The sequence below is a fragment of the Methylobacterium sp. J-001 genome, from assembly GCF_022829565.1.
Taxonomy (GTDB): domain Bacteria; phylum Pseudomonadota; class Alphaproteobacteria; order Rhizobiales; family Beijerinckiaceae; genus Methylobacterium.
Genome location: NZ_JAKSYN010000042.1, coordinates 1 through 57,671 on the forward strand (window position 1 = coordinate 1; position 57,671 = coordinate 57,671).

Sequence of the window (57,671 nt, forward strand, 5' to 3'; positions counted from 1 at the left end):
AGACCGGATGATGTCAGTGTCCGCACAGAACGGACGATAGCATGCCTGGACCCACCGAGCGACCGGCTCGGCGGGAACGACATGTTCCCACGCAGCGAGTCCGCCGCAGCGACCATTGAGGTCCCCTCCCCGGTGGCCGGCGCCGTCCGGGAGTTGCTGTTCGCTGTGCGCTCGAATGTCTCGGAGGGACCGCCGATTCTCGTCGTCGAGCCTGCGGAGGGAGGTGAGGCGGCTGACGCGCCTCCTCCTGCCCCCTCTGCGGGGGAGGGTACCCTGCGCAGCGGGGGGGGAGAGGGGCAGCGCGACGATGCGGGTTTCACACCTGTCGTGCCTCTTCCGGATACCGCGCTCCCCTCTCCCGACCCCCTTCGGGGGCCACCCTCCCCCGCGAAGGGGGGAGGGAGTGCGCGTGCCATATCCGAAGCGGGCCTTCCCCCGGCCGCGCCGTCGAACGACGATCAGCGGCCGGTCACGTCGGGCGACGTCCACGCCAGCCCGTCGGTGCGCCAGCTCGCCCGCGAACTTGGGATCACCCTCGACCGGGTGCCCGCCACCGGCCCCAAGGGACGGATCCTGCGCGAGGACCTGCACGCCTTCGTCAAGTCGGCGCTCCAGGCCCCGGCCCAGGCCCAGGCCGCGCCCTCGGGCATCGGCGCCGGCCTGCCGCCCTGGCCGCAGGTGGATTACGAAAAGTTCGGCCCGGTGCGGCGGGAGCCCCTGTCGCGGATCCAGACGATCTCCGGCGCCAATCTCAGCCGCAACTGGCTGACCATCCCGCACGTGACCAATTTCGACCGGGCCGACGTTACCGAGATCGAAGCGTTCCGGGTCGGGCTCAACACGGAGACGCGCACGCCTCCGGCCCGGGTCACCATGGTCGCCTTCCTGATCAAGGCCGCCGCCCTCGCGCTGCGGGCCTATCCGCGCTTCAACACATCCCTGGAAGGCTCCGACCTCGTCCTCAAGGACTACGTCCATATCGGCTTCGCGGTGGATACCCCGAAGGGCCTGATGGTGCCGGTGGTGCGCGACTGTGACCGCAAGGGCCTGATCGCGATCGCTACCGAGATGGCGGCGCTCGCCGACAAGGCCCGGGCCGGGACTCTCTCGGGCGCGGACATGCAGGGCGGGTGCTTCTCGGTCTCGTCGCTCGGCGGCATCGGCGGCGACGGTTTTACCCCGATCATCAACGCCCCCGAGGTCGCGATTTTGGGCGCGGCGCGCTCGCGCACGGAGGCGGTCTGGGACGGAAAAGCCTTCCAGCCGCGGCTGATCCTGCCGCTCAGCCTGTCCTGGGACCACCGGGTGGTGGACGGCGTCGCCGCCGCCCGCTTCCTCGGCCACATCGCCTCGGTCCTGTCGGACCTGCGCCGGGCGCTGCTGTGATGGCGATGCTGGGTGAGCGCCCCTCTCCTCCCCCCCTGCAGGCTAACGGATTCACGCATCGTTCCGACAGCAAGCGTCTGAAGCACCGCGCTTTTCCCCTCCTCCTTGTGGGGAGGGGCAAGGGGTGGGGGTGGTGCAGGATCGAGCCTCACGGTGCCGTCTGAACCACCCCCACCTCCAACTCCTTCCCGCAAGAGGGAGGAGCGCTCGTCCCGCCTTCCGCGAGCCGATGTGTGAATATCCTAGCCCCTGCGGGGAGGAATTGGAGGTGGGGGTAGTGCCGGAAGAGGCGCAACGGTGCCGCCTGCACCACCCCCACCCCTGACCCCTCCCCACAAGGGGGAGGGCAAAACCCTGCCAGCCTCGATGCCTACCGCCCATCTCAACAGACTGTGATCGCCGCCGCCATGCCCGAGACCCGCGAGATCCGCGTCCCCGATATCGGGGACTTTTCCGGCGTGCCGGTGATCGAGATCCCGGTGGCGCCGGGGGAGACGATCGCCCGCGACCAGACCCTGCTCATCGTCGAATCCGACAAGGCGACCCTCGACATCCCCTCCCCGGTCGCCGGCCGGCTGGTGGAGATGCTTGTCGGCCTCGGCGATACCGTCTCGGCCGGAACGCTGATCGCCCGGGTGGCCGTGGAGACGGAGACGACCGCCCCTGCGGCGGCCCCCGCCGCCGCGCCGGCGGACGAATCCTGCGATGTCCTTGTGATCGGCGGCGGGCCCGGCGGCTACGCCGCGGCGTTCCGGGCCGCGGATCTCGGGCAGCGCGTGATCCTGGTGGAGCGCGAGGCGACGCTGGGCGGCGTCTGCCTGAATGTCGGATGCATCCCCTCAAAAGCGCTGCTGCACGTCGCCGCCGTGACCGAGGAGGCCGGGCGGCTCGCCGCCCACGGGATCAGCTTCGGTGCGCCGACGATCGATCTCGACAAGCTGCGGGCGTTCAAAGCCGGCACCGTGCGGCGCCTGACCGATGGGCTCAGCCACATGGCGCGCCAGCGCAAGGTCGAGGTCCTGTGCGGCACAGCCCGTTTCACCGGGTCGAACGCCGTCTCGGTGGCGTTGCAGGCGGGCGGCAGCCGCGCCGTCGGATTCGGGAGCGCCATCGTGGCGGCGGGCTCGTCGCCGGTTAGCCTGCCGATGCTGCCCGACGATCCGCGCATCGTGAATTCCACGGGGGCGCTGGAGCTGCCCTTCGTGCCCCGCCGCCTGCTGGTGATCGGCGGCGGCATCATCGGCCTGGAGATGGCCACCGTGTACAGCGCGCTTGGCGCCCGGGTCGACGTGGTCGAGCGCCTGCCGAACCTCCTGGAGGGGGTGGACCGGGACCTCGTGGCGGTCTGGACCAAGCGCAACGCCCACCGGTTCGACCGGATACGCACCGGGGCCGAGGTCGCTTCAGTCAGTGCGACACCCGAGGGCATCGCCGTGACGCTCGCGGGCGAGGCGGAGCCGCAGGTCTACGACCTCGTGCTCCAGGCGGCGGGCCGGCGCCCGAACGGCGATGCGCTGGGCCTCGACGCGGCCGGTGTCGCCGTGGAGCGTGGCTTCGTGCCGGTGGATGCGCAGATGCGCACCAGCGTGCCGCACATCCTGGCGGTGGGCGACCTCGTCGGGCAGCCGATGCTGGCCCACAAGGCGGTGCACCAGGGCCACGTCGCCGCCGAGGTGGCCGCCGGCCACAGGGCCGGGTTCGACGCCGCCGTGATCCCGTCGGTGGCGTATACCGATCCCGAGATCGCCTGGGCCGGCCTCACGGAGATTACCGCCAAGGCGGCCGGGCGGGCGGTCGAGGTAGCGCGCTTCCCCTGGGCGGCCTCGGGCCGGGCCATCGCCAACGGCGCCGATTACGGCCTGACCAAATTGCTGTTCGACGCGGAGACCCAGCGGATCGTCGGCGGCGCCATCGCCGGACCGAGCGCGGGCGACATGCTCGGCGAGATCGTGCTCGCCATCGAGATGGGCGCCGACGCGACGGATATCGGCCGCACGATCCACCCGCACCCGACACTCGGCGAGACCATCGGGCTCGCCGCCGAAGCCGCGCTCGGCCTCTGCACCGACCTGCCTCCGGCGCGGCGCTCGGCATAGTCTCGACCCCAAGGCTCAGGTTGGCTAAACCGTCTGCCGCGAGGCCGGGGACGGCTCGGCTGCGCCGGCCCGTCCGCAGAACAACAGGACGCCTCCACCCCGGGGGGATTCGGGCCGAGACGATGCGGTGTGCCGAATTAGCCGGTCCGGGACGTTCCGATGCCAAGAGTCACCATCACCGCGCTTGATCCGCGGGCGGTCAAACGCTGCGTCGCGTTCCTGGTCCGGCGCGACTGGGCGCTCCATCTCGGCCTCGCCGCGCTGCTGGCGGGGATCCCGATGAGGCCGTCGGCCGTCGCGGCCGAGGCGCCGGCCGCCGCCCAGCCGCAGGCCGCCCTGATCGCGTCCCTGCAGAGCCGGGTGTTGGCGGCCCACAGCGCGACCCTCGCTTTGGAGAGCTGGTGCGCCGACCACAAGCTCGCCGGCGATCCGCATCTTGTCGCCCGGCGCATGGATGTGGCCGACAAGCCGCTGAGCCCCGCCCAACGCGCCCGCCTGGCGATCGGCCCCGACGAGCCGGTGCGGTACCGCCGGGTCCGGCTGGCCTGCGGCGACCGGGTCCTGTCGGAGGCCGACAACTGGTACGTCCCGGCGCGCCTGACGCCCGAGATGAACGCCACCCTGGACGGCACCCGCACGCCCTTCGGCCGGGTGGTGCGTCCGCTGGAGCCGACCCGGCAGACCATCGCGGTCCGCCCGTTCCCGCAGGCCGCGGCGACAGGCCCCGACGACCCGCTGTTCGAGATCGACGCCGTGCTCTCCACCGGCGCCGGCCAGCCGTTCTGCGAGGTCGCCGAGACCTATCTGGGCGGTGCACTGCCGGAAGCTTCGCGGTAAGAGAGCCTCAAACGGCCGGTTGGGGAGAACGAGGATGCGTCGCGCGGTCTTGGCTTTGCTCGCTTCGATGCCGGTCTGCGGCCCGGCCCTGGCCGCCGATCCGGCCGGCCTCTGGCTCACCGAGACCGGCAGTTCCCGGGTGAAGGTCACCCCCTGCGGTGGCGGCTATTGCGGCACCATCGTCAGCGCCCCCGGCAAGGCCCTCGACGCCAAGAACCCGGACCCGGCACTACGCGCCCGCAGCGTCGTCGGGGTGCAGATCCTCGACGCAAGGCAGGCGGATGGGGCCGGCTATAGCGGCTCGCTCTACAATCCGAACGACGGAAAGACCTATTCCGGCGCGCTGCGGCTGACCGGCCCGAACGCGCTCGAAGTCTCCGGCTGCGTGATGAGCGTGTTCTGCAAGCGCCAGACGTGGACCCGGGTGAATTGACGCGGAGGCGACAGGATCACCAGCGGTGCCGACCGCCCTTTTAGAAGATCGTTCTCCCGTGCCTCCCGGTTGGGCAGGTGGGATCCTCTGTCAGGATTCCAGTTGGCGACGCGACACATCGCGCGTTCCCGCCAGTCTGTCGCAGAGGCGGCCAGCTTCTCGGAAGCGCAAAGCCAGATCTGTTATCCCAGCCTGACCTCGTTCAACCCGCCGGCTTAAACGCTGCACGGCGATGAATGGCCTGAAACCAGCAAAGTGAATGGTCCGGCCTCCCTCGCGCACTCAAGCTTGGGCAGAATATTATTCCCTCACACGCGGGACGGACAGGTATCTCGAAGGGCGAATACCGGTACACGACGGCGTGATTTATCGATTTACACGGGATCGATTGCGCGCGACCGAAGTTCTTTGCCTCGACTCGACAGAGACAGGACTTCTCATGACCAAGACGATTCTGGCCGCCGCCCTCGCGACCTTCCTGGCCGCGCCGGCCTTTGCCCAGGTGATTGAGACGCCGACCAGCACCGCCGTGGTTGTGCCGCCCGGTGCACCCGGCGTTGTGACACCGCAATCGAACGCGACCGGGGCCGAGGGCGCCATCACCTACTCGCCGACCGGACGGCCGGCGGATTCGATCTCCAACGATTCCGCCGCCGCCGGCAACGCCAACCAGCCCACGCAGGTCGCGCCGCAGGGCGGCGGCGGCGGGAAGTAAGCCGCACACCTAACCTGAAGCGGGTCGCGTCGGTGACGACGCGGCCCGTTTTCGTAACTGCGGCGTCGCCTCAGGCTGCCTCGGTCAGCGCCTGCTCGATCGCGTCGAGGGCCGCCTCGGCACCGGCACCGTTGGGGCCGCCGGCCTGGGCCATATCGCGGCGACCGCCGCCGCCCTTGCCGCCGAGCGCGCCGGCCCCCGCGCGGACCAGCCCGACCGCGTCGTAGCGGCCAGTCAGATCCTCGGTGACGCCGACCACGAGTCCGGCCTTGCCGTCGGCCGAGACGCCGACGATCGCCACGATGCCGGAGCCCAGACGCTTCTTCTCCTCGTCGATGATCGGCTTGAGGTCGCGCATGTCGAGCCCCTCGACCACCGAGCGCCGGAACGCCACGCCGCCGATTTCGCTCTGGCGTGACGAACGACCCGAGTCCGGGTCCGAAGAACCCATGGCGAGCTTGCGGCGGGTGTCGGCCAATTCCCGCTCCAGGCGGCGCTTCTCTTCCATCAAGGCCGTCAGGCGGTCGGGCGCCTCCGTGACCGGCGCCTTGAGGATGCCGGCCAAAGAGGCGAGCGTGCGGGCCTCCTCGGCCCGGTGATGGCGGGCCGCGTCGGCGGTGAGTGCCTCGATCCGGCGGACGCCGGCGCCGACCGCGCTCTCGCCCACGATCGTGATCGCCCCGATATCGCCGGTGCGCCCGGCATGGGTGCCGCCACACAGCTCGATGGAAAAATTCTTGAGGCGGGCGCGACCGGTCTCGGTACCGTCCGCATCCACCGGCAGGCCCATCGAGACGACGCGCACCTCGTCGCCGTACTTCTCGCCGAACAAAGCCCGGGCGCCGGACGCGATGGCGTCGTCTACCGCCATCAGCTTGGTCACCACCGGGGCGTTCTGGAGCAGCACCGCGTTGGCGATGTCCTCGACCCGGGCGAGTTCCTCAGCCTCGATCGGCTTCGGATGGCTGATGTCGAAGCGCAGCCGCTCTTGGCTCACCAGCGAGCCCTTCTGAGCGACGTGGTCGCCCAGCACCTGCCGCAGCGCTTCGTGCAGGAGATGGGTGGCGGAGTGGTTGGCCCGGATCGCCTTACGGCGGGCATGGTCGACCTTCAGCTCCACCGGCTGGTCGAGGCTGAGCGTCCCCTCCTCCACGCTGACATGGTGGACGAACAGGTCGCCGAGCTTCTTCTCGGTGTCGGTGACGCGGGCCCGAAGCCCGGCGCTCAGAATCTGGCCGGTATCGCCGACCTGGCCGCCGGATTCCGCGTAGAACGGCGTCTGGTTGACCAGCACGAGGCCGGTCTGCCCGGCCTCCAGGCTCTGCACCTCGACGCCGTCGCGCAACAGCGCGGTGACGATGCCCTCGGCGGCTTCAGCCTCGTAGCCCAGGAACTCGGTGGCGCCGACGCGCTCGCGGATGCCGAACCAGACCGTCTCGGTGGCGGCCTCGCCGGAGCCCTTCCAGGCCTCGCGCGCCGCCTGCTTCTGGCGCTGCATCGCGGCCGAGAACGCGTCGGTATCGACGCCGATGCCCCGGGCCTTCAGGGCGTCCTGGGTCAGATCGAGGGGGAAGCCATAGGTGTCGTAGAGGGTGAAGGCGGTGTCGCCGGAAAGCTTGTCGCCGGCCGTCAGATCGCGGGTCTCGGAATCCAGAATCGACAGGCCCCGCTCCAGGGTCCGGCGGAAGCGGGTCTCCTCCAGCTTCAGGGTCTCGCCGATCAGCGCCTCGGCCCGCATCAGCTCCGGATAGGCCTGGCCCATCTCACGCACCAGCGTCGGGACCAACCGGTACATGGTCGGCTCGCGGGCGCCGAGGATCTCGGCGTGCCGCATGGCCCGGCGCATGATCCGGCGCAGGACGTAGCCGCGGCCCTCGTTACCCGGCAGCACGCCGTCGGCGACCAGGAAGGACGAGGCCCGCAGGTGGTCGGCGATCACCCGGTAGGAGGCCATGGTGGCGGGCTCGGGCGCCCGTGAGACCGCGTGGGCCACGGCGTCGATCAGCGCCTTGAACAGGTCGGTGTCGTAGTTCGAATGCACGCCCTGGAGAATCGCGGCCATGCGCTCCAGGCCCATGCCCGTATCGATCGAGGGCCTCGGCAGCGGGTTGCGCACGCCGGGCTCCAGCTGCTCGTATTGCATGAACACGAGGTTCCAGAACTCGAGGAAGCGGTCGCCATCCTCGTCCGGGGAACCGGGCGGGCCGCCCTGGAGCGTCGGGCCCTGGTCGATGAAGATCTCCGAGCACGGGCCGCAGGGGCCGGTATCGCCCATCTGCCAGAAATTGTCGGAGGTCCCGATCCGGATGATCTTGTCATCGGAGAAGCCGGCGATCTTTTTCCACAGGTTCGCAGCCTCGTCGTCGTCAGCGTAGACGGTGACGAGCAGCCGGTCAGGCTTGAGGCCGAATTCCTTGGTGATCAGCGTCCAGGCCAGCTCGATCGCCCGGTCCTTGAAATAGTCTCCGAACGAGAAGTTGCCGAGCATCTCGAAGAACGTGTGATGGCGCGCGGTGTACCCGACATTGTCGAGGTCGTTGTGCTTGCCGCCGGCGCGCACGCATTTCTGCGCCGTGGTGGCCCGGTCGTAGGCGCGCTTCTCGACGCCGGTGAAGACGTTCTTGAACTGCACCATGCCGGCATTCGTGAACATCAGCGTGGGGTCGTTCTTCGGGACAAGGCTCGAAGACGGTACGGCCTCGTGTCCCGCACGCGCGAAGAAATCGAGGAAGGTCGACCGGATCTCGTTGACGCCGCTCATCGGGGCAGAACTCTAAGCAGGGCTCAAGGGACTGGGCCGCCACCCGTTTCAGGTGCAACCCGCATGGCGTCCTCTTAGAGCCGTTCCCGATCGCGTAGCAATCGCGAAGGGCGCGCACGGCCTTGGATCAGGCGCGCCCCGACTGCGCCGGGCACGCTCGCGGAAGGCGACCCGGACCGGGTCGCCGACACGCCTGCCGCGAAATCGTCCCGGCCCGCCCCACAGCCGCCACAAGCACGGCCGTGTTGTCGCCACATCTGTCAAGCGATGGTGTGTCCAAGGCGCCATCACCGGCGCGTGAGGAATCGGGTACACGATGCAGGGCCGCACGGTCGGATCGCCGAGGAACGTCACGAGCAAGCAGGGCCGGTTCGGGTCCGGCCGGGTCGATGCCATCACCGCACAGCCGATGCTGGGCCGTGCCCACGGGAGCGTTCCGGCGCTGGCCCGCTCGGTGCTCACCGTCGCGCTGATCGCCGGCGGCCTCAGCGCCGCCCTGATCGGATCGGGGATCGATCTCGGCAAGGTCGGGCTGACTCAGGCGGTCTCCTCGGCGCAGGCCGCCACCGAATTGGCGATGCCCCGCCCGCGGATCCACACCGTGGCGCTGAGCGAGGAGCTGGAGCGCACGCCGCTGCGCGCCTCGGCGAGCTTCGCCGCCGTCCACGACCTCGATACGGCCGTCGGCTCGAACGGCGTCGACCGTGTCTCCTACGATTTCCTGCTTTCGGAGAGCGCCGGCGGCGATCCGAACGACATCCTCGAATTCGGCCCCATGAAGATCCGGCGCCACTTGGTGCAGACGATCGTCCGCGCCGCCCAGGCCGTCCAGACCGATCCGGTCCTGCTCATGGCGGTGGCCGACAAGGAATCGAGCTTCGTCACCGCAGTCCAGGCCAAGACCTCCTCGGCCACCGGCCTCTATCAGTTCATCGAGCGCACCTGGCTCGGCGTGGTGCGCGATTTCGGCCCGCGTTACGGGCTGGAGAAGGAGGCCGCGCTGGTCACGTCGGATGCAAACGACCGGCCGGTGATCACCGATCCGGCCGAGCGCGCCCGGGTGCTTGAATTGCGCCGCGATCCCTACCTCTCGGCGCTGATGGCCGGCGAGATGCTGAAGCGCGACGCCGCTCGCATCGCCCAGCGCATCGGCCGCGAGCTGACTCTCGGCGAGGTCTACCTCGCCCACTTCCTGGGCGCCGATGATGCCGGGGAGTTCCTGGCCAACGTGGTCAACAAGCCGGCCGCCGCCGCGGCCGTGCTGCTGCCCGGCCCGGCCCGGGCCAACCGCTCGATCTTCTTCGCCGCCGGGCGCTTCGTCGGTCGCGGCCGGCACCGGAAGCCGGCCAGCCTCTCTGTGGCGCAGGTCCACGAGAAGTTCGAGACGATGATGAGCACCCGCGGCACGCGCTACCAGAACGTCCGGGCGGTGTCGGGCATCATGGCCTACGCGGATGCCGAGAGCGGCATCGCCACGCAGTAAAGCCTCAGCGAGCGGGCGGCCAATTCGCGGCCCGGCGCGCAACTCCCCGCGTCCCGCCGACGTTCGTCCACAAGTGCCACGTCCGCGCGGCCTGACACGGAGATTTCGGGGGACGTTCTTGAGAAAGCCTCTGTCGAGCGCGGCCACGCCGCTGACTGATACGCTCTCGCCGAGCAGCATCCCGCTCGACCAGATCGGCCAGACCCTGGCATCGATCTACGACGACCTCGTCTCGGAAGGCGTGCCGGAGCATCTGGCCGCCCTGGTCCGCCGGGTCCGTCAGAACGACGCCGAAGCCGCCGCGCCGCGCGCGGCGACGCCCAGCCCGGCCGAAGGTCCGGCGCAGCGCCTCGCCCTCGTGGTCGAGGACGATCCCCAGATCCGCGCCCTGGCCGAAACCCTCCTCGAGGAGACCGAGCTCGACGTGATCGGCTGCGACAGCGCCGAGGCGGCCCTGACCGTGCTTCAGGCGCGGGGCGGCGACGTGGCGCTGGTCTTCGCCGATGTCCGGCTCGCGGGCGCGATGGACGGCCTGCAGCTCGCCCGCGCGGTCGCGACCCTGTGGCCCCGCGCCCGGCTGGTGGTCACCTCGGGGCACGGCATCCGCCGGCCCGACCTGCCCAGCGAGGCGGTATTCATCGCCAAGCCCTGGCGGCCCTTCGACGTGCTGGTCGAGGCCGAGCGGGCGACCACGGATCCGGCGCCGCCGGTTACCTGAGACGGCGCCCGCGGCGTCGGGCCCGGCCCTTGCATTGACCGCCGACGTATCGGCGCGAGCCCGGAGCCTCTGTCTTTGCCGATCCTGTCCGTCCGTCACCGCACGGTCTACCGGTACCGGCGTCCGGTCGCCTTCGGCGAGCACCGGATCATGTTCCGGCCCCGGGACAGCTACGACCAGCGCCTCATCGAGGCGTCGCTCGGGATCACCCCCGAGCCCGCCGCCCTGCGGTGGATGTTCGACGTGTTCGGCAATTGCGTCGCGGTGGCGACCTTCGAGGGCCGCGCGGAGACGCTGACCTTCGAATGCGGCATCACCCTCGACCACACGCCCGAGCACGCGCCGGTCTTCCCGCTGGCGCCGCACGCGACGCATTACCCGTTCGGCTACGGCGCGGAGGACATGCCCGACCTGTCCCGGTCGATCGAGCGGCAATGGCCCGACCCGCGCCACGATGTCGATGCCTGGGCGCGCAGCTTCATCCCCGCCGACGGCCGGATTCCGACCCAGGAATTGCTCGCCGACATGACCCGCAGCGTGCGGGCGAACTTCACCTATCTCGCCCGCTCCGAGAAGGGCGTGCAGGAGCCGTTGACGACGCTGCGCAGCAAGCGCGGCTCGTGCCGCGACTTCGCGGTGCTGATGATGGAGGCGGTCCGGGCGCTCGGCATGGCCGCCCGGTTCGTCTCCGGATACTTGTACAACCCTCGCAACGACCGGGCCCGCCACGTCGGCGGCGGCTCGACCCATGCCTGGCTGCAGGTCTACCTGCCGGGCGCCGGCTGGATCGAATTCGACCCGACCAACGGGATCGTCGGCAACCGCGACCTGATCCGCGTGGCGGTGACCCGCGATCCGGCACAGGCCGTGCCCTTGCATGGCTCGTTCTTCGGGCTGGCCAGCGACGACCTCGGCATGCGGGTCGATGTTGACGTGGTCGAACTGCCCGACGAAGAGGCAAAAACACGTGGGTTTCAGGCGCATCCACCAATAATGGCGCGTTGAAGCTCCACATTCGGATCGAGCATGCGGGGCGACCCGCCGGGGCATGGGGACACAGGTGGCCGCGATGAAGATCAGGACCGGTTACGATATCGCCTTCAGCCTCACCCAGCCGACGCCCATGATCCTGATGCTGAGCGTCCACCCGTCCCGGATGCCGGACCTTCTGACCCCGCAGGTGATCAATTTCGACCCGTGGATCCCGGCCCGCGAGTATCAGGACGCCTTCGGCAATGTCTGCCACCGCATCCTGGCGCCGCCGGGCCTGCTGACGATCTCGGCGGACTTCACGATCCAGGATTCCGGCCTGCTCGACGCCTACGCCCCCGATGCCCGCCAGATCCCGGTCCAGGACCTGCCCGACGACGTGATGGTCTACCTGCTGGGCTCGCGCTACTGCGACACCGACAAGCTCTCGCAGACCGCGTGGTCGCTGTTCGGCGGCACGCCGGAGGGCTGGGCGCGGGTCCAGGCGATCGTGGCCTACACGCACGAGCGCATCCGCTTCGACTATCAGCGCGCCGACGCCACCCGCACCGCCCATGACGGCTTCATGCAGCGCGAAGGCGTCTGCCGGGACTTCGCGCACCTGGCGATCGCGTTCTGCCGGTGCATGAACATCCCGGCGCGCTACGCCACCGGCTATCTCGGCGATATCGGCGTGCCGGTCGATCCTGCGCCGATGGATTTCTCGGCCTGGTTCGAGGTCTACCTGGACGGCCCGGAGGGCCCGCGCTGGTACACGTTCGACGCACGGCACAACCGCCAGCGGATCGGGCGGATCGTCATGGCGCGGGGGCGCGACGCCACCGATTGCGCGATCTCGACCAATTTCGGCTACGCCCATTTGGCGCGCTTCGACGTCCACACCGACGAGGTTGGTTAACGATCGGAGACCGACACGGGCGAACCCTGTTACGTATTCCGACGTCAAGCAAAATCTTCTTCGGACCATGGAACTGCCAACCTATGCTCACGCTTGTAATAGCAAAGGTTATCGCACAGGCAGGCACCCCATGAAGACCTCGGCCACCGCGCTTGCGGCGCTCCTCGCCGCAACTGTTCTTGCCGCCCCGGCGCTGGCAGCTCCGGCCTACGATCCCTTCGGCGCCAACGGCGCCGAGGAGTACTACTCGGATCCGGGCCAGTACGGCTATCAGGGCACCCCGGGCTACGGTCAGGGCGTGCAGGACGCCCCGCAGGCGCAGGTCCAGCCGATCCCCCGCGAGATCGTGGCGTTCAATGCCCCTTACGCGCCGGGCACGATCGTTGTCTCCACCGCCGAGCGCCGCCTGTACTTCGTGACCGGCAACGGCGAGGCCATCCGCTACGGCGTCGGCGTGGGCCGTCCGGGCTTCAGCTGGAGCGGCGTCAACAAGGTGACCGCCAAGCGCGAGTGGCCGTCCTGGACGCCCCCGAAGGCCATGATCGCCCGCCGCCCCGACCTGCCGCGTTACATGGCTGGCGGCATCGAGAACCCGCTCGGCGCCCGCGCCATGTATATCGGCAACACCGAGTACCGCATCCACGGCTCCAACGAGCCGGACACGATCGGTCAGGCTGTGTCCTCGGGCTGCATCCGGATGACCAACGACGACGTCACCGATCTCTACGAGCGGGTGAAGGTCGGCGCCAAGGTGGTCGTGCTGAACTGATCCGACCGGATCAGAGGTTCAAGTCCCACGGGCCTTCCTGAGTGGCCGGGCGGTCGAAGATCGCCCCGCTTCGCAGGAAGCACTAGGTAGACTAATGCCCCTTAGAGACTGATTCTGTCTAGAAAAGCCGGCCGATCACACCCGTGATCGGCCGGCTTTTCGTTATCGAACCCGCTCAACGTGGACGATCGCCAAAGCACTCATCCCGTCATTCAGAGTTCGGCTTTGCGGCCTCGGACGGATGAGGCACTCCGCTCTGCAATCTCGCGGACCGGGAGACAGCGCGGGCCCGGACGCCGAGCCGACGCCTCAACCTTTGCCGGCGCGATGCTACCGCGGCCCGCCACCCCGCCGCATGGCCACTTCCTGGCCCTGGCTGTCGAGCGCGCCGGAGGGAGCGAGACCCTCGTTCGGGACCGGGTTCATGCCCGCGTCGGCGGTGCGCGAGGATGGCCGCCCGGCGGTTGGGTCGCCCGCCGCCTGCTTCATCGCCAACGCCCTGCGCGCGCTCGTGACCAGGCTTCCGCGTGCCTGCGCATTCCGCCGCCGCTCGGTCTCCTTGCTGGCACGCTTGACCGCGGCCGCGAGCAGCGCGGCCTTCTCGCGTGTGCCGGTGTTGTCCGTTGCCGGTCGCGCGCCAGAGGGAGCCGCCTTGCCGCGCAACTCCCGGCGCTGTCGTCGGGAAACATCCCGCGCACGATCACGGCGTTCGCGGAGCCGGCTGATCAACTCGGCGAGGTTTCCGTCATTGGCCTCGCGCAGCTTCGGGTGATGGGATTGCGCGACGAGTTCAGCCTCGTCGGCGGTGAGCAGGCGGGCTTCGTGGCGGCTCGAGATGGACACAGGCACTCCGGCTTGGGGGATGGAACGGGAACGATCAGGCGGCGCCGCCGAGTTCCGGCGCCCGGCGCTTCTTCGTCTCGCGCAGGGAGCGGTCGGCGTAGGTGCCCTGCACCGCGGCGCGGCCGCCGTGCTCGAACAGGTCGAGCATCAGGGCACTGTGGATGAAGCCGAGATGGCTGAAGGCCTGCGGGAAGTTGCCCAGGAAGGTCCCGTCCTCGGCCGCCTCCTCGGCGTAGAGCCCGACATCGTTCTGCAGGGCCCGCAGGGCGTTAAAGCGCAGCCGCGCCTCCTCGTCGCGGCCGAGCCACAGGAGGGCGTCGACCAGCCAGAAGGCGCAGAGCAGGAACGTGCCTTCGTGGCCGGGCAGGCCGTCGTCGTTGCGGTAGCGGTAGACGAGGTGGCCGTGGCCGAGGCGTTCGATCACGACATCGACGGTCCGGGCGAACGCCGCCGCGTCCACTGGGAAGCCGACCATCGGGGCCATCAGCAGGGCGGCGTCGACAGCGTCGCCGCCGAGATATTGTGGGTAGTAACCGTCCCGGTGGATGCCCTCGCCGTTCACGCAAGCCACGATCCGGTCGCGCTCCCGGCACCAGGACTCACGGGGACCGAACAGGCGGATCGCCCGATCCAGGGCGACCCAGTTCATGATGGCGGCGTGGAGATAGCGCCGCTCGGGCTTGCGCGGCTCCCAGAGACCGGCATCGGGCTTGTGCCAATGCGCGGCCGAGATGTCGGCGAGCCGGGCCCCGTGGCGGTGCATCGCCTCCGGCAGCGTCCCTCCGAGCCGCGTGTAGAGGTAGAGTAGGTCGAGCACCTGTCCGTAGGCATCGGCTTGGTGTTGCTCGGCCGCCTCGTTGCCGGCCCGCACCGGCGCGCTGCCGCGCCAGCCCTCGAAATGAGCGATCGTGGTCTCAGTGAGATCGCCCTCGCCCGAGACGCTGTAGAGCGGCCGCAGCCGGCCATTCGCGCGCTCGCACAGCTCGGTCACGAAACCGAAGAAAGCCTCGGCCTCGCGCAGCATCCCGAACTTCTTCAGGACGTAGAAGGACAGGCAGGCGTCGCGGATCCAGCAGAAGCGGTAATCCCAGTTGCGGATGCCGCCGATTTCCTCCGGCAGGGAGGTGGTGGCCGCGGCGATGATCGCCCCGGTCGGTGCGTAGGTCAGCGCTTTGAGGACCAAGGCCGAACGGATCAGCTCGTCGGCAAGGGGCCCGGTATAGGCCGCATCCTGGGTCCACAGCACCCAGGCGCTACGGGTCCGCTCCATCAGGGCGCGCGTGTCCGGTGGCGTCTCGGGCAGTGTGTCGCTGTAGAGGCTGAAACTGCGCTCCTGGCCGGCCGCCAGGGTGAAGCGGATGGCCGCGCCGTCCCCGTCCGGCACCAGAGCGACGTCCGCCAGGAGGCTCGGGCATCCCGGCGTCACGATCCGGCCGCCCGCGATCGCCGGCGGGGCGAAGCTCTCCGCGAACCCAGCCAGCGGCCGGTACTCGACCCGCATCGGGACCTTGCCGGACACGCCGCTGACGCGTCGCACCAGGCGCGGCCGGCCCGGCCCGCCCTCCGGACCAACCATGAAATCGTGCAGGGTGACGAACCCGTCCTCGGTGGTGAAGGTGGTCTCCAAGATGTTGCTGCGGCTCAGATATTGCCGCGTCGTCTCGTACCGGCCCGCCGGGCGGATGGTGAAAGAACCACCGCGCCGCCGGTCGAGCAGCCGCGAGAAGGTCGGGGCGGCGTCGAAGCGCTCCAGGCACGCCCAGTCGATCGCGCCGTCACGGGCGACCAGGGCACAGCCCTCGCAATTGCCGATGAGGGCATAGGCCTCGATCGGCTGATAGGGGCGCTCGCCCGCGTCGGACATGACGACTCCTCGTGACCGCGCGGAATCTCCAGCTGCGGCGTGTGAACGGGACGGTTCCGGTGCGGTCGGCCGGATCAGGCGCCGAGCCGGAAGGGCGGTTCCAGCAGCCCGCGGGCACCGACATCGACGAGGAAGGTCCGACCGTGTTCGGGGTCGGCGGCACGCTCCGCCGCGTCCATGCCTTCGTAGGCGGACGTGACCAGCAGTCGGTCGAGATCGCGGCCTGCAAAGGTCGGGCAGGTCGGCTGCCGTACCGGCACCGGCACGGTGCGGACCCGCTCACCCGCGGGATTGTAGGCATCGAGGCAGGCGGCGCCGAAGCGAGCCGTCCAGATCAGGCCCTCCGCGTCGACCGCGGCACCGTCGATGCCGCCTTCGCCGCCGCGATGATCGTAATGGGTTTCGATCGAGCCGTTCGGCAGTCCCGTCCTGGGATCGAGCGCCACCCGACGCAGCAGACCTTCATCGGTATCGACGAAGTAGCCGGTGGCGCCGTCCGGCGAGAAGCTGATGCCGTTCGGGATGGTCAAGCCGCCGAACAAGCGGCGCACCCGGGTGCCGGCGACATGGTAGATCGAGCCGCGTCCCTTCGCGGCGTCCCGATCCATCGTGCCGATCCAGAGTGCTCCGCACGGGTGGACGCGGCCGTCATTGGACCGGTTGCCTTTCAGCTCCTCCTCGAGCGGACAGAGGATCCGGATATCGCCGTCCCGGATCGCCCGGACATAGAGGCCGTCCTCGGCCGAGAGCAGCTGGTGCCCCCCGTCGATCGCCGCGATGTCGCTGCACTGGAACGGCAAGACGTGGACGAGGGCCTTGCAGGATCCGGAGACCAGTTTTTCAAACAAACGCGCTTCGAGGATGTCGACCCACCACGCCGTGTTCGTGCGCGGATCGTAGCTCGGCCCTTCACCGAGATGGCAGCGGACCTGGCTCAGAACACAGGCGTCGTGCAAACAATCCAAAAGACCAATCCCGCTTGTGCCGATCAAAATCTGTGTGACAAGGGCGCCGGTTCAGCACTCGTCGCAGATGCTGCCGAGGACAGAATCGAGAGCTTTCTGCCGCTCCGTCCGCTCGTGCGGATCGTGCAACGGGGCGGCCGCACGGCCCGGCGGGACGGTCTGGCCCACCGGGGATCGATAGGGGGCGTTCACCGTCGTCTCGGGACCGCCACCGGTGCCGGTGTAGGGGCCGGCCTGCGCCGCACCCAGGCATGCCGGCGACACGATCAGGCCGACGATCAATCCAGCCCGCTTCAGGCTCAAGCGTGTCATGGGGCGCGCTCTCCTTGCAGCATGGGGTGTGTTGTCCGGTTGTGTCGAAGCGTGGCGCCGCCGCTGGCCGCGACCCCGCCCCTTGCGCGTTCGGCAGGCATCACTTGAAGCACCGCGCTCTCCCCCCTCTCCCTGAGGAGAGGGGCGAGGGGTGGGGGTGGCTCCGCATGGGGCGCAGCGGTGCCTTCTGATCCACCCCACCTCGAACTCCTCTCCCGCAAGGGGGAGGAAAGCAGGCGCCGCCTACCGTCCGCCCGTCGTTCTTTCGGGAAAGAAAGCCAAGCCCGCTCAGCAGCGGTTTCCGCCGGCGTTCTGACCGTACTGCTTTACGGGGCGGGTCTGCTGGTTGGCGTTGCCTTCGGCGGCCGAACTCATCGGGCAGCCCTCGTAGTAGGGGCCGTCGTGCACACCGAAACCGAGCGAATGGGTGGCCTCCACGTCATAGGGCGCGAAACCGGTCCAGCGGGCGCCATTGTCGGCCATAGCAGACGAGATTGGAGCAACGCCAAGGACAAGGGCGGCGACGATGGCGGCGATACGGGTCTTCACGGTTATACTCAAGCTCCTACAAGTACGGCTCGATGGTTCGAGCCCGTTTCCTCTTGCTTGAGACTAAGATGGGGAGCCGCCTCCCGCCGTGACGTGCCGGCGCGCACGCACCGGCGGGGATTAAATTGAGCCGGGCATTATCATGGGGCTGCGCGTCGTGCGCTGCCGATTTACAACTTTTGATTAAGAGGTCTGTTGCAGGCGCGCCGCCACGATGGCTTCGGCTGGGGACACCATGCGCCGGCGGCTGTCATGTTGCCGACCGCTCTGGAAGATCATTCGATGGACGTATCCACCCGGTTATTCCGGTGCGGCGCGTCGATCCGACAGTTCGCCCTGCCTGACAGCGCAGCCTTACAGAGCCTTCGCCCGCACCGTCGTGACGAGGATCTCAGCCACGATCACCACCGCGAAGATCGCGGCCAGCACCACCGCCACCTGGTCCCAGTAGAGCAGGTTCAGGGCGGTATCGAGCGCCACGCCGATGCCCCCGGCCCCGACGAGGCCCAGCACGGCGGATTCGCGGATATTGATGTCCCAGCGGAACAGCGCGATCGACCAGAAGGCCGGCTTCACCTGCGGCCAGTAGCCGAGCAGCAGCGTCGCGCGGCGTCCGGCGCCGGCGGCCTGGAGCGCCTCGATGGAGCCGCGGTTCGATTCCTCGAGCGCCTCCGCCAGGAGCTTGCCGGTGAAGCCCACCGAGCGCAGGGCGATCGCCAGGGTCCCGGCGAGCGGCCCCGGGCCGAACACCGCCACGAACAGCAGCGCCCAGACCAGGGAATTCACCGACCGGGAGGTCACGAACACGAACTTGGCGAACAGGTTCAGGGGCAGGCTGGGGGTGACGTTGCGGGCGGCGAGCAGCCCGATCGGCACCGCGATCGCGATGGCGATCAGCGTGCCCAGCGTCGCGATATGCAGGGTCTCGACCAATGCGCGCAGGGTCGGCCCGATATAGCCGGCATCCATCGGCCACATCCGGCCGAACAGGTCGGCCATCTGGTCGGGGGCGTCGTAGAGGAATTCTGGGATCACCTCGATCGTGCGCAGGCTCGCCACGAAGGCCGCCACGGCGAACAGGGTGAAGGCGAGGCGCGCCAAGCGCTTCCAGAGCGAGAAGCGCTGCCAACGGCGCGGCGGGGCCGCGAGGGCGGCTCCGGCGCTCACTGGAACACCGCCCGGGCCCAGCCCGAGACGATCTCGGCCACCATGATCAGCGCGACGATGACGATCAGGATCGCCAGCACCACGTCGTAGTCGAAGCGCTGGTAGGCGGTGAACAGGGTCGCCCCGATGCCGCCGCCGCCGACGATCCCGACCATCGTCGAGTTCCGCAGGTTGGAATCGAGCTGGTAGGTGGCGAAGCCGATGAAGCGCGGCAGCACCTGCGGCTGCACGCCCATGATCAGCGTCGACAGGAAGCCGGCGCCGGTCGCCCGCACCGCCTCGACCTGCTTCAGGGAAATCTCCTCGATCGCCTCGGCGAACAGCTTACTGATGAAGCCCACCGAGGCGACGATCAGCGCCATCACGCCGGCCAGCGCCCCGAAGCCGATCGCCTTCACGAACAGGATCGCCACGATGATCGGGTGGAACGATCGGCACAGGGCGATCAGCGCCCGGGTCGGCCAGGTCACCCAGGCCGGCATCAGGTTGCGGGCGGCGAGAAAGCCGATCGGCAGGGCGATCACGATGCCGATCACCGTGGCGATCACGGCGATCTGCACGCTCTCGACGATGCCGGACTGGATCAGCTCCCACCGTGAGAAGTTCGGCGGGAACATCCTGGCCAGGAACTGGCGGCCGTGGGTCAGCCCGGTGGCGAAGCGCTCGGGCGCGAAGCCGAGCTGACTCGCGGCATAGACCGCGTAGAGGGCGAGCAGCAGCCAGCCGGCCCGGGCGGTCCAGTTGGGGCGGAAGGGGATGGGGGCGGCGGCGCTTCGGTCGGCCGGTCGGGGTGCGGCGCTCATTCGAGCCAGTTCTCGCCGCCGTAGATGCCGCGCAGGTCGCGCTCGCTCAGGCGGTCGGGCGGCCCGTCATAGACGACGTGGCCGCCCGACATGCCGACGATCCGCGTGGCGAAGCGCTGGGCCAGCGCCACGTTGTGGATGTTGACGACCACCGGCACCCCGCGCTCGGCCGCGAGCCGCGACAGGATCTCCATGATCTCCACGGAGCTCTTGGGATCGAGGGACGAGGTCGGCTCGTCGGCGAGCACGATCTCCGGCTCCTGCATGATCGCCCGGGCGATGCCGACCCGCTGACGTTGGCCGCCCGACAGGGCATCGGCCCGGCGCGTGGCGAAGCCCGACAGCCCGACCGCGTCGAGCAAATCGAAGGCGCGCTGGATATCGGCCTCGGGGAACCGCCGCAGCCAGGCGCGCCAGACCGGCACGTAGCCGAGGCGCCCGCAGAGCAGGTTCTCCATCACGGACAGGCGTTCGACCAGATTGTATTCCTGGAACACCATCCCGATCCGCCGCCGCGCCCGGCGCAAGGATCGGCCGGAGAGCTTGGCCAGATCCTCGCCGCGGAACAGGATCTCACCGGCCGTTGGCTGGACCAGCCGGTTGATGCACCGGATCAGCGTGCTCTTGCCGGTGCCGGACGGTCCGATGATCGCGGTGAGGCCCGTGCCCGGCACCACGAGGTCGATGCCCCGCAGGACCGGCTGCCCGGCCCGGTATTCCTTGACGAGGCCTCGGATCACCAGCGCGCGCGGATCCTCCGCCCGCGGCTCGATCCCGGGGGCGCGCAGCGCGGCGCCGGCCGTCACGGCTTGCCCGCGGCGTCGGCCTTCTTGCGCGCGGCCTCGGCCTCTCGGGCCGCCTCGCGCTCGTAGGCGGCCTTGTTGTAGGGCGTGCCCGAATCCTCCGCGACCTTGCGCACGATCGCCCAGTCCTTGAGGTAGGTGATCGGCGCGAACCGGTCGTCGCCCTCGAAATCCTTGACCATGTCGGGCGGGAAGCGGAAGTCGTAGAAGCACTGCTTCAGCTTCTCGGCAAGTTCCGGCTTGAGATCGTGCGTGTAGGCGAAGCCCGAGCTCGGAAATTTCTCGCTGGTGTAGATGATCCGGTAGTCGTCGCCCTTGATCGTGCCCCGGGCGACCATGCGGTTAAAGACGTCGGAGGCCACCGGGGCGGCATCGTAGTCGCCGGTGCCGACGCCGAGCGCCGACTTATCGTGGCCACCCGAGTAGACGACCTTGTAATCCTCACCGGGCTTGAGGCCCTCCGCGGGAAAAAGCGCCTTCGGGGCGAGATTTCCGGAATTCGACGATGGTGCCGTGTGAGCGACGCGCTTGCCCTTGAGGTCGGCCAGGGTCTTGTACGGGCTGCTCGCCTTCACGACGACGATCAGGTTGTAGCCCTCGGGCCCCTTCTCGGTGCCCTTGGCGGCGAACGGCACAGCCCCGGCCATGTTCACCGCAAAGCCCAGCGGCCCGGTGGAGAAGCCGGCGACGGTGAGCCGTCCGGAACGCATCGCCTCGATTTCCGCCGAGTTCGACTGGACCGGATAATAGACGACGCGCTTGCCCGTGCATTGCGACAGGTAGGTCGTGAACGGCTTGAACGCATTCTCGTAGACGGCGGGATCTTCGACCGGCGTGTAGGCGAACACGATGACGCTCGGGTCGCGCGTTTTGGCCGGGATATCGGCGACAAGATCCTGATTGGTGTCGCAGTAGGTGTCGTCGAGCTGGCCGCGATTCGCGCATTCCGCGGCCCGCGCGGGCGACAGGAGGCCGAATCCGCAGAGCAGCGCCAAGGCCGCGCCGTACCGAGCGAGTGTCACGCGTCTCTCTCCCCGCGGAGCGGTGCCCTGAGGCCCGCCCCGTCCCGTCGTCACCCGGTTGGGGTGACGCTTCCCTTTCCCAACTTTTAGGTGGCGGGCTTCGGATTAGGCAAGGTTGGATGTGCGTGGGGGGTAAAGGAAAGCCGGCTTATGAAGCGGAGAACGGACGCAGCCCGGATCGCCAATTCCGATGGCAGAAGTCTGATCGAGCCCGACGCACCCCTCCCCCCTCTACGGGGGGCTAGCGGCTTCACACTTCAAAAAGCTCTATCGCAAGTCTCTAAAACACAACGCGTTTTCCCTTCCCCTTGCGGGGAGGGGTCAGGGGTGGGGGTGGTGCCGGACAAGGCGCAGTGGTGCCTTCTGAGCGACCCCCACCTCCAACTCCTCCCCGCAAGGGGGAGGAGAGCGCGGCGCGCTTTCCGCGAGCCGTTGTGTGAATATCGTTGCTGCGGGGGAAGGGAGACGTGTTTCGTCCGGACGCGCCAGTGACAGTCTCGTCAGGGCACCACGCGGCCGACCGCGGTCTGCGGCGGGCTGAAGGAGGCGATCGGGAGATCGCAGAAGCAACGCACGCCGAGCGGACGCGGACCCGGGAGCGGGCAGGCGAACGGCTTCGGGCCGGTCAGGCCCTGTTGGATGGCGTCGCAATTGAAACCGACCGGCTGGCCTTCGCGGCGGCGGGGGGCCCGGCGGTAGCCACCCTCCTCGGCCGGATCGTCGTAGCCGGGCGGCGGTCCGCCATAGCCGCCTCCATATTGCGCGACCGCCGCCGTACCCGGGAGCGCCACAGCGAGCACCAAGGCGGCGAGCGTGAGCCGGAACGGAGCCCGCAGCCCGGACCGGCCATGTATGGGGAGGCGCATTCCTGATCCTTTCGCGCGCAGCAGGCTCATCACCCGCGCGCTTGCGACTTCGGGGGCAATACCGGCGAAAACGAGACGGCCCGCCCCCGGAAACCGGAAGCGGGCCGCTGGTGCGATCACCGACGCGCAGGTGTCAGTGCGTCGAGCGGTCGGCGGCGTCCTGGACGTTCTGGCCGGCCTGCCGGGCCGCATCCTGGCCCTGCTCCATGGCCTTGCGCGCTTCCTCGGCGCTCTGCTGCATCGCCGACTTGGCACGCTCGGCGCCCTCCTGCATCGCGCTCTGGGCGATGCCGCTGAACTCCTTCGCCTGCGCCTGGATGGCGGCGAACTGGCTGCGCACGAACTCGGCCTGATGCTGCATCGCCTCCTGCACGTCGCGCGAGCGGACGAGCTTCTGCGCGAGGTCGAACGCGGCGTTCACGTTCTGCTCGGCGTATTCGAAACCGCGCGACGAGACGTCCTGCGCATTGGTGCGAGCGACCTCGGCCGACCCCTTGACGGTGTCGGCGGTCCGGCGGGCGGCACCGATGAAGCTGTCGAACGCCTTACGGGCCTGCTCGACACTCTTCTCGGCGAAGTCGCGCATCTCGGTCGGGACTTCGTAGTTCGGGGGGGTGCTCATGCTCGTCTCCTCTTTTATTCGGCTGTTGATGGCGCCTTGTGCACTGCACAATAACTGATTCGCCGCCATATGCCACCTGCGCCGCAGTCATTAAGGTTGACATGACGTAAACGTGTGACGGTTGGCGCAAGAGTCCAGCGTCGCAACGCAGGGCGCTTTACAATAGGGGTACGGTGGCGCGTGTTTCTCGGGCAAAGCGGACCGGGATCGAGGGAACGGGTGTGGGTTCGAGGTCGCGGGCTTTGCAGACGACACTGACATCGACCGCCGGCGCCAGCGAAGCCGCGCTCACGGACGCCTTCGCCGCCTGGGCACGCCTGCCGAGCCTCGCCGTGGCGCTGGCCGACCCGGATACGGTCTCATTCGTGATCGATGCGGATGACGGCCGGGTCCTGCTCGCCTCGCCCGCCGGTCACGCCGTCTGCGCCGCATTGGCGACCGCCGACCGGCAGGCCGTGGCTCGACAGGTCGCCCGGGCCAATCCTCAGGACGCCGCGCCCCGCCTCGCCCGCCTCACGCTTGACGCGAGGCGGATCGCCCCGCCCGCGCTGTGCCAGGTGGCCAAGGGCACGCAAGACGACGGCCGGCCGGTTTTCTTGGTCGTCGCGACGACGCCGGTGAAGCTGCCGCGCCTGCGGACGGCTGCTGCCGCCGCGCCGGAGTCCCCGGTGCGTGAGCCGGCACCCGCCACCGCGCCCGTACCGGTCCCGTCCTTGAAGACAGGCGATCGCTTTCTGTGGCGCAGCGATGCCTCCGGGGCGCTCACCACGCTGAGCGGTTCCGAGGGACTGGCCGGCTTGGTCGGCCAGCGCTGGCAGGATCTCGCCGCATCAGGCCGTATCACGGGAGCCGACGGGATGTTTGCGGCGCTGCACGACCGCATCACCTTTCGCGCCGAGCCCGCCTGCCTCGACCTGGGTGACGGCCCGTTCCAGGTGGAATTGTCCGGCGCCCCGCTGGGCCGCGGCGATGCGGCGTTTTCCGGCTTCGGCGGATTCGGGTTGGTGCGCAGCGTGCCGGCCCGCGCGGTTCCGGCACCGGAGCCGGCCGCTTCGGTCGTGCCGAATCCGATCCCGGAGGCGATTCCTGGGCTGACACCGGTCCCCGAAACCCCGCCGGTACCGGTGGCGGATCTACCGGAACCGACGGCGGCTCCGAACGCCGTGGCCGACGCGCGCGCATGCGTCGAGCCGGAAATGCCCGACGCGGCAGACGCCGTGGACACCGCGCCCTTGCCGTCCGAGCCGGAGCCGCCCGCTCCGATCGTCGAGCGTCCGACGGCCGAGCCGGCACTCTCGAACGACGAGCACGCCGCCTTCCGGGAAATCGCCCGGGCGCTCGGCGCGCGCTATGCCGGCGACGACGCCTCGGCAGGGACGCCGGCCCCGCGGTCCGAGAGCGGTGCGGTCATGCCGTTTCCGGGCGCGCATCCCGGCACTCCGGAGGCCCGCGAGGCCGCGGCTGCGTCGCGGGATGCCGCGTTCCTGGCCGGCCTGCCCCTGCCGACGCTGGTGCATCGCGACGGCGCGATCCTGGCGGCTAATCAGGCGCTTCTGGACGTCGCCGGCTACGCCGACGTTCCGGCGCTGACCAGGGCCGGCCTCGACCGGCTGTTTCGCGGCCTGCCCCAGCCGGACGCGCCCGATCCGGCCGCGCGCCGGACTGCGATCGAGACTGCGGACGGGAGCGCCCGCGCGGTGGAGGTGATGGGCGGAACCGGCACCTGGGAAGGCCGGCCGGCGACCTGCCTGGTCCTGCGCCCTCTGGACGACGCCGACCCGGCGAGCGCCCTCACAGCCGAGCGCTTGGCCCGCGAAGCGCAAGCCGAGCGGACGGCCGCCGCGGAAGCCGCCCTCGACGCTCTGGAGGCCGGGGTGCTGACCCTCGACGGCGCCGGACGGATCGTGGCGCTGAACCGCGCCGCCGCCGAGCTATTCGGCTGCGATCCCCGGGAGATCGTGGGCGGCAGCTTGGTCGCCCTGTTCGACCGGGAATGCGTGCTGTCGGTGGCCGATGCCCTGCGCGGCGCGGCCAAGGAGCCGCGCCCGGTCTCGGTGGCCGGGCGGGCGCTGACCATCGGCGTCTCGCCGGCCCGGGAGGACGGGCGCCGGGTCGCGGTGCTGAACGCCACGCCGGCCGAAGCCCCGCCGAGCGCCGAGCCGCCGCCGGCCCCCGCCTCCGCCTCCGGCCTCGACGGGGCCCTGGCGCGGCTGGACCGGGCCTTCCGGGGGCCTCTGACCGGGATGGTCGAGCTGGCCGACGCGATGCTGAAGGAGCCGTTCGGCCCCCTGGGGGACGTGCGCTATCGCGGCTGCCTCGCCCAGCTCAAGACCTCGGGTGCGCTGATGCTGGAGCGGGTCGGCGAACTCCTGGACCTCGCCACCGTGGAGGCCGGCGCCCTGCGCCTCGATCCACGCCGGATCGCGCTCAACGACGTCGTCGCGGGCTGTGTCGCGCAGCTCCAGGGTGAAGCGGCGCGCGGTCGGATCGTCGTGCGCACGAGTTTTTCAACCGGTCTCGACGATCTTGAGGCTGACGAGCGCTCGGTGAGTCGTGCGGCGTGCCTCGTCATCGAGCACGCGATCCGGCGCTCCGCAGCCGGCGGCCAGGTCATCGTCTCGACCGGCTCCACCGAGAGTGCCGCGGTCGCGCTGCGGGTGCGCGATACCGGCGCCGGGGCGACCCAAGCCGTATCCGGGCCGGCCGGAGAGGTCGAGGACGGGCTCGCTCTGCCCCGCGCCCTGGTCGAAGCCAATGGCGGGCGCCTCCAGCTCTCGGCGCGCCCGGAGGACGGCACGCTGGTGGAGATCATCATGCCGACGCGCCGGGCCGCGAACGGGTGAGAACGGGGTACGTTCGACCTGCCCGGCAAGTATTCGGAAACAGTGGGCCGCGGCTGACGTGCGGGCCGCGACGGCCCGCTTGACAGGGCTTCGAGCGGCCTTCAAGCAAGCCTTACATTGCGCCCAATTGAGTTCCGGATCCCTGGACCCGGCTGAAGCGGGCCGGTGACGATATCGTCACCGCACGATGTAGGCTACGTTACTTTGGAAGTCCTGGCTGCGCGGCCGACGCCGCGATACGATCGGGCACCAAACAGGGATGGAATGCCATGGAAGGCAAGGTCGTCGAAGTTCAGGCTGCGTGGCGTGAGGGTGCTCACGTGGACGACGCCCAGTATCGCAAGATGTATGAGGCGTCGGTCTCGGATCCGGACGCCTTCTGGGGTGAGCACGGCCAGCGCATCGACTGGATGACGCCGTTCACCAAGGTCAAGGACACGAGCTTCGAGCCCGGCAAGGTCTCGATCAAGTGGTTCGAGGACGGCAAGACCAACGTCGCCTACAATTGCATCGACCGGCATCTGGAGACCCGCGGCGACCAGACCGCGATCATCTGGGAAGGCGACAACCCGGACGAATCCAAGCACATCACCTACCGGGAGCTGCATGCGCAGGTCTGCCGGATGGCCAACGTCCTGCGCAACCGCGGCGTCGGCAAGGGCGACCGCGTCACGCTCTACATGCCGATGATCCCCGAGGCGGCCTACGCGATGCTAGCCTGCGCCCGGCTCGGCGCGATCCATGCCATCGTGTTCGGTGGCTTCTCGCCGGATTCGCTCGCCTCCCGCATCGAGGGCTGTACGTCGAAGGTGGTGATCACCACCGACGAGGGCCTGCGCGGTGGCCGCAAGGTTCCGCTGAAGGCCAATGTCGATGCGGCGATCAAGCGCCTGGGCACCGACCTCGTCGAGCACGTCATCGTGGTGCGCCGCACCGGTGGCGCCGTCGAGATGGAGCCGGGCCGCGACGTCTATTACGACGAGGCCGCCGAGCAGGTGACCGACCATTGCCCCGCCGAGGCGGTGGAGGCCGAGCACCCGCTGTTCATCCTCTACACCTCGGGCTCGACCGGCCAGCCGAAGGGCGTGGTGCACACCACGGGCGGCTACCTGGTCTACGCGTCGATGACCCACCAATACGTCTTCGATTACCGCGAGGGCGACGTGTACTGGTGCACGGCCGATGTCGGCTGGGTCACGGGCCACAGCTACATCGTCTACGGGCCGCTCGCCAACGGCGCGACCACGCTGATGTTCGAGGGCATCCCGACCTACCCGTCGACGTCGCGGTTCTGGGACGTGGTCGACAAGCACAAGGTCAACATCTTCTACACCGCCCCGACCGCGATCCGCTCGCTGATGGGCGGCGGCGAGGGGCCGGTGAAGAAGACATCCCGCCAGTCGCTGCGGGTGCTCGGCTCCGTGGGCGAGCCGATCAACCCGGAAGCCTGGGAATGGTACTACAACGTCGTCGGCGAGGGGCGGTGCTCGATCGTCGACACGTGGTGGCAGACCGAGACCGGCGGCATCCTGATCACTCCGCTCCCCGGCGCCACGGCCCTGAAGCCGGGCTCGGCGACCCGGCCGTTCTTCGGCGTAAAGCCCGAGATGGTCGATGCCGAGGGCAAGGTCCTGCAGGGTCCGTGCGAGGGCAACCTCTGCATCGCGGATTCCTGGCCGGGCCAGATGCGCACGGTCTACGGCGACCACGAGCGGTTCGAGCAGACCTACTTCTCGACCTACCCGGGCAAGTACTTCACCGGTGACGGTGCCCGCCGCGATGCGGACGGCTATTACTGGATCACCGGCCGGGTCGACGACGTGATCAACGTCTCGGGCCACCGGATGGGCACGGCCGAGGTCGAATCCTCCCTCGTCGCACACCCGAAGGTCGCCGAGGCGGCGGTGGTCGGCTATCCGCACAACGTCAAGGGCCAGGGCATCTACGCCTACGTCACCCTCAACGACGGCGAGGAAGGCGACGACGCCTTGCGCAAGGAACTCGTGACCTGGGTCCGCAAGGATATCGGGCCGATCGCCTCGCCGGACCTGATCCAGTTCGCCCCCGGCCTGCCCAAGACCCGCTCGGGCAAGATCATGCGCCGGATCCTGCGCAAGATCGCCGAGGACGATTTCGGCTCGCTAGGCGACACCTCGACGCTCGCCGAGCCGGCGGTCGTGGAAGATCTGATCGAGAACCGGCAGAACCGGCCCTGATCGCTCCGACGGCGAAGACGTGATGAGGCGGGTGCCGGTCCGGTGCCCGCCCCCAACAAGAACCACGAATTTCGGTCTCAAGAAAAACCGGAAGGCCGGAGTGCCTTCGCGGGAGGACAACGCCATGAGCGGCTCGACACTCGGCCTTCGCGGGGGCACGGCGCCCCCACCATCCCGCAACGCCGCCGCGGCAGTCGATCCGCAGATCGACCGGATCGTCCGGACGCCGGAATTCCAGCAGCTCGTCGCCGAGCGCACCCGGTTCGGCTGGGTCCTGACCATCCTGATGCTGGTGGTCTATTTCGGCTTCATCGGCCTCATCGCCTTCGACAAGTCGCTGCTCGCCGTGAAGGTCGGTGGCGGCACCGCCTCGCTCGGCCTGTTCATGGGCGTGTTCGTGATCCTGTTCGCCTTCGCGCTCACCGGGATCTACGTGGCCCGGGCCAACACCCGTTTCGACGCCCTGAGCGACGCCCTGAAGCGGAGCGTCGGCCGATGAACCGGATTCTTCTCGGCCTGACGCTGGCCACGATCACGGCCTGCGCGGCCTTTGCCGCCGGCCCCGATCTCGGTGCCGTCACGCAGTCGGCCACGAACTGGCCGGCCATCGGCATGTTCCTGTTCTTCGTCGTGCTGACGCTCGGCATCACCTACAAGGCCGCCAAGGGCACCAAGTCGGCCGCCGACTTCTACGCCGCGGGCGGCGGCATCTCGGCCGGGACCAACGCGCTTGCGATCGCCGGCGACTACATGTCGGCCGCCTCATTCCTGGGCATCTCGGGCCTGGTCTACACCTCGGGCTTCGACGGGCTGATCTACTCCACGGGCTTCCTGGTCGGCTGGCCGATCGTGCTGTTCCTGATCGCCGAGCGCCTGCGCAACCTCGGCAAGTTCACCTTCGCCGACGTGGCGAGCTTCCGCCTCGACCAGACCTCGATCCGCATCATCTCCGCGGTGGGCACCCTGGTGGTGGTGGCGTTCTACCTGATCGCCCAGATGGTCGGCGCGGGTAAGCTGATCCAGCTCCTGTTCGGGCTGCCCTACCTCTACGCGGTGATCATCGTCGGCGTGCTGATGATCGTCTACGTTGCCTTCGGCGGCATGAAGGCCACCACCTGGGTCCAGGTGATCAAGGCCTGCCTGCTTCTGGGCGGCGCGACCTTCATGGCCGGCGCGGTGCTGCTCAAGTACGGCTTCAACCCGGAGACCCTGTTCTCTGCCTCGGTGCAGGTCCATCCGAAGGGCGACGCGATCATGGCCCCCGGCGGCCTGGTCTCGAACCCGATCGAGGCGATCTCGCTCGGCGTCGGCCTGATGTTCGGGACCGCCGGCCTGCCGCACATCCTGATGCGGTTCTTCACGGTCTCGGACGCCCAGGCGGCGCGCAAGTCGGTGTTCTACGCCACCGGCCTGATCGGCTACTTCTACATCCTGACGTTCATCATCGGCTTCGGCGGCATCGCCCTGCTGATGTCCGATCCGAGCTACTTCAAGCTCGGCGCGGCCGGCACCTTCGACAAGCTGAAGGACATGATCGGCGGCACCAACATGGTGGCGGTCAACCTCGCCAACGCGGTGGGCGGCCCATACTTCCTGGGCTTCATCTCGGCCGTGGCCTTCGCGACCATCCTGGCGGTGGTGGCCGGCCTGACGCTCGCCGGCGCCTCGGCGGTCAGCCACGACCTCTTCGCCCAGGTGATCGCCCGCGGGCGAACCACCGAGAAGCACGAGGTCAACCTGTCGAAGCTTTCGGCGGTGGTGATCGGGATCGTGGCGATCTATCTCGGCTACGTGTTCGAGAACCAGAACGTCGCCTTCATGGTCGGGTTGGCTTTCGCGGTGGCGGCGAGCTGCAACTTCCCGGTTCTGGCGATGTCGATCCTCTGGCGCGGCACGACGACCTGGGGCGCACTCGCCGGCGGCTTGGTCGGGCTGATCTCGGCTGTCGGAATGGTGGTGCTGTCCAAGGCGGTCTGGGTGGTGACGTTCGGCAACGCCGCAGCGATCTTCCCCTACGACAACCCGGCCTTGTTCTCGATGCCGCTGGCCTTCGTGACCATCTGGGCCGTGTCGAGCCTCGACAACTCGCGCCGGGCCCAGCGCGAGCGTGCCGCCTTCGAGGCGCAGTTCGTGCGCTCCGAGACCGGCATCGGCGCATCCGGCGCTCACGCCCACTGAGCCTAAGGCTCACTTGCAATAACCGAAGGGCGCGGCGCGAGCCGCGCCCTTCGTCGTTTCAGGGATGCGGCCGCAGCGGGGCGGTAGCACGTCTTCCCGCCGGCCTACGGGTTCGTAGGGACCGGTCGAGGCGACGTCACAAGAGCGACGACATGCACAGATCTGCTTGCGGAGGCCGCGATCGGCTCCCCTCCCGTATGGGCGTCGGCTTCACGCCTCGATGTCCGCAGAACACATGGGAGACACCGCGGCTCTCCCTCCCCCCTCTGTGGGGGAGGGAGTCGCGCTTGGGGTTGGCGGTGGCTCTCATCCAGCAACGATGTGTGAATGTCCGAGCCCGCATAGGTGCGGAGCCCCGCACCGTTTCAGACGACCGGGCACCGTCCGCGCGCCGCCATGTTGATGACCCCCGCCACCGCCACATTGCGGATTGACCAAGAGGTTCCTTACAGTCACGCATACGTGATCTGCGCCCCATGCAGGGCCTGCAGTCCGTAGATTTGCGGCCGACGCCATCGGCCGCACGCGCCGTCTGGGAGGAACCGGGTCATGGCTGGGGCAACTGCGATCCCGCGGGCGGGGGACGCCGCGAGACCGATGAGTTCGGCGGAAAAGCGGGTGATCTTCGCGTCCTCGCTCGGCACGGTGTTCGAGTGGTACGACTTCTACCTCTACGGCTCGCTGGCGGCGATCATCGGCGCCCAGTTCTTCTCAGCCTATCCGCCGGCGACCCGGGACATCTTCGCGCTGCTGGCCTTCGCGGCGGGCTTCATCGTAAGGCCGTTCGGCGCCCTGGTGTTCGGCCGGATCGGCGACCTCGTCGGGCGCAAATACACCTTCCTGGTCACGATCCTGATCATGGGCCTGTCGACCTTCATCGTCGGCATCCTGCCCAACGCCGCCACCATCGGGATCGCGGCGCCGATCATCCTGATCGTCCTGCGGCTGGCCCAGGGCCTGGCGCTCGGCGGCGAGTATGGCGGCGCGGCGACCTACGTGGCCGAGCACGCGCCCAACGGCCGGCGCGGCTTCTACACCAGCTGGATCCAGACCACGGCGACGCTCGGCCTGTTCCTGTCGCTGCTGGTCATCCTGGCGACCCGGACCTTCACTGGCGAGGCCGCCTTCGCCGAATGGGGCTGGCGGATCCCGTTCCTGGTCTCGGTGCTGCTGCTCGGCATCTCCGTGTGGATCCGCCTCCAGCTCTCCGAATCCCCGGCCTTCCAGAAGATGAAGGACGAGGGGAAGACCTCGAAGGCGCCGCTCACCGAGGCGTTCGGTGAGTGGAAGAACGCCAAGTTCGCGGTGATCGCCCTGTTCGGCCTCGTCGCCGGCCAGGGGGTGGTCTGGTACACAGGCCAGTTCTACGCGCTGTTCTTCCTGCAATCGATTCTGAAGGTCGACGGCTACACCGCCAACCTGCTGATCGCGTGGTCGCTCCTGCTCGGCACCGGCCTGTTCGTTCTGTTCGGATGGCTGTCGGACAAGATCGGCCGCAAGGTCATCATCCTGGCGGGTTGCGCCATCGCGGCGGCGACGTTCTTCCCGATCTTCAAGGGTATCACCGCCACCGCCAACCCAAAGCTCCAGGCCGCGATCGAGACCGTGAAGGTCACCGTTGCGGCCGACCCGGCCGCCTGCGGGACCCTCTTCAACCCGGTTGGCACGCGGGTGTTCTCGGCACCCTGCGACCTCGCCCGCGACTTCCTGTCGAAATCCTCGGTGAGGTACGACACCGCGCCTGGTGCGCCCGGCCAGCCCACGGTGATCCGGGTGAACGACACGGAGATCGCCTATCCGCAGGGCGGCGCCCCGGAGGCCAACAAGGCCGTGACGGCGGCGCTCCAGGCGGCGGGCTACCCGAAGGCCGGCGACGCCGAGATCGTGAAAATGGCGAACCCGTTCGACATCTTCCGTCCGCAGGTCGCCCAGGTGATCGGCCTGCTGTTCGTCCTCATCGTGTTCGTGACGATGGTCTACGGCCCGATCGCCGCGATGCTGGTGGAGCTGTTCCCGACCCGGATCCGCTACACCTCAATGTCCCTGCCCTACCATATCGGCAACGGCTGGTTCGGCGGGCTGTTGCCGGCCACCGCCTTTGCCATGGTGGCCCAGACCGGGGACATCTATTACGGCCTCTGGTACCCGATCGTGATCGCGGTCGCGACGGTGGTCATCGGGGTGATCTTCGTGCCCGAGACCAAGGATCGGGACATCTTCGCCGACACCTGACCGCCGGTAGACCGGTGCAGGACGACGCCCGGGCCGCCCACGCGGTCCGGGTGTTCGCGTTCCGGGGACGTGTGTTCGCGCGACCGCGCAACCGGCGAAACGACCGATCCCGCATCCACCATCGTCCAGGTGCGCTCCATCACGCTTGCGCCCCGAAAACGGGGGTACTGACCGTCATTGCCCGTTAACGGCGGATTTCACGGCAGCGTGAAATGACGGACAGGCTAGCATTGACATTCCAGTGTAATTCCGCCGCGTAAGGGCTACCTTTATTGCACGTCCAATGGTACGGGCCACGTCGAAGTCGCACGGATTGGTCAGATAGTTTGTGCCGCGACAACCACATGTTGTCGTTTAAAAACCAGTCTCGATGGAACGAATGACGGCTCTCGGCCGTCTTTGGCACACTTTACGATCAAGCAGGACATCAAACGTGACCCACGGCCTGACACAGTTTCGTCGCCAGGCTGGCAGCAAGCCGCCGCTTTCGCTAGTTATTGGTGTCAATATATCAATGATCGCGATTTGGACATTGATCTACCAGCTTGCTGGACGCCCGATCTGGTTATGGTGATGGCGATTGTCGGCCACGCTTCTCTTGGTATTGGACGCCGCAATACGCTCCGAACAGGTAGCCGGATTGGTGGGCGGTGAGGTAGCCCAGCGCGATCAGCAGATGGATCAGATCGAGCCCGGGGCCGAACGCAAACAGAACCAGAGCGGCGACCAAGATCAGGGCCGAGGTCGCGACCATGACCAGCATGGTATAGGACCAGCCGATCAATAAACCGACGCCAAATAGCACTGCAGCGAGTAACATCGCGTCACCTGGCCCAAGATTGTCCGGCGCCAGACGCCGAACAAGATCCCCATAGCGGGGGTCCGAAGCCCTATGTCACGGGCACCGCACACGCGATCCACCACGAGATCGCACGATCCGACGACAAAATTCCGACGCACCGCGCATTTTTCATGCCGTGCAGGCATCGAAATATCAACCCCTGCACATAACGCGCCCAATTCGCGTGTAATTTTACGTAATCGACGACTCAGTATTTGGATACGGGAAACCGCTTCTGCAAGATTGTCGTGTCGCACGTCGTTTCATCGCCAATAAATACAGAGCGGATATCCCGACGACCCTGAACGAGCTTGCTCGACGCCGCACCCGAGCGAAGTTTTTCCCGTAGAGCGTTAACGCGGTGCAGGCCCGGCGCCAGGCGCGACAGAGCAGGCTCGGAAACGAGCCGCGGTCGCGCGGCGCGTACTTGTGCCTAGCTGTTCGCACAGACGAAACGAGAATCGGGGTTCTTAGGCAGCGACCGCTTCTCCGGCTTCAGCAAGTGCGTGACTTAATTCCGAGGGCGTGCCGACCGGTTCTGCATAAGTCGACTCGGTGCGCATTCCGGCGTGCGGCAGAGGGGACACGGCGCGGCCCACTCAAGCAGCTGCAGGAAGCGCCTATCTCCGTGAGCGGGACGAGAACCGCCTCAGGCCGCGCGCCGATTACAGGCCCGGCCATCGGGGCGGGCGGCCCGCCCCCATACGATCCGGCGTCAGTGCCGGAAATGGCGGTGCCCGGTGAAGACCATCGCCAGCCCGGCCTCGTCGGCGGCTGCGATCACCTCGGCGTCGCGCATCGAGCCGCCCGGCTGGATCACCGCCGTGGCGCCGGCCTCCGCCGCGGCCAGCAGACCGTCCGCGAAGGGGAAGAAGGCATCCGAGGCGACCACCGAGCCGACAGCCAGGCTTTCGGCGAGCCCCAAGCGCTTCGCGCCCTCGGCGGCCTTCCAGGCGGCGATGCTTGAGGAATCGACCCGGGACATCTGTCCGGCGCCGATCCCCACCGTGGCGCCGGCCTTGGCGTACACGATGGCGTTGGACTTCACGTGCTTGGCGACACGGTAGGCGAACAGCAGGTCAGCCGATTCGGCCTCGCTTGGGGCGCGCTTGGTGACGACCTTCAGGGGCATGTCGTCGACCACGGCCGCGTCCCGCCCCTGGACCAGCAGGCCGCCGGACAGGGTGCGCACCGTCTCGCCGGGTGCCCGCGGGTCGGGCAGGCTGCCGGCGAGCAGGAGGCGCAGGTTCTTCTTGGCCGCCACGAGGGCGATGGCCTCCGGCGTCGCGTCCGGGGCGATGATCACCTCGGTGAAGATCTCGACGATCTTGCGGGCGGCCTCCGCGTCCAGGGTCCGGTTCAGGGCGACGATGCCGCCGAAGGCCGAAGTCGGGTCGCAGGCCAGCGCCCGCTCGTAGGCCTCGATCAGGCTGGCGCCCTCGGCCACACCGCACGGGTTGGCGTGCTTGATGATCGCCACCGCGGCGGCACGGGCCGGGTCGAATTCGGCGACGCATTCGTAGGCGGCGTCGGTGTCGTTGAAGTTGTTGTAGGACAGCTCCTTGCCCTGGAGCTGGCGGGCGGTCGCCACCCCGGCCCGGACCAAGCCGGGTGCCCGGTAGAAGGCGGCCGACTGGTGCGGGTTCTCGCCGTAGCGCAGGCTCTGGGCGAGCGTGCCCCCGAAGGCGCGGAACCGGCCCGGTGCCTCTGTGCCGAACTGGATCGCCATCCAGTTGGCGATGGCGGCATCATAGGCGGCGGTGCGGGCGAAGGCCTTCTGGGCCAAGTGCCGGCGCAGGTCGCCGCCGACGGCGCCGTTGTTCTGCTCCAGGGCCGCCAGGACCGCAGGGTAGTCCGAGACGTCGGTGACGACGGCGACGTCGGCGTGGTTCTTGGCCGCCGCGCGAATCATCGCCGGGCCACCGACATCGATGTTCTCGATGCAGTCCGCCTCCGGCTTGTCGGCCGCGATGGTCGCCTCGAACGGATAGAGGTTCACCACCAGCAGATCGATCGCCCCGATGCCGTGGGCGGCCAGCGCGGCCTGGTGCTCGGGGTTGTCGCGGATGGCGAGCAGGCCGCCATGCACCGCCGGGTGCAGGGTCTTGACCCGTCCGTCCATCATCTCGGGGAAGCCGGTCAGGTCGGCGACTTCGGTGACCGGCAGGCCGGCTTCCTGAAGGGCGCGGTGCGTGCCGCCGGTCGAGACCAGCGCGATGCCGCGGGCATGCAGCGCCCGTGCGAAATCCACGAGACCCGTCTTGTCCGAGACCGAGAGGAGCGCGCGGGAGACCCGCACCTGATCGTGCGCCATAGCTGCTTGCCGAACCTTGAGATTTCGGCGCGCGGTAGCATGGAACCGGGGCCCGGGGCCAGCCGGGATCAGGGGGCCGTCGCGCCCCGCATCGGCGCCGAGGCCAGGCGCGCGAAGCTCCAGCGGACCTCGACATCGTCGGAGACGCGCAGATGCAGCACGATCTGGTCGGTGCGGCGCGGCCCGGTCAGGCCGGAGAAGTACACGCTCTCCTCGATGGCGATCTCGGCGCCCTCAGCCCGGAACATCCAGATCTCGCCCAGCGCCGAGGCGAGTTCGAGCCCGTCGGGCACGCCGCGCACGGCGATACCGGGGTGCAGATGGAAGCGGATGGCCACGTCGTGGCCGCGCACCCGGCCCTTGCCCTGGCGCAGGAAGGCGTCGCGCCCCTCGAGCCGCGCCTCCACGGGGAACAGCTGCCAGCGCCGCTCGTGGACGATCCCGAAATCCGGCGCGTAGCCATCGTGCCGGGCGGCGAGCACGATGCTGTCGGACTCTTCCACCCGCTCGGCCGCCACGGCGGCGGCGCCGCGCAGGACCACGGCGCCGCGCCGGCGGATCAGCCACGCGGCCACCATGCGCTCGCCCCACCAGCCGGTGGCGGTGAGGAAGCGGCAGGAAGAGGCGCCGGCAACGCTGGCGGTGGAATGGGCCGGCGTCGACCGGGCGAGCAGGCGCAGGTCCGGCCCGCTCGCGGGCAGGCCGCAATTGACCACGATGCGCTGCGGCCCGCTCGACATCTCGAAAGCGAGGCAGCCCGCCCCGGCATTCAGCGAGAAGGGCAGCGGCGGACTCTTGCCGACATCGGCGACCACGATGACCCGACCGCCTTCCATGCGCTCGTAGCCGGAATTCGGCGCGTGCATCATCGGCCGGGCGAGCGCACCGTCATAGACCAGGAGCGTCGCGAGATGGTCGGCGTCGGTGGCACCCATGCCGTTGAAATGGCTGAGCGAGGCGTCCGGGTGGCGCAGCAGGCGCAGCAGCGGCAGCATCCGGTCCACCGCGCGCAGCAGCGCGGCTGGAGGCTCGACGCTGCGGCTGAGATAGCTCTGCCGAAGGGGCAGCAGGTCGAGCAGCAGCTCCATGGCGAAGCGCGGGTCGCGGGAGCGGTGGCCGCCATCGGTGAGGATCTGGCGGTCGAGCTCCCGGGACAGGATCCGGGTCGCCCGACGCAGGATCGGCTGGATGCCGTCGCAGCACAGCCCGGCGTAGCAGAGCGCTACGGCGGCGTTCAGGCGCCATTGCGGCGGCACGCCCCGCCGCAGGTCGCGCTCCAGCTGCTGGGCGTTGCGGGCGATGGCCTTCAGGAAGTTCTGATAGAACGTGTGGTCGGCACCCTCCAGCACCAGGGGCGACTGGCACAGGAACGAGATCAGGCGCCGCGCCGCCACCGGCGTGTGCCGGGCCAAAGCCGGATCACCCCGTCCGACGATGAAATCGGCCACGAAGGCGCGCGCATTGGCCCGGGCGAGCGCCGTATCCGCAGCTCGGAGATGCCGAAGCCAGCCGAAGCCGTAGAGCTCATCCGCCCATTCCGGCGAGGGCGGGGCGTAATCGAAGGGTGAGCCGCCGCTCGCAGCCAGCGAGCGGCCGGCGAAGACGAACAGGCCGGCATAGATGTCGTCCGCGAAAGTCGCGTCCGAGGTGCGCAGGTCCTGGGGTGCGATCACCAGCCCGGTCACCCGCATCCGCGCCAGGATGTCGGGCGAGGCTGTGAGGCTGGCACCGACGGCACGGAAAGTCCGCGCGGTCTCGCGCGCCACGAGCCGATAGAAGCGCCAGCGGTCAGGCCCCCAAGCCACGCGATCTCCCAGCCACGCGATCTCACCAGGCCCCAAGGGCCCGAGCCCTCGGGTACGAGGATCGGCTGGCACCCGTTTCGTTTCAGGGTAGAGGCGGCCTCTTAACCGGCGGTTTACGCTATGTCATTCCCGCGACGGGAAAGAATGTGGGATCGCTCACGCTCCAGTTGCACTGCTGCGGCACATGCGGCTGCAGAACCGCATGTGCTGCGGTTCACCCCGGAGCCAGCGCCGCATCGAACGCCCGGAGATTCGAGCGCATCATGTCGAGATAGGTCGCGGCTGGCCCATCCGGCCCCGACAGGGCGTCCGAATAGACCTTGCCGCCGATCCGGGCGCCCCCCTCCCGGGCGATCTGCGCCATCTGGCGCGGATCGCTGATATTCTCCAGGAATACCGCCGGTACCTTCTCCCGGCGGATCTGCCGGATGATCGCCGCGACATCGCGCGGGCTGGCCTCGCTGTCGGTGGAAACGCCCTGGGGCGCGATGAAGCGCACGCCATAGGCGGCGGCGAAGTAGCCGAAGGCGTCGTGGGTGGTAATGATCCGGCGGTTCTCCGGGGGGATATTTTCCACCGCCTGACGCACGGCCTGATCGAGGGCGTCGAGCTGCGCCGTGTAGGCCTCGGCCGCGGCCCGATAGGCCTCCGCGTGAGCCGGATCGACCTTCGCCAAGGCGTCGCGGATGTTGGCGACGTAGATCCGTACGTTGGCCACGCTTTGCCAGGCATGGGGGTCGACAGCGTGGTCGTGGTCGTGGCCGCTGTCGGTATGGGCGTGGTCGTTCACGGCGGCGATCGTCGGCACACCCGCGGAGGCGACGATGACCGGCGCCCGGGTCCCCGAGGCCCGGATCAGCCGGTCGAGCCAGCCTTCGAGCCCGAGGCCGTTGACGAACACGATGTCGGCCATGGCGAGTTTCTTGGCGTCGGCCGGGGACGGGCTGAAGCCGTGCGCATCCGAATCCGAGCCGACCAGGGTGGTCACCGCCACGTGCGGTCCGCCGACCGCCCGCACGAGATCGCCCAGGATCGAGAAGCTCGCCACCGCTCGGATTGTGGCGCCGTCCGGTGCGGCCCGGGCCGGCACGCACAGGCCAAGTCCCAGGACAAGCCATCCGAACCACGCCATCCGAACTGTCCCGCGCACGAATCGTCCTCCCACGCCCCCACATCGCGGCACGGGTAGTGTAACACTGTTACATACACAAGCGGGATACACGGCTGGCGCCTCATCGGCACCGTGGGTCGCGGCCGGGTCACCGCGGCGGCGGCCGAGCGTGAGATGGAGCATGCCATGTCCGGACGTTTGAGAGCCGCCCTTCTCGTCACCGGCGCCCTCGGCCTGGGTCTCGTCGGCGCCGCGGTTGCGCATGACGGTGGGTCCGATGGGTTCCGCGGTCGCGGGCATGGGAGCGCGCTGAGCCCTGAGGATCGGGCCGCCTTCGCGGATGCCCGCATCGCCGGCCTGCATGCCGGGCTGAAGCTCAATGCCGACCAGGAGAAGCTGTGGCCCCCGGTCGAGGCCGCGCTGCGCGACATGGTCAAGCTGCGCCAGCAGCGCCGCGAGGCGATGCGCGACCGTCCGAAGATGTCCGACGACGCGCCGGCTGCCCTGCGGGCCATGGCGGATGCGACGACCGCCCGGGGCGAAGCCCTGCGCAAGCTCGCCGACGCCTCGCAGCCGCTCTACGCCAGCCTCGACGAGGGGCAAAAGCGGCGCGCGATGATCCTGGCGCCCCCGATGGGCGGCCATCGCCACGACGGCTGGCATCACCGCCGGGACGACGAGCACGGCCCCGGCGGCGGCGACCGCTGAGAGCGGACGACGGGAGCAAAAAACTTGATCCGCGGCGGCGGCGGCTGCAAACCGCTGCCGCCGCGCATTCTGCCCCAGGGAGCCCGGTGACAGGACCCAACCGGTAAGCTCCATGGCGCGCCTCCCCGGCGACACCTTCCCACTCCTCGTCCGCCTGTGGCGCACCTGGCTCTATCCCCATCGCGGGATGCTCGCCGTGGTGCTGGTGCTGATCGCCCTCGTGGGCGGCTCGACCGGGCTGTACCCGGCGCTGATCAAGGCCGCCTTCGACGCTTTCGACCGCAAGGATGCGGCGGCCATCGCCTACGGGCCGCTGGTGGTGATCGTGGTCACGGCTTTGCGCGGCTTCTCGCTCTTCGGCCAGACGGTGCTGACCAACCGGGTCGTCACCCGGGTCGAAGCCGACATGCAGGCGGCGCTCTACGGCCATCTGATCGAATCCGACCTGGCGCAGCTCGGCCGCGAGAGCCCGGCGGCGCTGACCCAGCGCTTCACCACCGATTTCGCCTTCATCAAGGAGGCGCTGACCCGCATCTCTACGGTGCTGCTGCGCGACATCGCCATGCTGATCGGGCTGGTCGCGGCGCTGGTCTGGATGGACCCGGTCCTGACGCTCGTCGCCGGCCTCACGGTGCCCTTCGTGGCCGGGCCGATCGGGCGGATCGGCAAGAAGCTCCGGCGGGTCTCGACCACCACTCAGGAGCAGATGGGTGCCACCGCCAGCCTGATCTCCGAGAGCCTGCAGGGCGCCCGGGTCGCCAAGACCTACGCCATGGAGGGTTACCTCAAGGGGCGAGCCGCCGAAGCTCTCGACGAGGTGCGCCGCCTGAAGATGAAGGCCGCCAATGCCCGTGGCCGCCTCGACCCGCTGCTCGAAGTCGGCGGGGGGATCGCGGTGGCCGGCGTCCTCGTCCTGGTGGGTCAGCGGGTGCTGGCCGGCGAGCGGACGGTGGGCGACTTCACCGGCTACGTCGCGGCCCTGCTGCTCGCCGCCCAGCCGGCCCGTGCTTTGGGCAACCTCAACGCCATCCTGCAGGAGGCGGCAGCGGCGCTCCGGCGCTACTTCGATGTGATGGACGAGGCGCCGCAGATTCGCCAGGCGCCCGATGCGGCGCCGCTCACGGTCACGGCCGGGGAGATCCGGTTCGAGGGCGTGCAGTTCCGCTACCGCCCCGACGCTCCGGCCCTGGAGGGGATCGATCTCATAGTCCCCGCCGGCGCTGCCACCGCACTCGTCGGGCGCTCGGGATCGGGAAAATCCTCGCTGCTCAACCTCGTCCCGCGACTCTACGACGTCACCGCCGGCCGGGTGACGATCGACGGGCAGGATGTACGCGCCGTAACCCTGTCCTCGCTCCGCGCGGCGGTCGCAGTCGTCTCGCAGGAGGTGGTCCTGTTCGACGACACGGTGGCGGCCAATATCGGCTTCGGCCGCCCCGGGGCGAAGCTGTCCGAGATCGAGGCTGCGGCCCGCGCTGCGGCCGCCCACGATTTCGTGACCGCCCTGCCGGAGGGCTACGCGTTCCGGGTCGGCCCGGCCGGCAACCGCCTCTCCGGCGGAGAGCGCCAGCGGATCGCGCTGGCCCGGGCCTTCCTGAAGGATGCGCCGATCCTGCTCCTCGACGAGGCGACCTCGGCCCTCGATTCCGAGTCCGAACGCCTGGTCCAAGAGGCGCTGACCCGGCTGATGCGCGGCCGCACCACCCTGGTGATCGCCCATCGCCTCTCGACGGTGCGGGAGGCCGACCGGATCGCCGTGATGGAAGCCGGCCGCGTCATCGAGACCGGCCGCCATAACGATCTAGTCGCGGCCGGCGGCGCCTATGCCCGCCTGCACCGGATGCAATTGTCGGATCCGGCACCGGCTGGGTAAGTCGACACCCACACACGCGGCCGACACGGCAAATCCGGCGCATGAGTCATGCGCACGCTCCGTAGATTCGCCCGCCGGAGCGCGGCATAAGAACAGCGAGTCTATGAGGACCCCTACCGTGAGCGACCTGACGTTCGAGACCCACGCCCATCCCGCCCGCCGGACCAGTGCCGAGCGGGCCGCCCTGATGGAGAATCCGGGCTTCGGCAAGGTGTTCACCGACCACATGGTGGTGGCGAAGTACTCGGCTGGCCGCGGCTGGCACGATGCGCGAATCCAGGCGCGCGAGGCCATCCCGCTCGATCCCGCCGCCGCGGTGCTGCACTATGCGCAGGAGATCTTCGAGGGGCTCAAGGCCTATCGCACCGCCGATGGCGGCGCGGCCCTGTTCCGCCCCGATGCCAATGCCCGCCGCTTCCGGCTCTCGGCCGAGCGCATGGCGATGGCGACGTTCCCCGAGGATGCCTTCGTCGAGGCCATGCACAAGCTCGTGCAGATCGACCGCGAGTGGATCCCCGACACGCCCGACGGCAGCCTGTATCTGCGCCCGTTCATGATCGCCAACGAGGCGTTCCTCGGCGTCAAGCCGGCCTCGGAATACCTGTTCATCACCATCGCGTCGGCGGTGGGCTCGTACTTCAAGGACCCGACCGGCACGGTCACGGTCTGGCTTTCCGAGCACTTCACCCGTGCGGCGCCGGGCGGCACCGGGGCCGCCAAGTGCGGCGGCAACTACGCGGCGAGTCTCGCCGCGCAGGCCGAGGCCACGCGCCAGGGCTGCGAGCAGGTGGTCTTCCTCGACGCGGCCGAGCGCCGCTACATCGAGGAGCTCGGTGGCATGAACGTCTTCTTCGTGTTCGAGGACGGTTCGCTGCAGACCCCACCGCTCTCCGACAGCATCCTGCCCGGCATCACCCGCGATTCGGTGATCACCCTGGCCCGGGAAGCCGGCCTCACCGTCAAGGAAGAACCCTACACGATCGACGCCTGGCGGGCCGACGTCCGCGCCGGCCGGCTGACCGAGGCCTTCGCGTGCGGGACTGCCGCGGTGATCACCCCGATCGGCACAGTGAAGGGCCGCGAGGACAACTTCACCATCGGCAACGCAGTGGCGGGCCCGGTGGCGCGTCGGCTGCGGGGCATGCTGGTGGATATCCAACGCGGCACGACCCAGGACTCGCACGGCTGGTTCCAGAAGGTCTACTAGGGTTTTAGCGCGATGGAGAGCGGGGTCGGTTTGCCCAGTTCTCGCTCCGGATTGCCGCGCATCACCCTCCCCCTTCTGCGGGGGAGGGTGGCACCCGAAGGGGATCGGGCCGGCACGAGGTCCTGCAAGAGGGGAGCGCCTCTTCCGGAAAGAACGCGCCAGAGGTGAAGTCCTGAACCGTCGCGCGGCCCCTCTCCCGACCCCTGCTGACGCAGGGGCCACCCTCCCCCATAGAGGGGGGGAGGGGGACGCGCGGATGAGGGAAGCCGCAGCCAGCATTCCGGAAATGACCGCCGGACCCTGGAATCCCGGCGTCCAGTCCGACCTGCCGAGCGCCTTCACGCCGCTGATCACCGTCTACCGGCCCGAGCACGTCGAGACGCCCCTGCGCGACGCGCTCGAGCTGAGCGACCTGTGCGGCCTGCCGGCCCGCCAGCTGACACGGATCCGACCCGGACGCCTCGTCGTCCACGAAGTGCTGATCCGGGTCATGTCCGACCTGTCTGTACCGGTGGGTGCGGTCTACGCCGATCTCGGGGTCAATTTCCGGTCGATCGTCTCCGCCATCCTGCGCGAAGGTGTCGAGCCCCGGCTCGGCGAGGTCGAAGCCGCCCTCGCGGTGGTTCGGGACGAGGCCGATACGGTGCTTCAGCGCGAGATCGCCGCGATCTTCGATGATCCGCCCTCCCCGCCGACACCGGAGCCCGGCTGGCTCGACCGGCTGCTCGGACGACGTCGGCCGGCACCCAGCCCGTCACTACGGCAGGATCCCGCGAGCCGGGCGCTGGGCCATCTCAATGGCTGGCACCAGCGGGCGATGCAGGCCGGCGATGGCCTGGAGATCGCCGCCTGCGAGGCGCTGCGCAACGTCGTGTCCGGGATCCTCGCCCGGCAGAACACCCTGATCCGCGATCCGGTGCTGCTGAGAAGCATCGCCGGGACCCTGGTCTCGAACGGTTACGGCAGCCGCCGCATCGGCGAGTTGATCGAGCCCTGGATCGCCGCCGTGGTCGAGGCCCGGGGCTACCGGCGACTCGCGCCGCAGGCCCATCCGGTGGTGATGAACGTGAAGGGCGCCTCCGCCTCCGGCAAGAGCACGATCCGCCCCTACCAGCTCGGGCTGGCCCGACGCCTCGGGATGGCTTGGTCCGACTTCGCGGTGATCACCCCGGACGTCTGGCGCAAGTTCCTGCTCGACTACGACAGCCTCGGCCCGGCGACCCGGTATGCCGGCACGCTCACGGGCTACGAGGTCGAGATGATCGACATGAAACTCGACCGCTACGTCACCCGCAAGGCAGCCGAGCGGCGGATCTCGAACCTGCTCATCGACCGCTTCCGGTTCGACAGCTTCCAGGCCGAGGCCGGCTCGGATGGCGGCGGCCAGCTGCTGACCCGGTTCGGCGAGCGGGTCTACATGCAATTCATGGTCACGCCGCCGGCCGAAACGGTGGAGCGCGCCTACAAGCGCGGCGAACAGTTCGGCCGGTTCAAGGCGGTCGAGGATCTGCTGGCCCACAACGTCGAAGCCTATACCGGCATGCCGCGGCTGTTCTTCAACTGGGCCCTCGCCCGGGACAAGCAGGTCGTGTGCGAGTTCCTGGACAACAGCGTCCCGCAGGGGGAGCGCCCACGGACCATCGCGTTCGGAGCGGGCGGCGTCCTCAACATCCTCGACGTGAAGGGGCTGATCGACATCGATCGCTTCCGCAAGGTCGACATCTTCGCCCGGAGTGCGGACGCCGTGTTCCGCGGGGTCGACCTCGCGGCCAGCGCCAACACGAGCTTTCTCTGCGACTGCCTGCGCAGGATGGACGCGGTCCGGTTCGCCCACGCCGAGACCGGGCGCGTGTTCCTGCGCCTCGATCGTGGTCGTATCACCGGCCTCGACCGCCGGAACCTGGCGCGAGCCGGCACCGATCCGGACTGGGACGCGGCCCGGGCGGTGATCGGTATTCCCGCCGACACGACCGGGATACCGAACCTCGATGAGACGCTTGTCCCAGCAAACGAGCCGACGCTCGGCGCCTGGGGCCCAGCCTGACCGCATCTGTCGGGTGGAACAATATTTCCTGCCCTGACAGCAGCACAACGCCGTATCGAACTGGTATATTGCATGCCTGAGCCGAATATGCTTGATCAGGCCCGGACGCCAGACGCGCCAGCTTAAGGACGCGCCGCCCACCAGAGAGGCTCAGGGATGGAACGCCAGGATTCGCCGTCGGCGAAATGGTGGCAGCTCGCCTTCGGGGTGATCTGCATGGCCATGATCGCCAACCTGCAATACGGCTGGACGCTGTTCGTAGATCCCATCGATCAACGCTACCACTGGGGGCGGGCGGCGATCCAGCTCGCCTTCACGTTGTTCGTCGCCACCGAGACCTGGCTGGTGCCGGTGGAGGCCTGGTTCGTCGATCGCTACGGCCCGAGCCTCGTGGTCGCGTTCGGCGGCGTGATGATCGCCCTGGCCTGGACGATCGACGCCTACGCGGACAGCCTCGCGCTCCTCTATCTCGGCGCAGTGGTGGGAGGTATCGGCGCCGGCTCGGTCTACGGGACCTGCGTCGGCAACGCGCTGAAGTGGTTCCCCCACCGCCGCGGACTGGCCGCCGGCGCCACGGCCGCCGGCTTCGGCGCGGGCGCGGCGATCACGGTCGTGCCGATCGCCCGCACGATCGCCACTAGCGGCTACCAGGACGCCTTCCTGTATTTCGGCATCGGCCAGGGCGTGGTGGTGCTCGCCCTCTCGTTCCTGCTGCGCAAGCCGACGACCATAGCCCCGATGCAGCGCAAGAGCCTGCGCCTGCCCCAGACGAAGGTCGACCGCAGCCCCCGTGAGGCGGTGCGGACGCCGGTCTTCTGGGTGATGTATGCGATGTTCGTCATGGTCGCGTCCGGCGGCCTGATGGCGGCGGCACAGATCGCGCCGATCGCCCAGGATTTCCACGTGGCCGGCGTGCCTGTCAGCCTGTTCGGCCTTCAGATGGCGGCGCTGACCCTGGCGATCTCCCTCGACCGGATCTTCGACGGCTTCGGCCGGCCGTTCTTCGGCTACGTCTCCGACCATATCGGCCGCGAGAACACCATGTTCATCGCCTTCTCGACCGCAGCCTTGGCGGTGATCGTGCTCCTGACTTACGGCCACCATCCGATGGTGTTCGTGTTCGCCACCGCCGTCTATTTCGGGGTCTTCGGCGAGATCTACTCGCTGTTCCCGGCGACCTGCGGGGACACGTTCGGCTCAAAATACGCCGCCAGCAACGCCGGCCTGCTCTACACCGCCAAGGGCACCGCCGCCTTCCTCGTGCCGTTCGCCAGCCTCCTGTCGGCGGCCTATGGCTGGTCGGCGGTGTTCTCGCTGATCATCGGGCTCAACGTCGCCGCCGCCGCGCTCGCGATCTTCCTGCTGCGGCCGCTGCGCGCACGCTATCTCGCCGAGGGCGAGCATCCCGCGGCGCTTGCCGCCCAACCGATCCGGGCGGTCTGAGCCGCCCGAGACCCGAACGAGATCGATGGCCCGGAGCCTGCACCGAGCCGCGACGCCAGTACCGAAACCGATGGTCGGGGAGATTTCGCGAATGACCGCTCTGGCAAAGATCGTCCAAGCCGCACCCGAGATCGAGGCCGAGCCGGATCTCACCGACGGCTTCCACCTCGTCATCGACGCGCTGAAGCTCAATGGGATCGAGACCATCTACGGCGTCCCGGGCATCCCGATCACCGATCTCGGCCGCATGGCGCAGGCGGCGGGCATGCGGGTCGTGTCGTTCCGGCACGAGCAGCATGCCGGCAATGCCGCGGCGATCGCGGGCTTCCTCACCCAGAAGCCGGGCATCTGCCTCACGGTCTCGGCGCCAGGCTTCCTGAACGGCCTCACGGCGCTGGCCAACGCCACCACCAATTGCTTCCCGATGATCCTGATCTCGGGCTCGTCCGAGCGCGAGATCGTCGATCTCCAGCAGGGCGATTACGAGGAGATGGACCAGCTCTCCATCGCCAGGCCCCTGTGCAAGGCGGCCTTCCGGGTGCTGCACGCCGCCGATATCGGCATCGGCGTCGCCCGGGCGATCCGCGCGGCCTGCTCGGGGAGGCCAGGCGGCGTCTATCTCGACCTGCCGGCCAAGCTGTTCTCGCAGGTGATGGAGGTCGAGGCCGGCCGGACGTCGCTGGTGAAGGTGATCGATCCGGCCCCGGCCCAGCGCCCCGCCCCCGACGCCATCGCCCGGGCGCTGGACGTGCTGAAATCCGCCCGCCGGCCACTGATCGTGCTGGGCAAGGGCGCCGCCTACGCACAGGCGGACGAGGCGATCCGTAGCCTCGTCGAGACCAGCGGCATCCCGTACGTGCCGATGAGCATGGCCAAGGGCCTGCTGCCCGACACGCACCCGCTCTCGGCCGGCGCCGCGCGTTCGACCGCGCTGAAGGATTCGGACGTGGTTCTGCTGATCGGCGCCCGGCTCAACTGGCTGCTGTCGCATGGCAAGGGCAAGAGCTGGGGCGAGCCGGGCTCGACCAAGTTCATCCAGATCGACATCGAGCCGCGCGAGATGGATTCGAACGTCGAGATCGTGGCCCCGGTGGTCGGCGACATCGCCTCCTGCGTCCAGGCGCTGCTCGACGGCATGGGTCAAGGCTGGCAGCAGCCCCCGGCCGACTGGATCGACACGCTCAAGACCAAGCGCGAGGCGAACATCGCCAAGATGGCGCCCAAGCTCATGAGCAACGCCTCGCCCATGACCTTCCACGCGGCGCTCGGCGCCCTGCGGACCATCGTGAAGGAGCGGCCCGACGCGATTCTGGTCAACGAGGGCGCCAACACCCTCGACCTCGCCCGGGGCATCATCGACATGTACCAGCCGCGCAAGCGCCTGGATGTCGGCACCTGGGGCATCATGGGCATCGGCATGGGCTTCGCGGTGGCCGCCGCGATCGAGACCGGCAAGCCGGTCCTGTGCGTGGAGGGTGACAGCGCCTTCGGCTTCTCGGGCATGGAGGTCGAGACGATCTGCCGGTACGGGCTGCCGATCTGCATCGTCGTGTTCAACAACAACGGCATCTATCGCGGCACCGATTCCGACCCGACCGGGCGCGACCCGGCCACCACGGTGTTCGTCAAGGATTCCCGCTACGACAAGATGATGGAGGCGTTCGGCGGCGACGGCTACCACGTCACCTCGCCGGACGAGCTGACCCGGGCGGTCAACGCTGCGATGGATTCCGGCCGGCCGTCGCTGGTCAACGCGGTGATAGATCCCGCCGCCGGCAGCGAGAGCGGCAATATCGGCAGCCTCAACCCGCAGAGCGGGATCAAGAAGAAGGCGTGAGGTGCACCATCCGTCGCCCCGCAAGCGGGCCGACGGATATGCAAGGGCGGGACGCCCTCGCGTTCATCAAATCCTTCTGCGTCCCCGCATCCTACCTGTCATCCCGGGGCCGCGCAGCGGAGCCCGGGATCCATAACCGCCACCGCTTCAAGGTCTTGCGTCACCGGCGCTTCTGGATTCCGGGCTCGCCTGCGGCGCCCCGGAATGACGGCGTGATCCGTCAACTGGCTCCACCGACGTGCCGGGCTGCCTCGCGTCATCCAGCCGAGACAACCGACAACCACCGGTAATCCTCCCGCGGATCCGGGCCGCCCTCCATTCCCGTGGCCCGCCTCGTGCTAAGCTTCGGCGACACGCACTCCAGGGGCGAGCCGACATGCTGACCAGACGATCCTTCGTGGCCCTGTCGGGCGCGGCGCTCGCCGCCCCGGCACTCGCCCAGGGCACGGCCTCGCGGGTGCTCAAGTTCATCCCGCAGGCCGATCTGACGGTGCTCGACCCGATCTGGACCACCGCCTACGTGACCCGCAACCACGGGCTCGCGGTGTTCGACACCCTGTACGGGACCGATGCTAGCTACGCCGCGCAGCCGCAGATGGTCGCCGGCCACGTCGTCGAGGATGACGGCAAGCTGTGGCGCATGACGCTGCGGCCCGGGCTGACCTTCCACGACGGCACGCCGGTGCTCGCCCGCGACTGCGTCGCCAGCATCGGCCGCTGGGCCAAGCGCGACCCGATGGGTCAGACGCTGATGGCCTACACGGATGAGCTCTCGGCCCCCGACGACCGAACCATTCAGTTCCGCCTGAAAAAGCCCTTCCCGCTCCTGCCGGACGCGCTCGGCAAGGTCGGCTCCCCCATCTGCGCAATCATGCCGGAGCGCCTCGCCAAGACCGATGCGTTCACGCAAGTCACCGAGATGGTCGGCAGCGGACCGTTCCGGTTCAAGGCGGATGAGCGGATGGTCGGCGCCCGGGTCGTCTACGAGCGCTTCGACAAGTACTTCCCGCGCGACGGCGGCGAGCCGCAATGGACCTCTGGCCCCAAGCGCGCCTTCCTCGACCGGGTCGAGTGGCACGTCATCCCCGACCAGGCCACCGCCGCCTCGGCGATGCAGACCGGCGAGATGGATTGGTGGGAGCAGCCGCCCGCCGACCTCGTGCCGACGCTGGGCAGCCTGAAGACCTCGATCAAGGACCCGACCGGCCTGATCGGCTGCCTGCGGATGAACCAGCTGCTGCCGCCCTTCGACAACCCGGCGATCCGGCAGGTGCTGCTCAAGGTGGTCGACCAGACCGACTTCATGCAGGCGGTGACCGGCGACGACCCCAAGCTGAGGCATGTCCCGACCGGCTTCTTCTGTCCCGGCCTGCCGATGGCGAGCGAGGCCGGCCTCGACGTGCTGACCGGCAAGCGCGACTTCGCGGCCGCCAAGAAGGCGCTCGCGGCGGCCGGCTACAAGGGCGAGAAGGTGGTGCTGATGGGCGCCTCCGACTTCCCGAGCCTGAAGGCCTTGGCCGACGTGGCGGCCGACATGCTGACCCGCGCCGGGTTCAACGTCGATTATCAGGTCATGGATTGGGGCTCGGTGGTCCAGCGGCGGGCCAAGCGCGACCCGATCGCCCAGGGCGGCTGGAGCATCTTCTGCACCTTCTGGGCCGGGCTCGACCAGGCCAACCCGGCGGTCAGCGCCTTCCTGCGCGGCACCGGCGCGAGCGCCCCGGTGGGCTGGCCGACCAGCGAGACGCTCGAGACGCTCCGCCAGGAATGGCTCGACGCCCCCGATACCGCCGCGCGCAAGACGCTCGCGGACGCCCTGCAGAAGCAGGCTTTTGCGGACGTGCCCTATCTGCCGCTTGGGCAGTACTTCAACCAGACCTCGTATAAGCCCTCGGTGACCGGGGTGCTCGACGGCGTGCCGGTGTTCTGGAACGTCAAGAAGGGCTGACAACCGGTCAGGCGTGGACCGCGTCCGCCGGGATCCGGACCCGCGCGGACCCGGCATCGGCCATCAGCGCCGGGATCAGGTCGGTCTGCGAGACGATCCCGACGAGCCGGCCATCCGGGTCGACCACCGGCAGGTGGTGGAGGGCCGCCTCCGCCATCTTGAGCACCAGCTCGGCAAGCGGCGTGTCCGGCGTGACCGGCTCGACCGCGGTCATGATGTCGGCGGCGCAGCCATGGGGGGCGCGGCCGCGCTCCACGGTCAGCCGCAGGCGGCGGCCGAGGCCGAGGCGCGGGCCGCCCCGGTCCCAGGCAGCCTTGTCGAGGAGGTCGGTCTGCGTGACGATCCCGAGCACCCGGGCGCGCTCGTCAGTAACCGGCAGGGCCTTGATCCGGTGGCGGCGGAGCAGCCGCAGCGCCTCGTCCAGGGAATCGTGCGGCGCGACCCCGATCACGTCGCGGGACATGATTGCCGTGCAGGTGGTCTGGCCCGGGCGGCGCCCGTAGACGCGCATCTGCACCCGCCGCAGGATCTGCTCCAGGTCGCCGCGATCGACGTCGAGCAGCTGGTCGAAATCCTCCAGCGCCGCGTCGAGGTCCGAGGCCAGGAAGCCGAGGCGGGAGGCCGGGGCCGGGTCGTCGGTGCGCGGACCGGCTGGGCGCAGATGCGGATAGGCGCGGCCCGTGAGGTTGTTGAACAGCAAGGCCGCACTCAGCAGCAGCAGCGAATTGGCCGCCACCGGCCAGAGCACGAAGCCGTAGCCGAGCTCCCGGATCGCCGGGCCGCCCAGAACCGCCGTGAGCGCCACTGCTCCGCTCGGCGGATGCAGGCAGCGCAGGGCCATCATCAGGGCGATCGCCAACCCGATGGCCACGGACGCCGCCGCGAACTGGTCCGGCACCCAGATCGCGGCCGTGACGCCGACCAGGGCGGCGACGAGATTGCCGCCGAGGATCGACCAGGGCTGTGCCAAGGGACTGGCCGGCACCGCGAAGAGCAGCACCGCCGAAGCGCCCATCGGGGCGATCAGGACCGGGGACGCCTCGGGCCCGATGGCAGCGCGGCAGACCAGGCCGGTGGCGAGGATCCCCAGCAGCGCGCCGCCGGCCGAGCGCAGACGCTCGCGCGTGCTGACCGGCGTCAACTCGGGAAGGAGGCGGCTGAGCAAGGAACGCATCGGGTCCGGATCCCGCAGACGAAGCGGGACGGCGCAGCGCGCGCAATCCCGCTTCGGAATAGCAGAGGTCGGGAGCCGCTTATCAGACCGCGCGGGCCTCGTGCATCGCCTGGATCTGCGCGGGGCTGTAGCCCAGGCCGGTCAGGACCTCGTCGGTATGCTCACCCAGAAGCGGCGAGGCCTTAACCTCGACGGTCATGTCGGAGAACTTGATCGGGCTGCCGACGGTCAGGTAGCTGCCGAGCTTCGGATGCGGCACCTCGACCACGGTGCCGCTGGCGCGCAGCGACTTGTCCTCGGCGATCTCCTTCATGGATAGGACCGGCGCGCACGGAATGTCGTAGGTGCGCAGGATGTCGACCGCCTCGAACTTGGTCTTGTCGGCCAGCCATTCCTCGATGGTCTTGAAGATGTCGAAGATCTTGTCCTGCCGGGCCCGCGGCGTGTTGTAGGCGGCGTCGGTGATCCACTCCTCGCGGCCGAGCACCTTGCAGATCGGCGCCCAGGCGTGGCCCTGGATCGTGAAGTAGATGTAGGCGTTCGGGTCGGTCTCCCAGCCCTTGCATTTGAGCACCCAGCCTGGCTGGCCGCCGCCGCCGGCATTGCCGCCGCGGGGCACCACGTCCGAGAACTCCCCGTGGGGGTATTGCGGATATTCCTCGAGGTAGCCCAGGGCATCGAGACGCTGCTGGTCGCGCAGCTTCACCCGGCAGAGGTTGATCACCGAATCCTGCATCGAGACGGCGACCTTCTGGCCGGTGCCGGTCTTGTTCTTCTGGTGGAGCGCCGTGAGGATGCCGATGGCGAGGTGCATGCCGGTGTTGGAATCACCCAGCGCCGCGGCGCTGACGGTGGGCGGGCCGTCCCAGAAGCCGGTGGTCGAGGCGGCGCCGCCAGCGCATTGGGCGACGTTCTCGTAGACCTTCAGGTCCTCGTAATGGTGCCCGTCGGAGAAGCCCTTCACGGAGGCCAGGATCATCCCGGGATTGAGCGCCTGGATTCGGGCCCAGGAGAAGCCCATCCGGTCCAGCGCCCCGGGGCCGAAATTCTCGACCATCACGTCGCAATCCTGGATCAACTTTTCCAGGACCTCCTTTCCGGCCTGGGTCTTGGTGTCCAGCGTCAGCGAGCGCTTGTTGGAATTGAGCATCGTGAAGTAGAGCGCGTCCGCATCCTCGACGTGGCGCAGTTGCGTGCGGGTGACGTCGCCCGCACCCGGCCGCTCGACCTTGATCACGTCGGCGCCAAACCACGCGAGCAATTGCGTGCAGGCGGGACCGGCCTGGACGTGCGTGAAGTCGATGATCTTGATCCCATCCAACGGCTTGCTCATCTGGCGTTCTCCCTTGCACGGTGAGGCTTGCGGTCTTCGGACGGTCCCGTCGTGGCGTCAGGATCCGTTCGGAAGGGCTTCGAGTTCGGCCACGCGCTGGCGCAGGCGCTTCTCCTCGGCCCAGCGCTCGGTCTCGTCGCGGATCACCGCGACGATGCCGGTCACCCGGTCCGACGCGTCCCGGATCATTCCGACCGTGAAGGCGATGGAGAGCTGATGACCGTCCTTGTGGATCGCGGGCACCCGCAGGGTCTCCGCCCCGTAGCGCGTGACACCCGTCCGCATGGTGTTCGCGTAGCCGTCCCAGTGACGGCGCCGGTGCCGCTCCGGGGTGATCAGGTCGAGGGTTTGACCGAGGGCGTCCGCGGCACTGAAGCCGAAGATCCGCTCGGCGGCCGGGTTCCAGACGGTGATCGCGCCGTCCGGATCAGCCACCACCACGGCGTCGCCGATGGCGGCGACGAAGCCGGCGAGATCGTCCGCAGCCGGGCGGTCGCGTACTCTGTCAGCGCCCGCCACGGATCGCCCCGCCCGCGCTCCGACACTTTGTAGGTGAGCGAAGATGTCTGCGAGAGCGAACGAAGCTCGGATCCATCATCGCGGCCTCCTTGGGGGCTGCGGCGCTAAAGTTCCGGTTTCTCCGAAACTTGTCGTCGCTCTCGCCCTGCTCGTTGGTATCTGGTATGCCAAATACCGCGATTGGTCAACTACGCGTTCCGAAAACGGCACTTTGATGCAAGATTTCTTTTCGGCCGCCTCAGGCTAAGACAGTTCGGAGTTGGCGTCCGATCAGACCGCCTCGTCATCGTGCGTGCGGTGACGGACTCTGCGATTGATGGCCGATTGGGACCGCGCTGCACTCGCAATGTCGGTCCTGCTGACGACCTTTCGGCAGGCCTCTGAGCGGGTCCGACAGTGGACGGCGGGGGTGCCAGCCTTCTCAGATTCGCCGCTTTCCAGGGGCAGGAGCCGCGCAGCCAGACAGCACGGGCCGGCGTTTCGGCAATCCGCCCTGGAGACCACCCCGGTGATCCGTTTCGAGAAAGTCAGCAAGGTCTACCGCACCGACGGCCACAAGCGGACGATCCTGGAACAGGTGTCGTTCACCCTGAAGCCCGGCGTTTCCTACGGGATCCTCGGCATCAACGGCGCCGGCAAGTCGACCACGATGCGGCTCATCGCCGGCACGGAGGACCCGACCCGGGGGAAGATCCACCGTGGCCTGCGGATCTCCTGGCCGCTGGGTTTCGCCGGCGGCTTCCATCCGAAGATGACCGGCCGCGACAACGTCATGTTCGTCGCCCGCATCTACGGCGAGGATCCACGTCGCGTGCTCGACTTCGTCGAGGATTTCTCCGAACTCGGCAGCTACCTCGACGTACCGATCTACACCTATTCGTCCGGTATGGGCGCCCGGCTCGCCTTCGGCATGAGCATGGCCATTCCGTTCGATTGCTACCTCATCGACGAGATCACCTCGGTGGGCGACGCCCGCTTCTCCAAGCGCTGCGATGAGGTGTTCTCCCAGCGGCGCAAGAACGCCGACATCATCATGGTCTCGCACTCGATGGAGACGATCCGCCAATGGTGCACGCAGGGCCTCGTCCTGCTCAACGGGCGCGCGATCATCTACGAGGACGTGAACGACGCGATCGAGGTCTATCGGCGCCTCAACGCCTGAGGGATCGCCCCAACGCGGACATGCTTTTGCCGCCTCCCCGTGCGAGAGGCGTCCCACGCGAACGTTTCGGCGCGGTCGAGACCCCGATGCCGGGACGACCGTCGAGGCCGGGGAGGCCGGGGATCACGTCATGAACATGGAGATCCGGAAGGCCGAGGGGCAGCCGCTGACGACCGCGGATCGCCAGCAGGCGGTCACCGAATCATTGCGGCAGATCGCTCGGATGTCGCGGTTCGTGGACCGCAAGAAGGGCATCCGGTCCTACCAGAACCACGTCAAGAACGATCCCTGGATACCGATCCTGTTCGTCGTCTGCTTCGTGCTGCCGACGTTGGCCGGAGCCTTATATTTCGGTGTCATCGCCTCGGACCGTTACGTCAGCCAGGCGCGGTTCGCGATCCGCCCGGCGCTCGGCGCCGCCGACAAGGGATCGCCCGACTCGGTTGGAACCTCTTCAGGCGTCCCCAGCCAAATGGTGGCGCAGGACACGCTGATCACCTACGAGTACATCCTCAGCCGGCCCATGCTGGAAACGATCGAAGCGAAGCTTCCGATCCGCGAGTGGTTCAGCCGCGACAGCATCGATTACTTTTCCCGCTTCGATCCCGACAAGCCGATCGAAAAGTTCGTCCGCTATTGGAAGCGGCGGATCGGCGTCGAGGTCGAATCCGGCTCCGGCATCATGTCGCTCACGGTCGAGGCTTTCGACCCCGATGAGTCCCTCGCCATCGCGAAAGCCGTGATGGCGGAGGCCGAGCGGATGGTGAACGACCTCAGCGTAAAGTCGCGCGCGGACGCGGTCGCCGAAAGCACGCGCGAGCTGAGGCTCGCCGAAGAGCGTATGCTTAAGATCCGTTTGGCGACGCGGGACCTGCGCAACCGCGAAGGCGTGCTCGACGCTCAGAAGTCCAACGAGGCGAACCTCAAAGTCATATCCGAGCTGCGGGCGGCCCGGATCAACCTGGCGGTCCAGCTTGCCATCGGCCAGCGCGACCTCGGCCCGGACTCCCGCCGGATCATCGACATCAAGCAGCAGATCAAGGATCTCGACGAGAACATCGCCCGGATCGAGCGGCAATCGGCGAGCCAGGATCCGGAGCAGAAGCGCCTGCTCTCGGACGCCCTGACCCGGTTCGAGGGCCTCGAGAACGATCGCAAGAACGCCGAGAAATACTACCAGCAGGTGCTGACCGCCCATGAGCGGGCTCGCATCATCGCGGCCCGTCAGATCGAGTTCTTCAGCCCGATCGTCGAGCCGGTGAAGGCGGAATCCTCGGTCGAGCCGCGGCGGATCCTGATGATCAGCCTGGTCACCGCGGGCGCTGCCGTGCTTTTCGCCGCGGCGATGTTCGCCCGGAAGATGATGAACTGAGGCGATCCGGGTCAGCCTCTCGTGGCTGGCCCGCCTGTCCAGCCCTCGGCACGCCAGCCCTCGGCGCGCTCGTCGAGGTCGATCGAGCCGGCGCGGTCGAGGATCGCCATCACCCGGTCGGCTTGGTGGTCTTCCGCCCGGACCGTCACGAGGGTTCCACCGCGGCGCACACCCTCGGCATAAGTTTCGGCTTCGCCCTCGGTGAGGCCGGCCCCCGTGAGGCCGCCGATCAGGCCGCCCGCCGCCGCACCAACCCCCGCCCCCGTCGCGGCTGCCACCAGCCAGCCTGCTGCAACCACCGGCCCGAGGCCGGGTATCGCCAGCAAGCCGAGGCCCGCCAGGAGTCCGGCGCCGCCGCCCAGGACCGTGCCGACGGTGGCGCCGGTTCCGGCGGCATCCACGGGATCGACCACGTCGGGATGGGGGTCGCCGAATGGCCGATCCTGGATCGCGGCCGGCTCGGCTCGGTTCGCCAGAATGCTGATGTCCCCGTGGGGGATGCCCGCGGATTCCAACTGGTCGACCACGCCCGTGGCGGTGTCGTACTCGTCGAACAGGGCGGTGAGGACGCGCGCGGCCATGCAGGCTCTTTCGTTCGGTTGTCTGCCGCCCGGACAAGTGGCGAACGCCGTACGGGTTCCGCCGGCGCCGGCCCGGTTCTTAACGGCGCGCTAACCATCCCCTCGGCAGATCTTGCCGAGTGCCCCCCTCGGATCTTCCGAGCCGGGCGGCGATGGATCGGGAACGATGGCGGAGACGGCGAGCGTGCCGGTCAAAGGCGGGTCGATGAGCGGGGCCGCCTCGGTCCTGAGTCAGCTCGCGCTGCCGACCCGCGGCGACCTCCACGCGCTGTCGAAGCGCTCGGACCTCATGTTCGCCACCGGCGTCATGGGCATTCTGGCGGTCCTGATCTTCCCGCTGCCGGCGGTGCTGCTCGACCTGCTGCTGGCGGTGTCGATCATCACCTCGGTGCTGATCATGATGACCGGCCTGTCGATCGACAACCCGCTCGAATTCACCGTCTTCCCGACGCTGCTGCTGATCGCCACGATGCTGCGGCTGGCGCTGAATCTCGCCTCGACCCGCCTGATCCTGGGCCACGGCCACGAGGGCACGGCGGCGGCCGGCCACGTCATCGAAGCCTTCGGCAACTTCGTGATGGGCGGCAACTTCGTCATCGGGATCATCGTGTTCGCGATCCTGATCATCGTGAACTTCGTGGTCATCACGAAGGGTTCGGGCCGCATCGCTGAGGTCGCAGCCCGCTTCACCCTCGATGCGATGCCCGGCAAGCAGATGGCGATCGACGCCGATCTTTCCGCGGGCCTGATCGACGAGAAGGTCGCCAAGGCCCGCCGGGCTGCCCTGGAGGAAGAATCGGCGTTCTTCGGCGCCATGGACGGCGCCTCGAAATTCGTCCGCGGCGACGCAGTGGCGGCGCTGCTGATCACGTTCATCAACGTCGTCGGGGGCATCATCATCGGTGTCGCGCAGCAGGGCCTCAGCTTCGGCGACGCCGCGAAGAGCTACACCCTCCTCACCATCGGCGATGGGCTAGCCAGCCAGGTCCCGGCCCTGATCGTCTCGACGGCGGCCGGCATCCTGGTCTCGAAGGCGGGCGTGCGCGGATCGGCCGACAAGGCGCTGGGCAAGCAGCTCGCGCATTATCCCAAGGCGCTCGGCATGTCGGCGGCCGTGATGTTCCTGATCGCGCTCCTGCCCGGCATGCCGATGCTGCCGTTCCTGCTGCTCGGCGGCGGGGCGGGCTACGCCGCCTGGCGCACCAACAAGACCGCCAACGAGGCGCCCCCGCTCGACGCACAGGGCGTCCCGATGGATGCCAAGGCGGTTGCGGCCGCGGCGACCGCCGCCAAGGAAGAGACGGTCACCGACCTACTCAAGCTCGACGACCTGAAGCTCGAGATGGGCTACGCGCTCCTCGCCTTGGTCAACGGCGAGGGACAGGACCGACTCACCGACCAGATCAAAGCACTGCGCCGACAGCTCGCGGCCGAGCTCGGCTTCGTGATGCCGTCGGTGCGGATCCTCGACAACGTCCAGCTCGACGCCAATTCCTACGTGGTCCGGGTCAAGGAGATCGAGGCCGGCACCGGCCGGATCTTCCCGGGCCAATTCATGGCCATGGACCCGATGGGCGGCCAGGTGCAGCTTCCCGGCCAGCACATGCTGGAGCCGACCTTCGGCCTGCCCGCGACGTGGATCGACGCGTCCCTGCGCGATCAGGCGCAGCTCAAGGGCTACACGGTGGTGGATGCGGCCACCGTGGTCTCGACGCACCTGACCGAGCTGATCAAGGCCCACGTCTCCGAGCTCCTCAACCACGTCGAGGTCTCGAAGCTGCTGCGCGAGCTGCCCAAGGAACATGCGGAGTTGCTGAAGGAGATCGTGCCCTCGCAGATCTCGACGACCGGCGTGCAGCGGGTGTTGCAGTTCCTGCTGTCCGAGCGGGTCTCGATCCGCGACCTCGGGGCGATCGTGGAAGGCATCGCGGAAGTCGCCGGGGCGGTGAAGAATCCCCGCGACGTGGTCGAGCATGTCCGCGCCCGGCTCGGGCGGCAGATCTGCGCCCAGTACCAGGACCAGAACAG

45 protein-coding genes (1 of these 45 running past the window's edge) are annotated in these 57,671 nt (G+C 68.7%); 25 read left to right on the forward strand and 20 right to left on the reverse strand.

The window, feature by feature from the left end:
* Positions 1-36: 36 nt before the first annotated feature.
* The 5 genes from MKK65_RS03900 to MKK65_RS03920 all read left to right on the forward strand — a co-directional run bounded on the left by MKK65_RS03900 (position 37) and on the right by MKK65_RS03920 (position 5,467).
* Positions 37-1,386 (forward strand): 2-oxo acid dehydrogenase subunit E2, encoded by a 1,350-nt coding sequence (locus MKK65_RS03900; RefSeq protein WP_409565363.1) that lies wholly within the window; start codon positions 37-39, stop codon positions 1,384-1,386.
* Between the two features lie 407 nt (positions 1,387-1,793).
* A complete protein-coding gene (gene lpdA, locus MKK65_RS03905) occupies positions 1,794-3,482 on the forward strand; it encodes a dihydrolipoyl dehydrogenase (RefSeq protein ID WP_243955503.1) in 1,689 nt (562 codons plus the stop codon).
* A gap of 159 nt (positions 3,483-3,641) precedes the next feature.
* Entirely contained in the window at positions 3,642-4,319 is a 678-nt protein-coding gene (locus MKK65_RS03910; protein ID WP_409565359.1) for a hypothetical protein, read from the forward strand.
* Between the two features lie 34 nt (positions 4,320-4,353).
* Complete coding sequence (locus MKK65_RS03915) at positions 4,354-4,752, forward strand: DUF2147 domain-containing protein (protein WP_243955505.1); 399 nt, start codon at positions 4,354-4,356, stop codon at positions 4,750-4,752.
* A gap of 439 nt (positions 4,753-5,191) precedes the next feature.
* A complete protein-coding gene (locus MKK65_RS03920; protein WP_243955507.1) occupies positions 5,192-5,467 on the forward strand; it encodes a hypothetical protein in 276 nt (91 codons plus the stop codon).
* 70 nt (positions 5,468-5,537) lie between these two features.
* Here the strand turns inward: MKK65_RS03920 and alaS are convergent, their stop codons facing one another.
* Positions 5,538-8,228 carry an alanine--tRNA ligase gene (alaS, locus tag MKK65_RS03925; RefSeq protein ID WP_243955508.1) on the reverse strand — a complete coding sequence of 897 codons (2,691 nt, stop codon included), beginning with the start codon at positions 8,226-8,228 and terminating at the stop codon, positions 5,538-5,540.
* A gap of 316 nt (positions 8,229-8,544) precedes the next feature.
* Here alaS and MKK65_RS03930 point away from each other — a divergent pair, with 316 nt between their 5' ends.
* The 5 genes from MKK65_RS03930 (at position 8,545) to MKK65_RS03950 (ending at position 13,086) form a co-directional block, all read left to right on the forward strand.
* Positions 8,545-9,711: a transglycosylase SLT domain-containing protein gene (locus MKK65_RS03930; protein WP_243955510.1), complete on the forward strand. Its 1,167-nt coding sequence runs from the start codon at positions 8,545-8,547 to the stop codon at positions 9,709-9,711.
* A 178-nt stretch (positions 9,712-9,889) separates the two neighbouring features.
* Positions 9,890-10,429, forward strand: a complete 540-nt coding sequence (locus MKK65_RS03935; protein WP_409565364.1) for a response regulator — start codon at positions 9,890-9,892, stop codon at positions 10,427-10,429.
* 75 nt (positions 10,430-10,504) lie between these two features.
* The gene (locus MKK65_RS03940; RefSeq protein WP_243955514.1) at positions 10,505-11,434 is read left to right on the forward strand and encodes a transglutaminase family protein; all 930 of its coding nucleotides are present in this window, start codon (positions 10,505-10,507) and stop codon (positions 11,432-11,434) included.
* Positions 11,435-11,498: 64 nt separating this feature from the next.
* Positions 11,499-12,317 carry a transglutaminase-like domain-containing protein gene (locus tag MKK65_RS03945; protein ID WP_243955516.1) on the forward strand — a complete coding sequence of 273 codons (819 nt, stop codon included), beginning with the start codon at positions 11,499-11,501 and terminating at the stop codon, positions 12,315-12,317.
* 130 nt (positions 12,318-12,447) lie between these two features.
* Complete coding sequence (locus MKK65_RS03950) at positions 12,448-13,086, forward strand: L,D-transpeptidase (RefSeq protein ID WP_058193406.1); 639 nt, start codon at positions 12,448-12,450, stop codon at positions 13,084-13,086.
* 330 nt (positions 13,087-13,416) lie between these two features.
* Here the strand turns inward: MKK65_RS03950 and MKK65_RS03955 are convergent, their stop codons facing one another.
* From MKK65_RS03955 to MKK65_RS04005, 11 genes are all read right to left on the reverse strand, one after another.
* Entirely contained in the window at positions 13,417-13,929 is a 513-nt protein-coding gene (locus MKK65_RS03955) for a hypothetical protein (RefSeq protein ID WP_243955522.1), read from the reverse strand.
* A gap of 34 nt (positions 13,930-13,963) precedes the next feature.
* Positions 13,964-15,793, reverse strand: a complete 1,830-nt coding sequence (locus MKK65_RS03960) for a glycoside hydrolase family 15 protein (RefSeq protein WP_243955524.1) — start codon at positions 15,791-15,793, stop codon at positions 13,964-13,966.
* Between the two features lie 74 nt (positions 15,794-15,867).
* Complete coding sequence (locus MKK65_RS03965; protein ID WP_243955526.1) at positions 15,868-16,758, reverse strand: SMP-30/gluconolactonase/LRE family protein; 891 nt, start codon at positions 16,756-16,758, stop codon at positions 15,868-15,870.
* 51 nt (positions 16,759-16,809) lie between these two features.
* Complete coding sequence (locus MKK65_RS03970; protein ID WP_243955528.1) at positions 16,810-17,070, reverse strand: hypothetical protein; 261 nt, start codon at positions 17,068-17,070, stop codon at positions 16,810-16,812.
* Between the two features lie 288 nt (positions 17,071-17,358).
* Positions 17,359-17,619 carry a hypothetical protein gene (locus tag MKK65_RS03975; RefSeq protein ID WP_243955529.1) on the reverse strand — a complete coding sequence of 87 codons (261 nt, stop codon included), beginning with the start codon at positions 17,617-17,619 and terminating at the stop codon, positions 17,359-17,361.
* A 354-nt stretch (positions 17,620-17,973) separates the two neighbouring features.
* A complete protein-coding gene (gene phnE, locus MKK65_RS03980; RefSeq protein ID WP_243955537.1) occupies positions 17,974-18,786 on the reverse strand; it encodes a phosphonate ABC transporter, permease protein PhnE in 813 nt (270 codons plus the stop codon).
* Entirely contained in the window at positions 18,783-19,589 is an 807-nt protein-coding gene (gene phnE, locus MKK65_RS03985) for a phosphonate ABC transporter, permease protein PhnE (RefSeq protein ID WP_243955538.1), read from the reverse strand. Before phnE (MKK65_RS03985) ends, phnE (MKK65_RS03980) begins: the two co-directional genes overlap by 4 nt.
* Positions 19,586-20,395, reverse strand: coding sequence for a phosphonate ABC transporter ATP-binding protein (phnC, locus tag MKK65_RS03990; RefSeq protein ID WP_243955539.1), 810 nt, complete (start codon positions 20,393-20,395; stop codon positions 19,586-19,588). The genes phnE (MKK65_RS03985) and phnC overlap by 4 nt, the downstream gene beginning before the upstream one ends.
* The gene (phnD, locus tag MKK65_RS03995; RefSeq protein WP_243955541.1) at positions 20,392-21,414 is read right to left on the reverse strand and encodes a phosphate/phosphite/phosphonate ABC transporter substrate-binding protein; all 1,023 of its coding nucleotides are present in this window, start codon (positions 21,412-21,414) and stop codon (positions 20,392-20,394) included. The genes phnC and phnD overlap by 4 nt, the downstream gene beginning before the upstream one ends.
* A gap of 500 nt (positions 21,415-21,914) precedes the next feature.
* Positions 21,915-22,280, reverse strand: coding sequence for a hypothetical protein (locus MKK65_RS04000; protein ID WP_243955543.1), 366 nt, complete (start codon positions 22,278-22,280; stop codon positions 21,915-21,917).
* 133 nt (positions 22,281-22,413) lie between these two features.
* Positions 22,414-22,902, reverse strand: coding sequence for a phasin (locus MKK65_RS04005; protein WP_243955545.1), 489 nt, complete (start codon positions 22,900-22,902; stop codon positions 22,414-22,416).
* 242 nt (positions 22,903-23,144) lie between these two features.
* On the opposite strand from MKK65_RS04005, the gene MKK65_RS04010 reads away from it, so the two are divergent.
* The 5 genes from MKK65_RS04010 (at position 23,145) to MKK65_RS04030 (ending at position 32,371) form a co-directional block, all read left to right on the forward strand.
* Positions 23,145-25,745 (forward strand): PAS domain-containing protein, encoded by a 2,601-nt coding sequence (locus MKK65_RS04010; RefSeq protein ID WP_243955547.1) that lies wholly within the window; start codon positions 23,145-23,147, stop codon positions 25,743-25,745.
* A 269-nt stretch (positions 25,746-26,014) separates the two neighbouring features.
* A complete protein-coding gene (gene acs, locus MKK65_RS04015) occupies positions 26,015-27,961 on the forward strand; it encodes an acetate--CoA ligase (RefSeq protein ID WP_243955549.1) in 1,947 nt (648 codons plus the stop codon).
* 124 nt (positions 27,962-28,085) lie between these two features.
* Positions 28,086-28,460, forward strand: a complete 375-nt coding sequence (locus tag MKK65_RS04020; protein WP_082643324.1) for a DUF485 domain-containing protein — start codon at positions 28,086-28,088, stop codon at positions 28,458-28,460.
* Positions 28,457-30,139, forward strand: a complete 1,683-nt coding sequence (locus MKK65_RS04025; RefSeq protein ID WP_243955551.1) for a cation acetate symporter — start codon at positions 28,457-28,459, stop codon at positions 30,137-30,139. The genes MKK65_RS04020 and MKK65_RS04025 overlap by 4 nt, the downstream gene beginning before the upstream one ends.
* A gap of 549 nt (positions 30,140-30,688) precedes the next feature.
* Complete coding sequence (locus MKK65_RS04030; RefSeq protein WP_409565360.1) at positions 30,689-32,371, forward strand: MFS transporter; 1,683 nt, start codon at positions 30,689-30,691, stop codon at positions 32,369-32,371.
* 565 nt (positions 32,372-32,936) lie between these two features.
* Here the strand turns inward: MKK65_RS04030 and MKK65_RS04035 are convergent.
* From MKK65_RS04035 to MKK65_RS04050, 4 genes are all read right to left on the reverse strand, one after another.
* On the reverse strand, positions 32,937-33,191 hold the full coding sequence (locus MKK65_RS04035) for a hypothetical protein (RefSeq protein WP_243955555.1): 255 nt from the start codon (positions 33,189-33,191) through the stop codon (positions 32,937-32,939).
* 736 nt (positions 33,192-33,927) lie between these two features.
* On the reverse strand, positions 33,928-35,526 hold the full coding sequence (gene purH / locus MKK65_RS04040; RefSeq protein ID WP_243955557.1) for a bifunctional phosphoribosylaminoimidazolecarboxamide formyltransferase/IMP cyclohydrolase: 1,599 nt from the start codon (positions 35,524-35,526) through the stop codon (positions 33,928-33,930).
* Positions 35,527-35,594: 68 nt separating this feature from the next.
* On the reverse strand, positions 35,595-37,331 hold the full coding sequence (locus tag MKK65_RS04045; RefSeq protein WP_243955559.1) for a heparinase II/III family protein: 1,737 nt from the start codon (positions 37,329-37,331) through the stop codon (positions 35,595-35,597).
* A 214-nt stretch (positions 37,332-37,545) separates the two neighbouring features.
* Complete coding sequence (locus tag MKK65_RS04050) at positions 37,546-38,463, reverse strand: metal ABC transporter solute-binding protein, Zn/Mn family (protein ID WP_243955562.1); 918 nt, start codon at positions 38,461-38,463, stop codon at positions 37,546-37,548.
* Between the two features lie 165 nt (positions 38,464-38,628).
* Between MKK65_RS04050 and MKK65_RS04055 the strand changes: the two genes are divergently transcribed.
* From MKK65_RS04055 to MKK65_RS04085, 7 genes are all read left to right on the forward strand, one after another.
* Positions 38,629-39,150, forward strand: coding sequence for a Spy/CpxP family protein refolding chaperone (locus MKK65_RS04055; protein ID WP_243955564.1), 522 nt, complete (start codon positions 38,629-38,631; stop codon positions 39,148-39,150).
* A gap of 112 nt (positions 39,151-39,262) precedes the next feature.
* A complete protein-coding gene (locus tag MKK65_RS04060; RefSeq protein WP_243955566.1) occupies positions 39,263-41,023 on the forward strand; it encodes an ABC transporter ATP-binding protein in 1,761 nt (586 codons plus the stop codon).
* A 103-nt stretch (positions 41,024-41,126) separates the two neighbouring features.
* The gene (locus MKK65_RS04065) at positions 41,127-42,230 is read left to right on the forward strand and encodes a branched-chain amino acid aminotransferase (protein WP_243955568.1); all 1,104 of its coding nucleotides are present in this window, start codon (positions 41,127-41,129) and stop codon (positions 42,228-42,230) included.
* Positions 42,231-42,486: 256 nt separating this feature from the next.
* The gene (locus tag MKK65_RS04070; RefSeq protein WP_243955569.1) at positions 42,487-44,274 is read left to right on the forward strand and encodes a zeta toxin family protein; all 1,788 of its coding nucleotides are present in this window, start codon (positions 42,487-42,489) and stop codon (positions 44,272-44,274) included.
* Between the two features lie 156 nt (positions 44,275-44,430).
* A complete protein-coding gene (oxlT, locus tag MKK65_RS04075) occupies positions 44,431-45,717 on the forward strand; it encodes an oxalate/formate MFS antiporter (protein ID WP_058193429.1) in 1,287 nt (428 codons plus the stop codon).
* A 91-nt stretch (positions 45,718-45,808) separates the two neighbouring features.
* On the forward strand, positions 45,809-47,554 hold the full coding sequence (oxc, locus tag MKK65_RS04080) for an oxalyl-CoA decarboxylase (protein WP_243955570.1): 1,746 nt from the start codon (positions 45,809-45,811) through the stop codon (positions 47,552-47,554).
* Between the two features lie 376 nt (positions 47,555-47,930).
* Positions 47,931-49,502 (forward strand): ABC transporter substrate-binding protein, encoded by a 1,572-nt coding sequence (locus tag MKK65_RS04085; RefSeq protein ID WP_243955571.1) that lies wholly within the window; start codon positions 47,931-47,933, stop codon positions 49,500-49,502.
* A 7-nt stretch (positions 49,503-49,509) separates the two neighbouring features.
* Here MKK65_RS04085 and MKK65_RS04090 read toward each other — a convergent pair whose 3' ends face one another.
* The 3 genes from MKK65_RS04090 to MKK65_RS04100 form a co-directional block, all read right to left on the reverse strand.
* Positions 49,510-50,676, reverse strand: coding sequence for an HPP family protein (locus MKK65_RS04090; RefSeq protein WP_243955572.1), 1,167 nt, complete (start codon positions 50,674-50,676; stop codon positions 49,510-49,512).
* An 82-nt stretch (positions 50,677-50,758) separates the two neighbouring features.
* Positions 50,759-52,009 (reverse strand): formyl-CoA transferase, encoded by a 1,251-nt coding sequence (gene frc, locus MKK65_RS04095; protein WP_058193432.1) that lies wholly within the window; start codon positions 52,007-52,009, stop codon positions 50,759-50,761.
* A gap of 57 nt (positions 52,010-52,066) precedes the next feature.
* On the reverse strand, positions 52,067-52,528 hold the full coding sequence (locus tag MKK65_RS04100) for a PAS domain S-box protein (protein ID WP_313902021.1): 462 nt from the start codon (positions 52,526-52,528) through the stop codon (positions 52,067-52,069).
* A gap of 508 nt (positions 52,529-53,036) precedes the next feature.
* Here MKK65_RS04100 and MKK65_RS04105 point away from each other — a divergent pair.
* Both MKK65_RS04105 and MKK65_RS04110 read left to right on the forward strand, forming a co-directional pair.
* Positions 53,037-53,690: an ABC transporter ATP-binding protein gene (locus MKK65_RS04105; RefSeq protein WP_058193434.1), complete on the forward strand. Its 654-nt coding sequence runs from the start codon at positions 53,037-53,039 to the stop codon at positions 53,688-53,690.
* A gap of 130 nt (positions 53,691-53,820) precedes the next feature.
* Positions 53,821-55,062 carry a capsule biosynthesis protein gene (locus tag MKK65_RS04110; protein ID WP_243955574.1) on the forward strand — a complete coding sequence of 414 codons (1,242 nt, stop codon included), beginning with the start codon at positions 53,821-53,823 and terminating at the stop codon, positions 55,060-55,062.
* Between the two features lie 11 nt (positions 55,063-55,073).
* On the opposite strand, the gene MKK65_RS04115 is transcribed toward MKK65_RS04110, so the two are convergent.
* Complete coding sequence (locus MKK65_RS04115) at positions 55,074-55,643, reverse strand: hypothetical protein (protein ID WP_058193436.1); 570 nt, start codon at positions 55,641-55,643, stop codon at positions 55,074-55,076.
* Positions 55,644-55,809: 166 nt separating this feature from the next.
* Between MKK65_RS04115 and flhA the strand changes: the two genes are divergently transcribed.
* A protein-coding gene (gene flhA / locus MKK65_RS04120; RefSeq protein ID WP_243955576.1) for a flagellar biosynthesis protein FlhA crosses the window boundary here: on the forward strand, positions 55,810-57,671 show its 5' portion. The gene runs 301 nt beyond the window's last position; the window shows 1,862 of its 2,163 coding nt (coding positions 1-1,862); the start codon lies at positions 55,810-55,812; its stop codon lies off the right edge, out of view.

What these genes read in the sequence shown, in the direction of transcription:
- lpdA (WP_243955503.1), top strand. Translation starts at nt 1,794, where the DNA reads ATGCCCGAGACCCGCGAGATCCGCGTCCCCGATATCGGGGACTTTTCC.
- MKK65_RS03910 (WP_409565359.1), top strand. Translation starts at nt 3,642, where the DNA reads ATGCCAAGAGTCACCATCACCGCGCTTGATCCGCGGGCGGTCAAACGC.
- MKK65_RS03915 (WP_243955505.1), top strand. Translation starts at nt 4,354, where the DNA reads ATGCGTCGCGCGGTCTTGGCTTTGCTCGCTTCGATGCCGGTCTGCGGC.
- MKK65_RS03920 (WP_243955507.1), top strand. Translation starts at nt 5,192, where the DNA reads ATGACCAAGACGATTCTGGCCGCCGCCCTCGCGACCTTCCTGGCCGCG.
- alaS (WP_243955508.1), bottom strand. Translation starts at nt 8,228, where the DNA reads ATGAGCGGCGTCAACGAGATCCGGTCGACCTTCCTCGATTTCTTCGCG.
- MKK65_RS03930 (WP_243955510.1), top strand. Translation starts at nt 8,545, where the DNA reads ATGCAGGGCCGCACGGTCGGATCGCCGAGGAACGTCACGAGCAAGCAG.
- MKK65_RS03945 (WP_243955516.1), top strand. Translation starts at nt 11,499, where the DNA reads ATGAAGATCAGGACCGGTTACGATATCGCCTTCAGCCTCACCCAGCCG.
- MKK65_RS03950 (WP_058193406.1), top strand. Translation starts at nt 12,448, where the DNA reads ATGAAGACCTCGGCCACCGCGCTTGCGGCGCTCCTCGCCGCAACTGTT.
- MKK65_RS03960 (WP_243955524.1), bottom strand. Translation starts at nt 15,793, where the DNA reads ATGTCCGACGCGGGCGAGCGCCCCTATCAGCCGATCGAGGCCTATGCC.
- MKK65_RS03970 (WP_243955528.1), bottom strand. Translation starts at nt 17,070, where the DNA reads ATGACACGCTTGAGCCTGAAGCGGGCTGGATTGATCGTCGGCCTGATC.
- phnE (WP_243955538.1), bottom strand. Translation starts at nt 19,589, where the DNA reads ATGAGCGCCGCACCCCGACCGGCCGACCGAAGCGCCGCCGCCCCCATC.
- MKK65_RS04000 (WP_243955543.1), bottom strand. Translation starts at nt 22,280, where the DNA reads ATGCGCCTCCCCATACATGGCCGGTCCGGGCTGCGGGCTCCGTTCCGG.
- MKK65_RS04005 (WP_243955545.1), bottom strand. Translation starts at nt 22,902, where the DNA reads ATGAGCACCCCCCCGAACTACGAAGTCCCGACCGAGATGCGCGACTTC.
- acs (WP_243955549.1), top strand. Translation starts at nt 26,015, where the DNA reads ATGGAAGGCAAGGTCGTCGAAGTTCAGGCTGCGTGGCGTGAGGGTGCT.
- MKK65_RS04020 (WP_082643324.1), top strand. Translation starts at nt 28,086, where the DNA reads ATGAGCGGCTCGACACTCGGCCTTCGCGGGGGCACGGCGCCCCCACCA.
- MKK65_RS04025 (WP_243955551.1), top strand. Translation starts at nt 28,457, where the DNA reads ATGAACCGGATTCTTCTCGGCCTGACGCTGGCCACGATCACGGCCTGC.
- MKK65_RS04030 (WP_409565360.1), top strand. Translation starts at nt 30,689, where the DNA reads ATGGCTGGGGCAACTGCGATCCCGCGGGCGGGGGACGCCGCGAGACCG.
- MKK65_RS04035 (WP_243955555.1), bottom strand. Translation starts at nt 33,191, where the DNA reads ATGTTACTCGCTGCAGTGCTATTTGGCGTCGGTTTATTGATCGGCTGG.
- purH (WP_243955557.1), bottom strand. Translation starts at nt 35,526, where the DNA reads ATGGCGCACGATCAGGTGCGGGTCTCCCGCGCGCTCCTCTCGGTCTCG.
- MKK65_RS04050 (WP_243955562.1), bottom strand. Translation starts at nt 38,463, where the DNA reads ATGGCGTGGTTCGGATGGCTTGTCCTGGGACTTGGCCTGTGCGTGCCG.
- MKK65_RS04055 (WP_243955564.1), top strand. Translation starts at nt 38,629, where the DNA reads ATGTCCGGACGTTTGAGAGCCGCCCTTCTCGTCACCGGCGCCCTCGGC.
- MKK65_RS04060 (WP_243955566.1), top strand. Translation starts at nt 39,263, where the DNA reads ATGGCGCGCCTCCCCGGCGACACCTTCCCACTCCTCGTCCGCCTGTGG.
- MKK65_RS04065 (WP_243955568.1), top strand. Translation starts at nt 41,127, where the DNA reads ATGAGGACCCCTACCGTGAGCGACCTGACGTTCGAGACCCACGCCCAT.
- MKK65_RS04070 (WP_243955569.1), top strand. Translation starts at nt 42,487, where the DNA reads ATGAGGGAAGCCGCAGCCAGCATTCCGGAAATGACCGCCGGACCCTGG.
- oxlT (WP_058193429.1), top strand. Translation starts at nt 44,431, where the DNA reads ATGGAACGCCAGGATTCGCCGTCGGCGAAATGGTGGCAGCTCGCCTTC.
- oxc (WP_243955570.1), top strand. Translation starts at nt 45,809, where the DNA reads ATGACCGCTCTGGCAAAGATCGTCCAAGCCGCACCCGAGATCGAGGCC.
- MKK65_RS04085 (WP_243955571.1), top strand. Translation starts at nt 47,931, where the DNA reads ATGCTGACCAGACGATCCTTCGTGGCCCTGTCGGGCGCGGCGCTCGCC.
- MKK65_RS04090 (WP_243955572.1), bottom strand. Translation starts at nt 50,676, where the DNA reads ATGCGTTCCTTGCTCAGCCGCCTCCTTCCCGAGTTGACGCCGGTCAGC.
- frc (WP_058193432.1), bottom strand. Translation starts at nt 52,009, where the DNA reads ATGAGCAAGCCGTTGGATGGGATCAAGATCATCGACTTCACGCACGTC.
- MKK65_RS04110 (WP_243955574.1), top strand. Translation starts at nt 53,821, where the DNA reads ATGAACATGGAGATCCGGAAGGCCGAGGGGCAGCCGCTGACGACCGCG.
- MKK65_RS04115 (WP_058193436.1), bottom strand. Translation starts at nt 55,643, where the DNA reads ATGGCCGCGCGCGTCCTCACCGCCCTGTTCGACGAGTACGACACCGCC.